The sequence below is a fragment of the Escherichia sp. E4736 genome (assembly GCF_005781225.1).
In the GTDB taxonomy this organism is placed as follows: Bacteria; Pseudomonadota; Gammaproteobacteria; order Enterobacterales; family Enterobacteriaceae; genus Escherichia.
The window spans coordinates 1-57,671 of record NZ_VATT01000006.1 but is presented as its reverse complement, the minus strand read 5'-3'; the positions used below and the strand labels follow the sequence as shown (position 1 = coordinate 57,671).

The 57,671-nt window shown below is 49.8% G+C and carries 52 protein-coding genes and 1 tRNA gene (1 of these 53 running past the window's edge); 17 read left to right on the top strand and 36 right to left on the bottom strand.

Annotation, left to right across the window (positions count from 1 at the left end):
- The 7 genes from pmrB to melR all read right to left on the bottom strand — a co-directional run.
- Positions 1-332: the 5' portion of a two-component system sensor histidine kinase PmrB gene (pmrB, locus tag FEK46_RS04365; protein ID WP_165383162.1), read on the bottom strand. Its footprint begins 769 nt before the window's first position; the window shows 332 of its 1,101 coding nt (coding positions 1-332); the start codon lies at positions 330-332; its stop codon lies beyond the left edge, outside the window.
- Positions 333-1,001, bottom strand: a complete 669-nt coding sequence (basR, locus tag FEK46_RS04360) for a two-component system response regulator BasR (RefSeq protein WP_064525700.1) — start codon at positions 999-1,001, stop codon at positions 333-335.
- Positions 998-2,641 (bottom strand): phosphoethanolamine transferase EptA, encoded by a 1,644-nt coding sequence (gene eptA / locus FEK46_RS04355; RefSeq protein WP_130205909.1) that lies wholly within the window; start codon positions 2,639-2,641, stop codon positions 998-1,000. Before eptA ends, basR begins: the two co-directional genes overlap by 4 nt.
- Before the next feature lie 104 nt (positions 2,642-2,745).
- Positions 2,746-4,083: an arginine/agmatine antiporter gene (gene adiC / locus FEK46_RS04350; RefSeq protein ID WP_130259497.1), complete on the bottom strand. Its 1,338-nt coding sequence runs from the start codon at positions 4,081-4,083 to the stop codon at positions 2,746-2,748.
- Positions 4,084-4,219: 136 nt separating this feature from the next.
- Positions 4,220-4,981, bottom strand: coding sequence for a DNA-binding transcriptional activator AdiY (gene adiY, locus FEK46_RS04345; protein ID WP_130221796.1), 762 nt, complete (start codon positions 4,979-4,981; stop codon positions 4,220-4,222).
- 333 nt (positions 4,982-5,314) lie between these two features.
- On the bottom strand, positions 5,315-7,582 hold the full coding sequence (gene adiA / locus FEK46_RS04340; protein WP_135560232.1) for an arginine decarboxylase: 2,268 nt from the start codon (positions 7,580-7,582) through the stop codon (positions 5,315-5,317).
- A 198-nt stretch (positions 7,583-7,780) separates the two neighbouring features.
- On the bottom strand, positions 7,781-8,689 hold the full coding sequence (gene melR, locus FEK46_RS04335; RefSeq protein ID WP_131161355.1) for a transcriptional regulator MelR: 909 nt from the start codon (positions 8,687-8,689) through the stop codon (positions 7,781-7,783).
- 272 nt (positions 8,690-8,961) lie between these two features.
- Between melR and melA the strand changes: the two genes are divergently transcribed.
- Positions 8,962-10,317, top strand: coding sequence for an alpha-galactosidase (gene melA / locus FEK46_RS04330; RefSeq protein WP_130205917.1), 1,356 nt, complete (start codon positions 8,962-8,964; stop codon positions 10,315-10,317).
- Here melA and FEK46_RS04325 read toward each other — a convergent pair.
- The 5 genes from FEK46_RS04325 to FEK46_RS04305 form a co-directional block, all read right to left on the bottom strand.
- Positions 10,314-10,964, bottom strand: a complete 651-nt coding sequence (locus FEK46_RS04325) for a DUF2238 domain-containing protein (RefSeq protein ID WP_130205919.1) — start codon at positions 10,962-10,964, stop codon at positions 10,314-10,316. The genes melA and FEK46_RS04325 overlap by 4 nt on opposite strands.
- 122 nt (positions 10,965-11,086) lie before the next feature.
- Positions 11,087-12,733 carry a class I fumarate hydratase gene (gene fumB / locus FEK46_RS04320; protein ID WP_130205921.1) on the bottom strand — a complete coding sequence of 549 codons (1,647 nt, stop codon included), beginning with the start codon at positions 12,731-12,733 and terminating at the stop codon, positions 11,087-11,089.
- A 77-nt stretch (positions 12,734-12,810) separates the two neighbouring features.
- On the bottom strand, positions 12,811-14,151 hold the full coding sequence (gene dcuB / locus FEK46_RS04315; RefSeq protein ID WP_000899528.1) for an anaerobic C4-dicarboxylate transporter DcuB: 1,341 nt from the start codon (positions 14,149-14,151) through the stop codon (positions 12,811-12,813).
- A 556-nt stretch (positions 14,152-14,707) separates the two neighbouring features.
- Positions 14,708-15,427 carry a two-component system response regulator DcuR gene (gene dcuR / locus FEK46_RS04310; protein ID WP_135560207.1) on the bottom strand — a complete coding sequence of 240 codons (720 nt, stop codon included), beginning with the start codon at positions 15,425-15,427 and terminating at the stop codon, positions 14,708-14,710.
- Positions 15,424-17,055 carry a sensor histidine kinase gene (locus FEK46_RS04305; protein WP_135560206.1) on the bottom strand — a complete coding sequence of 544 codons (1,632 nt, stop codon included), beginning with the start codon at positions 17,053-17,055 and terminating at the stop codon, positions 15,424-15,426. Before FEK46_RS04305 ends, dcuR begins: the two co-directional genes overlap by 4 nt.
- Before the next feature lie 179 nt (positions 17,056-17,234).
- Here FEK46_RS04305 and yjdI point away from each other — a divergent pair, with 179 nt between their 5' ends.
- The 4 genes from yjdI (at position 17,235) to ghoT (ending at position 18,463) form a co-directional block, all read left to right on the top strand.
- Positions 17,235-17,465, top strand: coding sequence for a 4Fe-4S mono-cluster protein YjdI (gene yjdI, locus FEK46_RS04300; RefSeq protein WP_130259501.1), 231 nt, complete (start codon positions 17,235-17,237; stop codon positions 17,463-17,465).
- 11 nt (positions 17,466-17,476) lie between these two features.
- A complete protein-coding gene (locus FEK46_RS04295; protein WP_000405647.1) occupies positions 17,477-17,749 on the top strand; it encodes a GNAT family N-acetyltransferase in 273 nt (90 codons plus the stop codon).
- Positions 17,750-17,966: 217 nt separating this feature from the next.
- Entirely contained in the window at positions 17,967-18,263 is a 297-nt protein-coding gene (gene ghoS, locus FEK46_RS04290; protein ID WP_130205929.1) for a type V toxin-antitoxin system endoribonuclease antitoxin GhoS, read from the top strand.
- Positions 18,264-18,289: 26 nt separating this feature from the next.
- Positions 18,290-18,463, top strand: a complete 174-nt coding sequence (ghoT, locus tag FEK46_RS04285) for a type V toxin-antitoxin system toxin GhoT (RefSeq protein WP_130205931.1) — start codon at positions 18,290-18,292, stop codon at positions 18,461-18,463.
- A gap of 118 nt (positions 18,464-18,581) precedes the next feature.
- On the opposite strand, the gene lysS is transcribed toward ghoT, so the two are convergent.
- From lysS to aspA, 11 genes are all read right to left on the bottom strand, one after another.
- On the bottom strand, positions 18,582-20,099 hold the full coding sequence (gene lysS, locus FEK46_RS04280) for a lysine--tRNA ligase (RefSeq protein ID WP_130205933.1): 1,518 nt from the start codon (positions 20,097-20,099) through the stop codon (positions 18,582-18,584).
- A 237-nt stretch (positions 20,100-20,336) separates the two neighbouring features.
- Positions 20,337-21,794 carry a dipeptide/tripeptide permease DtpC gene (gene dtpC / locus FEK46_RS04275; RefSeq protein WP_130205935.1) on the bottom strand — a complete coding sequence of 486 codons (1,458 nt, stop codon included), beginning with the start codon at positions 21,792-21,794 and terminating at the stop codon, positions 20,337-20,339.
- 58 nt (positions 21,795-21,852) lie between these two features.
- Positions 21,853-24,000: a lysine decarboxylase CadA gene (gene cadA / locus FEK46_RS04270; protein ID WP_130205937.1), complete on the bottom strand. Its 2,148-nt coding sequence runs from the start codon at positions 23,998-24,000 to the stop codon at positions 21,853-21,855.
- A 79-nt stretch (positions 24,001-24,079) separates the two neighbouring features.
- Complete coding sequence (gene cadB / locus FEK46_RS04265; RefSeq protein ID WP_130205939.1) at positions 24,080-25,414, bottom strand: cadaverine/lysine antiporter; 1,335 nt, start codon at positions 25,412-25,414, stop codon at positions 24,080-24,082.
- A 361-nt stretch (positions 25,415-25,775) separates the two neighbouring features.
- Positions 25,776-27,314 (bottom strand): lysine decarboxylation/transport transcriptional activator CadC, encoded by a 1,539-nt coding sequence (gene cadC / locus FEK46_RS04260; RefSeq protein ID WP_130259503.1) that lies wholly within the window; start codon positions 27,312-27,314, stop codon positions 25,776-25,778.
- 602 nt (positions 27,315-27,916) lie between these two features.
- Positions 27,917-27,992: transfer RNA gene (locus FEK46_RS04250), tRNA-Phe, on the bottom strand.
- Between the two features lie 106 nt (positions 27,993-28,098).
- A complete protein-coding gene (locus tag FEK46_RS04245; RefSeq protein ID WP_001188520.1) occupies positions 28,099-28,674 on the bottom strand; it encodes a transcriptional regulator in 576 nt (191 codons plus the stop codon).
- A 35-nt stretch (positions 28,675-28,709) separates the two neighbouring features.
- Positions 28,710-30,407, bottom strand: a complete 1,698-nt coding sequence (gene dsbD, locus FEK46_RS04240) for a protein-disulfide reductase DsbD (RefSeq protein ID WP_130205943.1) — start codon at positions 30,405-30,407, stop codon at positions 28,710-28,712.
- Positions 30,383-30,721, bottom strand: a complete 339-nt coding sequence (cutA, locus tag FEK46_RS04235; protein ID WP_064525746.1) for a divalent cation tolerance protein CutA — start codon at positions 30,719-30,721, stop codon at positions 30,383-30,385. Before cutA ends, dsbD begins: the two co-directional genes overlap by 25 nt.
- Positions 30,722-30,836: 115 nt before the next feature.
- Complete coding sequence (gene dcuA / locus FEK46_RS04230; RefSeq protein ID WP_064525748.1) at positions 30,837-32,138, bottom strand: anaerobic C4-dicarboxylate transporter DcuA; 1,302 nt, start codon at positions 32,136-32,138, stop codon at positions 30,837-30,839.
- Positions 32,139-32,255: 117 nt separating this feature from the next.
- A complete protein-coding gene (gene aspA / locus FEK46_RS04225) occupies positions 32,256-33,692 on the bottom strand; it encodes an aspartate ammonia-lyase (RefSeq protein WP_130205949.1) in 1,437 nt (478 codons plus the stop codon).
- Positions 33,693-34,028: 336 nt separating this feature from the next.
- Here aspA and FEK46_RS04220 point away from each other — a divergent pair, with 336 nt between their 5' ends.
- Positions 34,029-34,505, top strand: coding sequence for an FxsA family protein (locus FEK46_RS04220; protein WP_130205951.1), 477 nt, complete (start codon positions 34,029-34,031; stop codon positions 34,503-34,505).
- 15 nt (positions 34,506-34,520) lie between these two features.
- Here the strand turns inward: FEK46_RS04220 and yjeH are convergent, their stop codons facing one another.
- Positions 34,521-35,777, bottom strand: a complete 1,257-nt coding sequence (yjeH, locus tag FEK46_RS04215; RefSeq protein WP_135560205.1) for an L-methionine/branched-chain amino acid transporter — start codon at positions 35,775-35,777, stop codon at positions 34,521-34,523.
- A gap of 275 nt (positions 35,778-36,052) precedes the next feature.
- Here yjeH and FEK46_RS04210 point away from each other — a divergent pair, with 275 nt between their 5' ends.
- The 3 genes from FEK46_RS04210 to FEK46_RS04200 all read left to right on the top strand — a co-directional run bounded on the left by FEK46_RS04210 (position 36,053) and on the right by FEK46_RS04200 (position 38,527).
- Positions 36,053-36,346, top strand: a complete 294-nt coding sequence (locus FEK46_RS04210) for a co-chaperone GroES (RefSeq protein WP_001026276.1) — start codon at positions 36,053-36,055, stop codon at positions 36,344-36,346.
- Between the two features lie 43 nt (positions 36,347-36,389).
- Positions 36,390-38,036, top strand: coding sequence for a chaperonin GroEL (gene groL, locus FEK46_RS04205; protein WP_000729132.1), 1,647 nt, complete (start codon positions 36,390-36,392; stop codon positions 38,034-38,036).
- A gap of 137 nt (positions 38,037-38,173) precedes the next feature.
- Positions 38,174-38,527: a DUF4156 domain-containing protein gene (locus tag FEK46_RS04200; RefSeq protein WP_000558209.1), complete on the top strand. Its 354-nt coding sequence runs from the start codon at positions 38,174-38,176 to the stop codon at positions 38,525-38,527.
- Positions 38,528-38,729: 202 nt separating this feature from the next.
- Here the strand turns inward: FEK46_RS04200 and FEK46_RS04195 are convergent, their stop codons facing one another.
- Positions 38,730-39,599, bottom strand: coding sequence for a YjeJ family protein (locus tag FEK46_RS04195; RefSeq protein ID WP_130205955.1), 870 nt, complete (start codon positions 39,597-39,599; stop codon positions 38,730-38,732).
- A gap of 393 nt (positions 39,600-39,992) precedes the next feature.
- The gene (gene epmB, locus FEK46_RS04190; RefSeq protein WP_130205957.1) at positions 39,993-41,021 is read right to left on the bottom strand and encodes an EF-P beta-lysylation protein EpmB; all 1,029 of its coding nucleotides are present in this window, start codon (positions 41,019-41,021) and stop codon (positions 39,993-39,995) included.
- A 41-nt stretch (positions 41,022-41,062) separates the two neighbouring features.
- On the opposite strand from epmB, the gene efp reads away from it, so the two are divergent.
- The 4 genes from efp to sugE all read left to right on the top strand — a co-directional run bounded on the left by efp (position 41,063) and on the right by sugE (position 42,737).
- Positions 41,063-41,629, top strand: a complete 567-nt coding sequence (efp, locus tag FEK46_RS04185; RefSeq protein WP_000257278.1) for an elongation factor P — start codon at positions 41,063-41,065, stop codon at positions 41,627-41,629.
- A 51-nt stretch (positions 41,630-41,680) separates the two neighbouring features.
- Entirely contained in the window at positions 41,681-41,806 is a 126-nt protein-coding gene (gene ecnA, locus FEK46_RS04180; RefSeq protein WP_064525758.1) for a lipoprotein antitoxin entericidin A, read from the top strand.
- A gap of 110 nt (positions 41,807-41,916) precedes the next feature.
- Entirely contained in the window at positions 41,917-42,063 is a 147-nt protein-coding gene (ecnB, locus tag FEK46_RS04175; RefSeq protein ID WP_000239596.1) for a lipoprotein toxin entericidin B, read from the top strand.
- A gap of 356 nt (positions 42,064-42,419) precedes the next feature.
- Positions 42,420-42,737: a quaternary ammonium compound efflux SMR transporter SugE gene (gene sugE / locus FEK46_RS04170; RefSeq protein WP_130205961.1), complete on the top strand. Its 318-nt coding sequence runs from the start codon at positions 42,420-42,422 to the stop codon at positions 42,735-42,737.
- Here sugE and blc read toward each other — a convergent pair.
- The 6 genes from blc to frdA form a co-directional block, all read right to left on the bottom strand.
- Positions 42,734-43,267, bottom strand: a complete 534-nt coding sequence (blc, locus tag FEK46_RS04165; protein ID WP_130205963.1) for a lipocalin Blc — start codon at positions 43,265-43,267, stop codon at positions 42,734-42,736. The genes sugE and blc overlap by 4 nt on opposite strands.
- 87 nt (positions 43,268-43,354) lie before the next feature.
- The gene (locus FEK46_RS04160; protein ID WP_131161346.1) at positions 43,355-44,497 is read right to left on the bottom strand and encodes a BlaEC family class C beta-lactamase; all 1,143 of its coding nucleotides are present in this window, start codon (positions 44,495-44,497) and stop codon (positions 43,355-43,357) included.
- Positions 44,498-44,559: 62 nt separating this feature from the next.
- Positions 44,560-44,919, bottom strand: coding sequence for a fumarate reductase subunit FrdD (frdD, locus tag FEK46_RS04155; protein WP_130205967.1), 360 nt, complete (start codon positions 44,917-44,919; stop codon positions 44,560-44,562).
- A gap of 10 nt (positions 44,920-44,929) precedes the next feature.
- Complete coding sequence (gene frdC / locus FEK46_RS04150) at positions 44,930-45,325, bottom strand: fumarate reductase subunit FrdC (protein WP_001568431.1); 396 nt, start codon at positions 45,323-45,325, stop codon at positions 44,930-44,932.
- Between the two features lie 10 nt (positions 45,326-45,335).
- Positions 45,336-46,070 (bottom strand): fumarate reductase iron-sulfur protein, encoded by a 735-nt coding sequence (gene frdB / locus FEK46_RS04145; protein WP_064525766.1) that lies wholly within the window; start codon positions 46,068-46,070, stop codon positions 45,336-45,338.
- Complete coding sequence (gene frdA, locus FEK46_RS04140) at positions 46,063-47,871, bottom strand: fumarate reductase (quinol) flavoprotein subunit (protein ID WP_130205969.1); 1,809 nt, start codon at positions 47,869-47,871, stop codon at positions 46,063-46,065. The genes frdB and frdA overlap by 8 nt, the downstream gene beginning before the upstream one ends.
- Before the next feature lie 325 nt (positions 47,872-48,196).
- Here frdA and epmA point away from each other — a divergent pair, with 325 nt between their 5' ends.
- From epmA to FEK46_RS04125, 3 genes are all read left to right on the top strand, one after another.
- Positions 48,197-49,174 (top strand): elongation factor P--(R)-beta-lysine ligase, encoded by a 978-nt coding sequence (epmA, locus tag FEK46_RS04135; protein WP_000004771.1) that lies wholly within the window; start codon positions 48,197-48,199, stop codon positions 49,172-49,174.
- Positions 49,175-49,392: 218 nt separating this feature from the next.
- Positions 49,393-50,895 (top strand): glutamate/gamma-aminobutyrate family transporter YjeM, encoded by a 1,503-nt coding sequence (gene yjeM / locus FEK46_RS04130; RefSeq protein ID WP_138194650.1) that lies wholly within the window; start codon positions 49,393-49,395, stop codon positions 50,893-50,895.
- A gap of 97 nt (positions 50,896-50,992) precedes the next feature.
- Positions 50,993-51,307, top strand: a complete 315-nt coding sequence (locus FEK46_RS04125; protein WP_131161344.1) for a YjeO family protein — start codon at positions 50,993-50,995, stop codon at positions 51,305-51,307.
- A gap of 30 nt (positions 51,308-51,337) precedes the next feature.
- Here FEK46_RS04125 and mscM read toward each other — a convergent pair whose 3' ends face one another.
- The 3 genes from mscM to rsgA all read right to left on the bottom strand — a co-directional run bounded on the left by mscM (position 51,338) and on the right by rsgA (position 56,800).
- Positions 51,338-54,661, bottom strand: a complete 3,324-nt coding sequence (mscM, locus tag FEK46_RS04120; protein WP_135560204.1) for a miniconductance mechanosensitive channel MscM — start codon at positions 54,659-54,661, stop codon at positions 51,338-51,340.
- A 21-nt stretch (positions 54,662-54,682) separates the two neighbouring features.
- Positions 54,683-55,651, bottom strand: a complete 969-nt coding sequence (gene asd / locus FEK46_RS04115) for an archaetidylserine decarboxylase (protein ID WP_130259511.1) — start codon at positions 55,649-55,651, stop codon at positions 54,683-54,685.
- A 96-nt stretch (positions 55,652-55,747) separates the two neighbouring features.
- A complete protein-coding gene (gene rsgA / locus FEK46_RS04110) occupies positions 55,748-56,800 on the bottom strand; it encodes a small ribosomal subunit biogenesis GTPase RsgA (protein WP_130205979.1) in 1,053 nt (350 codons plus the stop codon).
- A gap of 94 nt (positions 56,801-56,894) precedes the next feature.
- Between rsgA and orn the strand changes: the two genes are divergently transcribed.
- On the top strand, positions 56,895-57,440 hold the full coding sequence (gene orn / locus FEK46_RS04105; protein WP_064525781.1) for an oligoribonuclease: 546 nt from the start codon (positions 56,895-56,897) through the stop codon (positions 57,438-57,440).
- A gap of 12 nt (positions 57,441-57,452) precedes the next feature.
- Here the strand turns inward: orn and FEK46_RS23560 are convergent.
- A partial coding sequence (locus tag FEK46_RS23560; RefSeq protein ID WP_205714086.1) for a hypothetical protein occupies positions 57,453-57,671 on the bottom strand: 219 nt, incomplete at its 5' end.

Genomic DNA, 57,671 nt, shown 5'->3' with positions numbered 1-57,671 from the left:
TCGGCGGTGCGCGCTTCCAGCTCTTTTTGCAACTCCGCCAGCGGACGGGTGATGCGCCGTACCGCTTGATAGCAGATAAATAGCGTCAGGCTGACCATAAACACGCCGGGGACAATCAGGCTGGCGACCGCCTCGCGGATCTCACGCATGATGTGGCGATCGTTGTTGCGATTGTCGCGTAACGCCTGCTCAAATAGCTGAATCTGCTCGGTACTTTCATGCCATAGCCAGAAGACGCTGATCAGCTCAAACACCAGCAAAATGGCCCCGATGGTCAATATTAGCCGCTGGCGTAGCGATATTGGACGACGCAGAAAACGCATCAGATTCAATTAGTTCTCCTCATTTACGACCAGCATATAGCCAAAACCGCGTACGGTACGGATGCGCGACTTACCCACTTTATCGCGCAGGTTGTGGATATGCACTTCCAGGGTGTTAGTCGAGGGTTCGTTGTCCCAGTTATAGATGTCGTTGTAGAGAATTTCCCGATGCACGGGGCTGCCTGCCTTGAGCATCAACCGTGACAGCAGAGCATATTCTTTCGGCGTCAGAATCAGTTCTTCACCGCCCATCCATACCTGACGGCGACCCATATTCAGCGTCAGGTTGCCAACAATCAACTCGCTTTCGCCCTGATTATTATGGCGTCGCAGCAGGGCGCGAATGCGGGCGTGCAACTCTTCCAGCGCAAAAGGCTTCACCAGATAGTCGTCGGCCCCGACATCCAGCCCGGCGATTTTGTCGGTCAGAGTGTCGCGGGCGGTGAGGATCAGCACCGGCAGGGTGTATTTTTTCTGCCGGATACGGGCGAGAAAATGCAGCCCGTCTTCGTCAGGTAAACCTAAATCCAGCACCACCAGACTGTAATGACCAGCTTCCAGGCTTTGTTCCGCCATCCGTGCGGTTGTGACGCCATCACAGGCGTAGCCTTCCGTTTGCGCCGCCAGAATCAATCCCTGCAATAACAGTGTATCGTCTTCAACAATTAGAATTTTCATTCAGTCGTTCTCCTGCAAGTTTGCAGAATATCATCCGCAGCCTGGTAATACTTCGTCTCAACACCGGTTAATCCCAACAGCGTTGAGAATAAATTGTCTTGTGAATAGTGCTGCGTTTGCGCCTGTTTTTGCAGGCAATTCTGGTCAACCTGATACCGCTTTTGATAATCCTCCGACAGCCACAGCAGCATTGGCACCTGTTTTTGGCTATCCGGGGCGATGGCATAAGGCAGGCCGTGCAGATAGATGCCATTTTCACCTAACGATTCACCGTGATCAGAAAGATAAACCAGGCTGGTGGTAAATTTATCCTGATGTTCTTTCAGCAGATTAATCGCTTTATCAACAATATAGTCGACGTAGACCAGCGTGTTGTCGTAAGTGTTCACCAGTTGTTCTTTCGTGCAGGTTTGGATCTCGTTGGTGTCGCAAGTAGGGGTAAATTTCCTGAACTGCGGCGGATAACGGTTGTAATAGGTCGGGCCGTGGCTGCCGATGGTGTGTAATACAATCACGCCATCTCCCTGCAGGTTATTGATGTACTCTTCCAGCCCGTGGAACAGCACTTCGTCATAGCATTCGCCGTTGATGCACTGACCAGGCAAGTTCAGCGCAGTGACGTTCTGGTGAGGCACGCGGTCGCAGACGCCTTTACAGCCGCCATCGTTGTCATTCCAAAGCACGTTGATACCCGCCCGCTGAATGATATCCAGCACGCCTTCCTGGTGTTGTGCCAGCTCTTCTTTGTAATGCTCGCGCGGCATATCCGAGAACATGCACGGTACAGAAACAGCCGTTGCTGTGCCGCAAGACGCAGTATTTGGGAAATAGACCACGTTATCTTTCGCCAGCCGCGGGTTAGTTTCACGCGGGTAGCCGTTGAGCGAGAAGTTTTCCGCCCGTGAAGTTTCACCGACGATCAAAATGGTCAGGTTTTTCCGATCTCCATTTTGCATTAACGGGTTGCGGCGAGCATCCTCACCAATGCGTACCAGCGGCAGATTCGCCAGTCGTTGATGAGAATACCATGACCAGCTGGCAACAATGCTGTTAGACGGGCTTAAGGATTTCACCAGCTCTTTGTTGTTGCGAAACAGCGAGGCGTAGTCTTTATAAAATAGTGCGGCGACCAGCACAATCAGCAGTATAGAAATCAGGATGCTGGCTCCGCGGAAAAGAACACTGCGCAGGCGCGAGGTGGCAGGTTTGATTTTTATCCAGCAGGCAATCAGCGCGGCAAGTACGCCGCTTAACCCTAGCGTTAATAACATCCGCGGCGTCATCAACGCATAACTTTCCGCCGCTGTGGTATCCATAATATTGGCAATCATTGAACGGTCGATGACGATGCCATAAGTCATGATGAAATATTGCGCTGATGCGCCGACAAGAATAAACAGACATGCCAGCGGGCGATTAAGCCATAAGAAAGAGCTTAGTGTCAGGACAATATTAATCACGCTGAAGGCGACGACCGGCATCGACAAGAAAACCAGCACGTTATGCAGTGAATCCAGCGGTAACGCCTGTAATACCTGTTTAAAAAAGGCAATATTCAGGCAGATAGAGATATAAAAAGAGGCCAGCAATAGCCAGGCGAGTAAATTCAAAGAGGGTCTTTTTAGAAGGCGCTTCAACATCACGGTGTTTCCATCGAACAAAGTGCGCATATGTTCGCAAAGCAAAGTTAAGCCAACCTTAAGTTCTTAAGGTTGGCTTATGCGTTTGCTGGATTAAGGGGGACTTAATCTTTACTGGTCGGTGCATCTAAAGGATAGGGGTTTTTATGCATCCGGTTGTAGTTCAGCGTGTACATGGCTGTGATCACCATCAGAGTGACGAATGACCACATGACCTCTTTTGCGCCAGAACCGACCACCGCCCAGATACAGTAAAGGAAGGCGATAGTCGTGATGGTCACATACGCCGGACGCGTTTTGCCAAAGTGACCGTGACCTAAAAGCAGTAAAGCGGCACAGGTGTAAAGATAAGGCACGAGGGTAAAGATTACCGATACGGAGGACACCAGACCAAACTCTTTGGTGGCGTTTGGCGAGATGCTACTGAACTGGAAGATAGTCATCAGAATACCAACGATAATCAACCCGGCAACCGGAGTACCCGCTTTGTTAACGCGGGCAAAAATGGGGGGGAACAGGCCGTCATCGGCAGCCGCTTTCGCCGTTTGCCCGGCCAGTAGTGTCCAGCCGCCCAGCGAGCCTAAGCAACCTGCCGCTGCGCAGAAGGAGACAATGGCCCCAGCGGTATCACCCAGCGCCATCCGCGCCGCATCGCCAAAAGGTGAGGCGGAAACGCGCAGCGCGGCATTAGGGATCATCCCCATAATTGCCGTGGTCGAGAGTACATAGCAGACGGCGGCAATCAACACCCCGCCAATGGTGGCGATTGGCACGTTGCGTTTCGGGTTTTTCACTACGCCCGCCGCAACGGAAGCACTTTCTACCCCGATAAACGACCACAACGTGACGTTTAAGGTACTTTGAATCGCACCGAAAGTACCCTGACCACTCACGTTCCAGGCTGCCATATACGTTTCACTGTGGAACCAGAACCAGCCGAATACTGCAATCCCGACAATGGGGATCAGTGCCAGCACAGTGGCGACAGCCTGCACGCGGGTGATCATTTTTGGACCGACGATATTAAGCAGAACGAAGATCCACAGCACCACCACACAGGTGATGGTTAATACCAACGGATCTTTGAGGATAGGGAAAAAGTAGCTTAAATACCCCACGCCAATGACCACCATGGCAATATTGCCGATCCAGCAGGCCAGCCAGTAGAGAACGTTTGTTTGATACCCGAGGAAAGGGCCAAAGCAGCGGCGCGCGTAGGCATATGAACCGCCAGGGCTGGGATCAAGGAAAGACATTTTGGCGTAGACCATCGACAAAGCCAGCGCACCGATAATCGTCACCAACCAACCATATATGGCTATCCCGCCTGTCGAGGCCAGGTTTGCAGGTAATAGAAAAACACCTGACCCCATAATATTCCCCGACACCATCAGGGTGACGGGGATTAAGCCCACTTTGTGAGCGTCAGCATCCGAAGACATAATTAAACTCCTGCGAAGGCGAGCTTCGTGACAATAAATTACGTCATATCATACGCCTACACTCGCGCGTTGAATTATCCTCAACCGGGTTATCGCTGATGCTGTTATTAATATAGCTCTTCGTTCAGGTTATAAATCAGGCGACAGAACGTTCTCTGTGCTGACTAACATAATGGAGAGGCGTCATACCATAGAAGTCTTTAAATACAGATATAAAATAGGAAGTGCTGTTGTAGCCGCAGGATTGTGATACCTGTGAGATATTTTTGCCGTCCATCATTAATTCATTTACGGCATAACGCATACGGCAGGTGGTGATTATTTGGCTATAACTGGTGTTTTCACTTTTCAGTTTTTTCTTTAACAGGCTGGGGCTTAGACATAAACAGCTGGCTACCATACTAAGATTCCAGTCTTTATGAATATCGCTTTCAATTATTTGATAAACGCTATCACTTACACAATTACGTAACATATACATCATAAGAGAAAGGAATTTTTTACTGTCGAGAAAGCGTGATAGCACAGTGAATAATAATGCACGAGTGCGTTCTTTTTCTGACTCTGTTTCAGCGGGCATCATGCTATGTTGAGCAGCGACGCGAAAGAGGTCCAGTGTCAGGCATGGTAAGGCCAGAACTGGGGTGGCGCTTCGTTGCCAGACGGGTATTTTTGAGAGATCTTTATTCAGAAAACGGAGGTAATCTTTGATGATGTTATGACTAATATGCGCAACCAAAGTGTTATTAAGTGAGGAGACATCAATAATATTATTTTCACAACTTAATAACGCCATGTGGTTAGCCTTCAGGCTTATAGGTTCTTTCCCATTCACCCTTAACCAGACATCTTTTTCAGTCAATAAAACAATACAAGGTTGGTCGCTGCAAATCCTCATACATGTACTCCTGAATGCAAATAAAAGACCCGTTTTCGCCAGGAAGAGCGATACGGGGAAATGGTTATATAATTGTATGACGAATCAAAACATGCATAAAAATAACGTGTTTTACTAATATTACAAATTTTTATAGTAATTTCTCATGTACAAAAAATTTTACATGCTGAAAAAGTGTAAATAACAGGCAAAAAAAAGCGCGGGGTGGGGCCGCGCAAAAAGTATGACATTTTTGTTTGCAGCAATTTTTATGAAAACGTTGCCATACTCAAAAGGCCTCAGGCCAGGCGGCGTAATGTTATTTAAACAATTACGCCTTCAGCGGAATAGTGGTTACGCTTTCACACACATCACGTGGTAAATACCGTCAATAATTTCGGTACCTTCAGTTTCGTGTTCGAAACCAGGGAAATGATGATCCCAGGATTGTAGTGAGCGTAAATAGCTTACCTGCGGACTGTTTTTATCGCCGAAGTTTTCGCCAGAGAGCAGCATTGGGATTCCTGGCGGATACGGGATGACAGAGTTCGCCGCAATACGTCCCGGCAGGTTTTCAATGGATACCAGTTCGACGTTGTTATTGACAATCGCGTTGTAGGCTTCACGCGGGGTGATTTCAGCCACCGGCAGGCCAGAATAGGCTTCGTTCAACCGTGCGCCTGGGTTGTTTTCTTTCAGCCAGGCAAACATTTTGTCACCCAGATCGTGAATACCCATATTCGCGTAAGTGTCAGGATATTGTTCAGCAAGTTCCGGCATCACCTGCGCCAGCGGTGTATTAGCATCGTAGTGGCGTTTGAAAGAGCAAAGTGTGTTAACCAGAGTTCCCCATTTCCCACGGGTTACGCCCATAGAGAACAGGAACATAATCTGGAAGTCAGTGGTGCGGGTTGGCACAATGCCGTGACGACCAAGCCAGGCGGTGACCAGTGCGGCAGGTACGCCAGTCTCTTCCAGTTCGCCGTCTTCTCCCATCCCCGGTGCGAGGATGCTGACTTTAATCGGGTCGAGCATGCTCCAGTTGTCCGGGATATCTTTAAAGCCGTGCCAGCTTTCGCCTGGGTGCATTACCCAGCAGTCCTGAACGGTGGTCAGCAGTTTGCTCGGCGCGTCGGCAAAGTCATAGGTTTTGCCAGTTTCTGGGTCGGTAACCACTTCTTTATTCCACGGTTTAAAGAACCAGTTTCCTTCGTCGGTAAATTCTTTATACAACCGCGCCATTGCCTGACGGAAATCGACCGCTTCGTCGATCACTTCCTGCGTCAGCGACAGGCCGCTGTTGCCGTCCATCATCGATACTGCTACATCGTTTGATGCGCAGATGGCATACAACGGGGAAGTGGTGGCATGCATCATGTATGCCTGATTAAAGCGGGAGAAGTTAATCGCTCCACGACCTTCACGCACATGAATGTAAGACGCCTGCGACAGCGCATTCAGCAGTTTGTGAGTGGAGTGGGTAGCAAAAACGGTTGGGCCGTTATGATCGCCCGGTTCACCGCGCATGGCATAGTGATCGGCATAGATCGGATTAAAGCGCGCATAGCCGTACCAGGCTTCGTCGAAGTGCAGACGATCGGAGGTTTTTTCCAGCAGATCCTGTGCTTCTTTGGCGTTGTAGCATACGCCGTCGTAGGTGCAGTTGGTTACCACGCAGTAAGAGGGTTTTTGCCCAACTTTATCTTTGGTCAGCGGGCTTTCGCTGATTTTCTTCTGTAAAGTTTCAGGCTGCATTTCCTGCGGGTAGATTGGCCCGATAATGCCGTAGCGGTTGCGGCTTGGCACCATGTAGACCGGTTTCGCGCCAGTCAGCATTAAGCCTTGTTCGATGGATTTGTGGCAGTTACGGTCAACGACCACCACATCGTTATCGGTCATGCAAGCCTGCATGATAGTGCGGTTAGAGCCGGAAGTCCCGACGACGACCGACCAGGAGCGATCGGCACCAAATACGCGCGCGGCATATTTTTCGCTTTCGCCAAATGCGCCAGTATGGTCGAGTAAAGAACCGAGGGAAGTTCTTTCGATGCCCATGTCGGTACGGAACAGATTTTCACCATAATAGTCATGGTAGAAACGCCCGGCTGGCGTTTTGGTGAAGCCAACGCCGCCCTGGTGGCCCGGTGCGGCCCAGGAATACTCGTGGATGTCGCTATATTTCATCAGCGCGCTGAACAGTGGCGGCAACAGTTGCTGACGATAGCGGGTCATCGCGGCAACGGCGCGTCCGGCGATAAAGTCGGCGGTATCTTCCAGAATCCAGGCGAATTCATCGACAAGCTCCAGCAGGTCGCGATCTATTGCGGCGAGGGCTTTTTCCCGATCGCCCAACAGGAAGACCGGCACATTTTGCTGGCGTTCGTGAAGCTTACCGATCAATTCTCTGACGTTTTGATGTTCGTCCGGATGTTCCATTTGATAGCTGAACATCAGACAATCAATGGCCTCATTTGAAGAGAGAATGGCAAAGCCGTCATCAAATGAGGTTGATTTAATGACAGTGACATTTTGCTGGCTTAAGGCATTCGCCAGACGCTCAACAGCGTTACCGACCCAGGTGTCCTGATGGAGAAACTCGCTTTCAACAATTAATACTTTCATCATTGCTTACCCGGTTATGAAGGAATCTTCGTTGCGGGCAAGTATCTTCTGGGTATTTCAGGCTGTAAAGCGAGTAAAAAACAGTCGCTTTTGTTTTTTTTATTTTTATAAACAAACAATTACATTGATTTCTAAAGTTGTTTTCACTGCTTATTATCGACAGCTAAACTATTTTTTTGGCTGATACTGATATCATCTTTATCCGGGAAGCGTCTGGCGGTGTTGTTGGCTAAGTTTGCGGTATTTTTGCGGCGACATGCCGACATATTTGCCGAACGTGCTGTAAAAGCGACTGCTCGAACGAAAGCCTGCTGTCAGGGCAATATCGAGAATACTTTTATCGGTATCGCTCAGTAACGCGCGAACGTGGTTGATGCGCATCGCCGTAATGTACTGTTTCATCGTCAATTGCATGACCCGCTGGAAGATCCCCATCGCATAGTTGGCGTTAAGTTTGACGTGCTCGGCCACGTCGTTGATGGTTAGCGCTTGATCATAGTTTTCTGCAATAAAGCCCAACATCTGGCTGACATAAAACTGTGCATGACGCGAGACGCTGTTTTTGTGCGTACGCGAGGTTTTATTGACCAGAATCGGCTCCCAGCCAGAGAGGCTAAATCGCTTGAGCATCAGGCCAATTTCATCAATAGCGAGTTGGCGGATTTGCTCGTTTGGGCTGTTGAGCTCCTGCTGCCAGCGACGCACTTCAAACGGACTAAGCTGCTGTGACGCCAGTGATTTGATCACCATACCGTGAGTGACGTGGTTTATAAGGTCTTTATCCAGCGGCCAGGAGAGAAACAGATGCATCGGCAGATTAAAAATTGCCATGCTCTGACAGGTTCCGGTATCTGTTAGCTGATGTGGCGTACAGGCCCAGAACAGCGTGATATGCCCCTGGTTGATCTTCACTTTTTCATTGTTGATCAGGTATTCCACATCGCCATCGAAAGGCACATTCACTTCGACCTGACCATGCCAGTGGCTGGTGGGCATGATATGCGGTGCGCGAAACTCAATCTCCATTCGCTGATATTCTGAATACAGTGATAGCGGGCTGCGGGTCTGCTTTTCATCGCTGCTACACATAAAGTTATCAGTATTCATGGATGGCTCTCTTTCCTGGATTATCAGAATTATGACATGAGTGGGGGAGGATGACTGCGAATGGGAGCACGGTTTTCACCCTCTTCCCAGAGGGCGTCCAAGGATAAGGAGGCCGAAATCTCTGCTTTTCAGCTAATTTATTCCCATAAACTCAGATTTACTGATACTTCACTCAGGATCTGAGTTTATGGGAATACTCGACGGGGAAGCCGGAAGTTTTCTGCGGTATCGCCTGCCATGATGAAGTTATTCAAGCAAGCCAGGAGATCTGCATGATGTCTGCACCCAAAATTACATTTATCGGCGCTGGTTCGACAATTTTCGTTAAAAATATTCTTGGTGATGTGTTTCACCGTGAGGCACTGAAAACGGCGCATATCGCTCTGATGGACATCGATCCCACACGGCTGGAAGAGTCGCACATCGTGGTGCGCAAGCTGATGGATTCAGCAGGGGCCAGCGGCAAAATCACCTGCCACAGCGAACAGAAAGAAGCCTTACAGGGCGCCGATTTTGTGGTGGTGGCGTTTCAGATTGGCGGTTATGAACCCTGCACAGTGACTGATTTTGAGGTCTGTAAGCGCCACGGTCTGGAACAAACCATTGCCGATACGCTGGGGCCTGGCGGCATTATGCGTGCGCTACGTACCATTCCGCACTTGTGGCAGATTTGCGAGGACATGACGGAAGTTTGCCCCGATGCCACCATGCTCAATTACGTTAACCCGATGGCGATGAATACCTGGGCGATGTATGCCCGCTATCCGCATATCAAACAGGTGGGGCTGTGCCACTCGGTGCAGGGAACGGCGGAAGAGCTGGCCCGCGACCTGAATATCGATCCGTCCACGCTGCGTTATCGTTGCGCTGGTATCAACCATATGGCGTTCTACCTGGAGCTGGAGCGCAAAACCGCAGACGGCAGTTACGTGAATCTCTACCCGGAACTGCTGGCAGCGTATGACGCAGGCCAGGCACCGAAACCGAATATTCATGGCAATACTCGTTGCCAGAATATTGTGCGCTATGAAATGTTCAAAAAGCTGGGCTACTTCGTCACGGAGTCGTCAGAACATTTTGCCGAATATACGCCGTGGTTTATTAAGCCAGGTCGCGAGGATTTGATTGAGCGTTATAAAGTGCCGCTGGATGAGTACCCGAAACGCTGTGTTGAACAGTTGGCGAACTGGCATAAAGAGCTGGAGGAGTATAAGAACGCCTCCCGGATTGATATTAAACCGTCGCGGGAATATGCCAGCACGATTATGAACGCTATCTGGACCGGTGAGCCGAGTGTGATTTACGGCAACGTCCGTAACGATGGTTTGATTGATAACCTGCCACAAGGATGCTGTGTGGAAGTGGCCTGTCTGGTTGACGCCAATGGTATTCAGCCAACCAAAGTTGGTGCACTGCCTTCGCATCTGGCTGCCCTGATGCAAACCAACATCAACGTACAGACGCTGCTGACCGAAGCCATTCTCACCGAAAATCGTGACCGTGTTTACCACGCCGCAATGATGGACCCGCATACCGCCGCCGTGCTGGGCATTGACGAAATTTATGCCCTGGTTGACGACCTGATTACCGCTCACGGCGACTGGCTACCTGGCTGGTTGCACCGCTAAGGTGTAATCGCTTCCGGCGCTCTGGTGATTAAGCCATAGCGCCGTAACTGGTGGCAGTGAAAGCGAGCGAGGAATATCACCGCGGTTAATGCGCCCAGCAGCGCACAGAACATATCGGATTGCGTGTCCCACTGGTCGCCCTGGGTGCCGAGAAAATCATCCGCCCCCTGGCCCATCGCCAGCGCCGCCCACCACTCGATCAACTCATACATGGCGCTTATTGCCAGCGCTACGCAGCAGACCAGGAACGCCACCATTTTCCGTCCACGAACGTACATTCCGCGCACGAGAATCTCTCGTGCCACCAGTGCAGGCACCAGCCCCTGGAAAAAATGCCCCAGCTTGTCATACGGATTACGGCTCAACCCTAACCATTCCTGCACCTCAAAACCGATGGGGACTTTCGCGTAGGTGTACTGCCCGCCGACCATCAGGATGATGGCGTGAAAGAAAATGAGCGTATAGAGCAGCGGCGTTAACGGGTAACGTCTGGCGGTGGCAAGCAGTAGCGGCACGACAATAATCACCGGTGTTACTTCCATCAGCCAGGTGAGTTTGTCATGGGCCGAAATGCCGGTATAAATCAGGATTAACGTTAGCGCCAGTGCGCCGGTGTTAAGAATTAACGGCTTGAGTGTGCGGGTCATGGTGAGTTCGCAAGTCAGGGAAAATACTGACTATTCACCAGCAAGCGTGAAATTACAATCGCAAAAGAGGTGGCCCAGGGGGATCACCTGGCAGCATGCTGCCAGGCGCTGGGCCGAAGAGGTTACTTAGTGCAGTTCGCGCACTGTTTGTTGACGATCTGCTGGAAGAAGTCGTTGCCTTTGTCATCGACCAGGATAAACGCCGGGAAATCTTCTACTTCGATTTTCCAGATTGCTTCCATACCCAGCTCCGGATAAGCGACACACTCCAGATGCTTGATGCTCTGCTGCGCCAGTACCGCCGCCGGACCACCGATGCTACCGAGGTAGAAGCCGCCGTGTTTATGACACGCGTCGGTAACCTGCTGACTGCGGTTACCTTTCGCCAGCATGATCATGCTGCCGCCGTGGGATTGCAGCAGATCCACGTAGGAGTCCATACGACCTGCGGTGGTTGGGCCAAGTGAACCTGATGGATAACCGGCAGGGGTTTTCGCCGGACCCGCGTAGTAGATCGGGTGATCTTTGATGTACTGCGGCAGTTCTTTACCGGCGTCGATCAGCTCTTTCAGCTTGGCGTGTGCAATATCTCGACCCACGATAATGGTGCCGGTGAGCGACAAACGAGTGGAAACCGGATATTGCGAAAGCTGGGCGAGGATCTCTTTCATTGGGCGGTTGAGGTCAACTTTCACCGCTTCGCCTTCACCCGCCTGGCGCAGTTCTTCCGGAATGTACTGGCCTGGGTTGTGTTCCAGTTTTTCGATCCAGATACCTTCGCGGTTAATTTTCGCTTTGATGTTACGGTCAGCGGAACAGGACACGCCCATACCGACCGGGCAGGAAGCGCCGTGACGCGGCAGGCGGATTACGCGGATATCGTGAGCAAAATATTTACCGCCAAATTGCGCGCCGAGGCCGAGTTTCTGGGCTTCTTCCAGCAGTTCCTGTTCCAGCTGGACATCGCGGAACGCCTGACCGTGTTCGTTCCCTTCGGTCGGCAGTTCATCGTAATAGTGAGCGCTTGCTAACTTGACGGTTTTCAGGTTGGTTTCCGCAGACGTGCCGCCAATCACAAACGCGATATGGTACGGCGGGCAGGCTGCGGTCCCGAGGGTGCGCATTTTCTCGACGAGGAAGTTTTTCAGTTTACCCGGAGTCAGCAGGGCTTTAGTTTCCTGATAGAGATACGTTTTGTTGGCAGAACCGCCGCCTTTGGCGACGCAGAGGAATTTATATTCATCGCCATCTACCGCGTACAGGTCGATTTGCGCAGGCAGGTTAGTGCCAGTGTTGACCTCTTTGTACATGTCCAGCGGCGCGTTCTGTGAATAGCGCAGGTTATCTTCGATATAGGTGTTATAGACGCCTTTCGACAGCGCTTCTTCATCACCACCGCCGGTCCATACGCGCTGACCTTTTTTACCAACAATGATCGCGGTGCCAGTATCCTGGCAGGTCGGCAGCACGCCTTTGGCGGCGATTTCGGAGTTTCTCAAGAATTGCAGCGCCACGTACTTATCGTTCTCGCTGGCTTCTGGGTCGTGAAGAATAGAAGCAACCTGTTTCTGGTGTGCTGGGCGGAGCATGAAAGAGGCGTCGTGGAAGGCTTGCTGCGCCAGCAGGGTCAGGGCTTCTGGTTCCACTTTCAGGATGGTTTCGCCGTTGAATTCGGCAACGCTAACGTAATCGGAAGTGAGCAGATAGTATTCGGTGTTGTCTTTCCCCATCGGGAAAGGCGCCTGGTAGATAAATGGTTTGTTTGACATAGCTTCCAGCCTGTAACTCTGTATTTGTTATACGAAAATGGCGTGCCGCACAGCGACGGGCGGCACGCAAAGTGCATTTATAAGAACCCGTACATCGCGGCGAAGATCCAGCCAAAGACGCAAGATACGCTCACGCCAATCAACCCTGGCAGAATAAAGCTGTGGTTGATGACGAAGCGACCGATGTGGGTGGTGCCGGAACGGTCAAACTGAATCGCTGCCAGATCGCTCGGATAGGTCGGCAGGATATAATAACCGTAGCAAGCCGGTGCTGAAGCCACGATGTAAGCCGGGTCAACGCCAATCGCCAGTGCGACAGGAACAATCGCCGCCAGCGCCGCGGCCTGGGAGTTTACAAACTTGGAAACCAGCAGCAGAACAATGGCATAGGCCCACGGATACTCTTTCACCATTTCGCCCAGTACGCCCTGAATTTCAGACATATGCGCACCGAACATGGTTTCTGCCATCCATGCGATACCGTACACCGCCACGATGGCGATCATACCGGAACGGAATACTTCGTTTTTTGAGATAGACGCGGGATTGGTTTTGGTCAGGATAATAATCAGCGCCCCGGTCAGCAGCATAAACATCTGAATAACCAAGACCATCGACAGCGGTTTGCCGCCGAAGGACGGACGCAGGTCCGAATCAGCACCGAGAAGTGCGACCACGGCAATTGCCCCGAGGAAGATCCACATTGCCAGCCAGTTGCTTTTCGGCAGTTTTTTATCCAGCAGCGTCGCGGTGTCACCGTAAACGTACTCACGGTTTTCCGGTACGGAGATGAATTTCTGGAACTCTTCGTCTTTATCCAGATCTTTACCGCGGAACCAACTGAAGATACCGATCGCCAGGATACCGAGTAACGTCGATGGAATGGTGATCGCCAGCAGGTCGAGGAACTCAAGGTGACGACCATCAAAGGTAACGTTACCCAACATCGCGACCAGTGATACTACCGCAACCGACACCGGACTGGCGATAATCCCCATCTGTGCACCGATAGAACTTGCCGCCATCGGACGTTCCGGACGGATATTGTTCTTAATTGCCACGTCGTAGATGATTGGCAGGATGGTGTAAACCACGTGACCTGTACCGCAAAGAATGGTCAGCGTACAGGTAACAAACGGCGCGACAATGGAGACATATTTCGGATTGCGGCGCAGCAGTTTCTCGGCAATTTGCAGCATGACGTCAAGGCCGCCCGAGGCTTGCAACGTGGCCGATGCCGCCACCACCGCGATGATAACCAGCATAACATCAACCGGTGGTTTACCTGGCTGAAGATGGAAGACGAATACCAGAATGACGAGGCCGATACCGCCTAATAAACCTAGCGCGATACCGCCCTTTCTGGCGCCATAGAACAGACATATCAATATTATGATAAGTTGGATAGTAAATAACATTTGTGAACCCTCGCGATAATCCCATTTAAATTTCTACTGAATAGAACGCAGTCTCGTTCTGTTTGTATGAACTTTTTTCAGAGCCTGACTAATATCCTTTTGGTCGTTACTGGCCTGAGTAATTACTTCACAGTGAATATTGGCTGATTCAGGCAGCAATAAATTAATACACTGTGATAAGCGACTTTTTCAGAGAAAAATACTCTCTGGCGATGGGGTTATAGTTTGTGCTGCGCAGATGTTAATAGTTTGTTTTCTACTATCTTATTGATATTTATTGGTATATTTTTTGTTCTAATGACGGTTATAGATTATTCTGATCTACCTATTTATGGGTAAAAATACACATAATGCGGGTGACATAATAGTTAATTAACTTTTGTTAGCGTTTTGAAATTAAAAACACTATTTATCCTAAAGAATATTAAATCGATGAAATGAGAAGGGGATAATTATATTTGATCTGGCACAAGTTTTACTGATGGACGATGTAACTTGTGCCAGTGCTCTTTTGCATTACTGCAATAATTGTTACTTGCGGATAACCAATGGTGCGTTATTGGCAATATTGTTTCAGCAATGAGTAATGTTCCGCTTGAATACGGTAACGGTAAACCGGACGACCCGTGACGCCATAATGGATGCTGGTAAATAAGATGTGGCAGTTGACCAGCCAGATTAGGTACTTGCGGCAGGAAACGCGCGAGATGTTCACCTCGTTGGCCAACTCGTCGGTTGAAAACTCATAGTCCTGATGCGCGTCAATCCACTGGCACAGCGTGCGTAACGTCTGCGGCGTTAAGCCTTTTGGCAAGCGACGAGGATCCTGCTCGTTGGCGCTGCTGCCGTGGATTAGCTGATCCAGCTCGGCCTGGTCATAATACTGATGTTTTTCCAGCGCCATTTTCTTTTGTCGCCAGCCGGTGAGTGCCTCTTCAAAGCGTGATGCCTGGAAGGGTTTTATCAGGTAATCAACAACGCCGTAATGCAGCGAATCTTTAATCGTCGCGGCATCGGCGGCGGAAGAGATGACTATCACATCGCTTTTGCAGCGAGCGTTATGCAGCACCGGAAGTAAATCGAGCCCGTTCTCCTTCTGCATATAGATATCGAGCAATATCAGGTCAATAGACGTGTCGCTGTTGAAAATTATCTCTTTGGCTTTTTCCAGTGTCGAGGCCGTTCCGCAGGATTGAAAGCCCGGGATCTGCGCCACGTATCGGCGATTCAGCTCCGCCACCATTGCGTCGTCATCGATAATTAATACATTGATCATTTGCTCGACTTCTCCCCGTCCCAGGGTATCTGGACAAAAAATTGTGTGAAAATCCCGGGTTCCGATTCTACGGCGATACTGCCGTCGAGATTTTCTACCTGTTGTTTGACAAGAGCTAAACCGACGCCTCGTTCGCTTCCTTTTGTCGAGACACCTTTGTCAAAAATGTGATCGATTTTGTCGGGTGCGATCCCCGGTCCATCATCGTTAACTTCACAGTGCAGCCAGCCGTGACGGTAGTGCAATGTTACGCTAATTTCGCCTCCAGCTTCCGGCCCTAATGCCTCCAGCGCGTTTTCTATCAGATTTCCCAACGTGGTAATCAGCGTCGCGACCTGGTCTTCACTGCCGCTGTCGGGCAACTGGCTTTCGCTGTTTAAAATCAGCGTATGGCCTAAATCGGTCGCGCGGTTAATCTTGCTGATTAAAAAACCAGCGATAACCGGCGATTTGATCTTGCCCAACAGAGAGCCAATCTCTTCCTGATAGTTATTGGCTGTTTTGAGAATGTAATCTTCCAACTGCTTATAACTCTTCAGATGCAATAATCCGAGAATCACGTGCAATTTATTCATAAATTCGTGGGATCGTTCACGAAGTGCGTCAGCATAGTTGACCAGACCATCCAGTCGCTGCATCAGTTTACGTACTTCAGTTTTATCCCTGAAGGTTGAAATGGCACCGATGATAACGCCATTACTGCGCACCGGAACGGTGTTGATCAGTAATAGCCGATCTTTGACGGTAATCTCTTCGTCGCGGCGCGGCGTACCGTCGCGTAACACTTCCGAGACATCTACTACCTGTGACCACGAGTGGCTTAGCGTCGACAGTTTCTCATCGTCCTGCGACTTACGGTAATTCAGCAATTCTTGTGCGGCATCGTTGATCAGCGTGACTTCGCCGCGATCGTCCACGGCAACGACGCCTTCTTTGATAGACTGCAACATGGCCTGGCGTTGCTCAAACAGTGTGGATATTTCGTAGGGTTCCAGGCCGAAAAGGATTTTTTTCAGCACCTTAACCAGAATGCAGGTGCCGATGAGGCCGACCAGCATGCCAAATAACACCGACCAGATAATGCTCCAGCGACTGTCATTGATTTGTTGGGTCACGCGGCTTAATTCAAGGCCGATCGCCACCACGCCAATCTGTTTATTATTCTCATCATAGATGGGGGTAAATACGCGTAAAGCCTGCGCCAGAAAACCGCGATTGATAGCGACATTTTCTTCGCCATTCAGCGCTTTAAGGATGTCATCACCTTTAAATGGCTGACCAATACGCTGGGCTTCAGGATGCGAGTAGCGAAGACTTTGCATATCGGTAACGACAATAAATAGCAGATCGTTACGTTTGCGCACGGCTTCCGCGATGGCTTGGATCCCGCTCTCCTGCGGTTTTTTCTGCAAGCCCTGACGGATTTCCGGCGAATCGGCAAGGGTACGTGCTACCGCCAGCGCCTTGTTGGCCAGTCCGTCACGCGTCATATCACTGATTTGCGAGAAGTAAATCAGATGCACCACCAACAGCACCGAGAACAGCACCGCGCTGACCATTAAGATCACTGTGGTACTCAATTTCATCGGACGTTTGCGTAACTTGCGGTAGGGCAATGGATGTCTCATCAGCTTCCTTGTGTGACAAATTTCTTAAGCATTATCTCTGATGAGGCAGGTAATTCAAAGGGAGTAAGAATAATTGGCTATATAGGGGGAGAGACTCTGGAAACTGAAACTGTCGGTGCTGTATGAAGATTCCGGGCTATGCTTATTGCGAAAACCATACTGATGAGAGAGGGAAGGTCATGGATCAGGATCTACTGGACGGTGGTTATCGCTGCTATACCGGCGAAAAGATCGATGTCTATTTCAACACTGCAATATGTCAGCATTCTGGCAATTGCGTACGTGGCAACGGCAAGTTATTTAATCTCAAACGTAAGCCGTGGATCATGCCGGATGAAGTTGACGTCACCACTGTGGTTAAAGTGATTGATACGTGCCCGAGCGGCGCACTGAAATACCGTCATAAATAAGCGAGGGAAAAATGGAAATACGTGAAGGTCACAATAAATTTTACATCAATGACGAACAGGGTAAGCAAATCGCTGAAATTGTCTTTGTGCCGACTGGAGAGAATTTAGCGATTATCGAACATACCGATGTTGATGAAAGCCTGAAAGGGCAAGGGATTGGTAAACAGTTGGTTGCGAAAGTCGTGGAAAAAATGCGCCGGGAAAAACGAAAAATTATCCCACTGTGCCCATTTGCGAAACACGAATTTGATAAAACGCGTGAGTATGATGATATTCGCAGTTGATGAGTAACGATATTTTTCATGCTCTGCGTAATGCGATGCAGGGGAGTATCTGAAGGGTCGGGGGATGCACAAAGAATGGTCAGAGAGAGCGTTTTCTTGTCCCAAGTCATCCCCTTTAGTGAGCAAAAAAAAAAGAATATCTCCTATATGAGAATCATCAATCGGGGTTAATAAACTTTGCATCCCCAGGGCATTTAATATTGATAGGAGTCTTATTATGGAAGGTAAAAAAAAGTTCAATACTTATGTCGTTTCTTTTGATTATCCATCATCTTATTCCTCAGTTTTCTTAAGGTTAAGATCATTGATGCATGATATGAACTTCTCCTCTATAGTGGCTGATGAATATGGAATACCACGACAATTGAATGAGAATTCTTTCGCAATAACGACATCATTAGCCGCAAGTGAAATTGAAGATTTAATCAGGATCAAATGCTTAGACTTGCCAGATATTGATTTTGACCTCAACATTATGATAGTTGATGACTATTTCCGTCAGTTTTACAAATAGATGGAAGGGATAAGAAGATATTCAAAATGACACTATTCTATAAAATATTAATTTTTTATGTGATTGGTGTGAACATATCCTTTGTCATTATCTGGTTTATCTCACATGAGAAAACACATATTCGTTTACTTAGTGCATTCCTGGTAGGAATAACCTGGCCAATGAGTCTGCCTGTGGCATTACTTTTTTCTCTCTTTTAGGAGCTGTGGTTGAGTGGATCCGCTGGTTATCTTGAAACGAAGCGTCTCTCCTCAAAACTTGATTTGCGGAACGACGAACGAAGCAGTCGCCTGGCTGCTTCGTTCATTAAAGTGAAACTTATTTCTGTGGACGCATCGCCGGGAAGAGAATAACGTCGCGAATAGTATGACTGTTAGTAAACAGCATAATCATTCGGTCGATACCAATTCCCAGACCTGCGGTTGGCGGCAGACCATATTCCAACGCAGTCACGTAATCTTCGTCGTAGAACATCGCTTCGTCGTCACCTGCAGCTTTGGCGTTAACCTGTTCCTGGAAACGTTCAGCCTGATCTTCTGCGTCGTTTAATTCGCTAAAACCATTACCGATTTCACGACCACCGATGAAGAATTCAAAACGGTCGGTGATTTCCGGGTTAACATCATTACGGCGCGCCAGCGGTGACACTTCTGCCGGATACTCAGTAATAAAGGTTGGCTGAATCAGATGTGCTTCTGCAACTTCATCAAAGATTTCGGTGACAATACGTCCCAGCCCCCAGCTTTTCTCTACTGTAATACCGATAGATTCAGCTAATGCTTTAGCGGCATCAAAATTATCCAGGTCGGCCATATCGGTTTCTGGACGATATTTTTTGATTGCTTCACGCATGGTGAGTTTTTCAAACGGTTTGCCGAAATCAAACACATGCTCGCCATAAGTGACTTTAGTGGTACCCAGTACCTCTTGTGCCAGGGTGCGGAACAGTGACTCTGTCAGTTCAATCAAATCGTGGTAATCCGCATACGCCATGTAGAGTTCCATCATCGTGAACTCAGGATTATGACGAACAGAAATACCTTCATTACGGAAGTTACGGTTGATTTCGAATACCCGTTCAAAACCACCTACAACCAGACGTTTCAGATACAGCTCCGGCGCGATACGCAGATACATATCTAAATCCAGAGCATTATGATGGGTAATAAACGGGCGAGCAGATGCCCCACCTGGAATTACCTGCATCATCGGGGTTTCTACTTCCATAAAGCCGCGTGCGACCATGAACTGGCGGATAGCGGCCAGAATTTTTGAACGGACAACAAACGTTTGACGGGATTTATCGTTAGCGATGAGGTCCAGATAACGTTGACGATAACGGACTTCCTGATCCTGCAGACCATGGAATTTATCTGGTAAAGGACGTAGTGCTTTAGTCAGCAGGCGTAACTCAGTACAGTGAATGGAAAGCTCACCAGTTTGCGTCTTAAACAGCGTACCGCGGGCACCGATAATGTCACCCAGGTCCCATTTTTTAAACTGATCGTTATAAACACCTTCTGGCAGGCTATCTCGTGCAACGTACAGTTGAATACGGCCACCGACATCCTGCAATGTTACAAAGGAGGCTTTCCCCATGATTCGACGGGTCATCATTCGGCCAGCAATCGAGACTTCAATGTTTAAGGATTCCAGTTCCTGGTTATCCTTCGCATCAAACTCTTCGTGCAACTGGTCAGAAGTATGGTCGCGGCGAAAATCATTGGGAAACGCCACGCCTTGCTGACGCAGCGCTGCCAGTTTTTCGCGACGATTTCTCATTTCATCGTTAAAATCAATAGCCTCATTGGCTCCCTGTGTTTCTTGTTCAGACATTTTGGTTCCTCTTAATCCAGCTTTCAATTTAGCGTAGATAAAGAGACAGATCGGTACACTGTATTATCTGCCTCGACTATTAGTAACTCAGTTCATCTTATCTAAACCAACGCTTACCTCAAGTTGATATCACTAATAAATAACCATAAAAATGGTTTAAATATCTTATTAATCTGGGATTTGCTAGTGTGATTAACTGAAAGTAAATTAATTCATAACTAATTGTTTTTACGGAAGTTAATCGTTGCTTTCCTGTATCATATTCGTCGGAGTGCTAAACAGAAATCGGGTAGCAAAGGCCAATGCCACGATGATCGCGACACAAGCCAACGTCCACTCTCCCATCTGGGAAAAGAATCGCTGGTAAGCTGCAATTGCCATACCGCTAATTTGCGACTCTGTCGTCTGTTGTGCCACTACGCCTGCCAGCCAGTTGGCGACCGCGCCTGTTGCCAGCATATAAATACCGGTTAATACGCCAGACATTTTCAGACGCGTGATTTGCGCAATCGCCACCGGGTCAATAAAGAGTTCGGCAAAGCCCATTAGCGCCAGCCCGGATATCATCACACCCATTGACGCTTGACCGCCAGCCGCTGCATGTCGGGCATCAAATGCCAGCAACATAAAGCCACAAGCCATCAGCAGTAAGCCAAAGGCAAACTTCAGCCAGACGCGCAATGTTGAGTTGCCGTGGCTTTCTGGCGACGCCAGCCAGGCAAGTACAACTCCAGCGAGCATCACCGCAATTGCATTCACTGACTGGAATAGCGCAGTAGGTACTTCAATATTGAATGCCTGACGATTCACAAAGCGATCGATAAACAAGCTGATGGTACTGCCGCCCTGTTGTGCCAGTACCCAGAACAACGTCCCGACAAACATCAACAATACAATTTGCCAAAGAGCACGGCGGTGTTCGGGGAATTTGATCATCATGCGGGCAATGATTTGTGCAGCAATAAGGCAAACAATCGCCAGCAAATATCCGGACCAGTCGTTCTCCAGCAGCAGGGTAAAAAATACTGGGGCTAAACAGAGCATCACCACTAACCAGCTCCATACCGGTAAGGCAAACTTCACGCGAGTGAGCGCTTTTTTATCCATACTACGCGTGGACTGGAAATGACGATGACCGCTTAAGAAAATCAACAAACCGATAAACATGCCGCCACCCGCAAGGGCAAAGCCAACATGCCATCCATACCACTGAGCAGCCAGGCCGCAGGCGATGGGGGCTGCGATAGAACCGATATTGCCCGCAGCATACAGCAGCGAAAAACCGCCATCACGTCGATGATCGTTCTCGTCGTAGAGCTCGCCAAGCAAACAGCTGATGTTTGATTTGAATAAACCGTAGCCACAAATAATGATTGCCAGCGCCAGATACAGGCTAAAGGTTGAATTTGTATCAATGCCCAGCACCACATGGCCAAGGGTCATTAACAGCGCGCCGGCAATTACCGCAGTGCGGTTGCCGAGCAGGCGGTCGGCAAGCCAGCCGCCGAGAATAGGGGTAACGTAAACCAAAGAAGCGTATGCGCTGAACAGGCTGATGGCATGGTTATCATCAAAACCAAGCTGATGGGTGAGATAGAGAATGAGTAAGGCACGCATGCCGTAAAAACTGAAGTACTCCCAGATCTGGATCGCCACGATATAGTATATCGCGCGCGGCTGTGAGGGTGTTTTCATGTGTTCTCCTTATGAGCAAAAAAGGGAAGTGGCAAGCCACTTCCCTTGTACTAGCTAATTATTTTTTGCTTTCTTCTTTCAATACCTTAACGGTATAGCGGCCATCAGCCTGACGGTATGCACCGTGAATATCGGTTTCAAAGCCCGGATAGTGAGCGCCGATTTCACACAGCATCTGCAGGAACTCCAGAACCGGACGGCTTTCTTCGGTGATCATTTCACCCGGCATTACCAGAGGAACTCCCGGCGGATACGGAAGGATCATATTGGCGTTAATACGACCTACCATTTCGTCGAGGTAAACTTCTTCGGTCATACCGTGCAGCTCTTTCTGGAACGCAGCATACGGAGTCATTACCATTGTCGGCAGCACTTCAAATGCGCGATACATCAGATCCGGCAGATTGTGGTGAACAATCAGTTTGTGGATATTCTGAGCCAGTTCCTGAATACGCATGTTTTCATAGAATTCAGGATCTTCACGATACAGAGACGGCAGCATGTTTTTCACACGCAGGTTCAGGTCGAACGCACGTTTGAAGTCAGTCAGAGCACGCAGCAGGCTCAGTGCTTTGGTCTTATCAATACCGATGCTGAACAGGAACAGCAGGTTATACGGACCGGTCTTCTCAACAACGATGCCATGTTCGTCGAGGTATTTCGCCACGATGCTGGCCGGAATACCAAAGTCGCTCATGGTGCCGTCTTTTTCCATCCCCGGAGTCAGCAGAGTGACTTTGATCGGGTCAAGATACATGTGCTCGTTATCGATGTTTTTGAAGCCGTGCCAGGTGCTGTCAGAACGCAGCGGCCAGCATTCAGTAGTATCGATATGATCCGGCTGCCATACATCAAAGAACCAGCCATCAGATTCTGTTCTCAGACGTTTGATCTCTTTACGGAACTTGATCGCACGTTCAATGGAACCGTCGATCAGGCGTTTACCGGCATTACCTTTCATCATCGCCGCAGCGGTTTCAGTGGACGCCACGATACCGTAGTGCGGAGAAGTGGTGGTGTGCATCATGTAGGCTTCGTTAAAGGTTTCTTCGTTTACGTCACCTTTAACGTGGATCATGGAAGCCTGAGAGAACGCCGCCAGCAGTTTGTGAGTGGACTGGGTTTCGTAAATCACTTTCCCTTCGACACGGCCACCGCTCATACCGCATTTACCTTCGTAAATCGGTGAGAAGTTGGTGTAAGGCACCCACGCGGAGTCAAAGTGGATGGATTTCACATCCAGCGTTTTCTTAATGAAGTCGGTGTTGTACAGCAGACCATCATAGGTAGAGTTAGTAATTACGGCATGTACCGGCCAGGTCGCGTTTGGTGTTTCTTTCACGCGCTTAGCAATGGTAGCGTGCTGGAATTCACTCTGTGGGATACCGCCAAGAATACCGTAAGCGTTACGGGTCGGGCGGAAATAGATTGGCGTAACATCGCTCATCATCATCAGATGGGTCAGCGATTTGTGGCAGTTACGGTCAATCAGAATGGTGCTGCCTGCCGGAGCAGAGTACATACCAACAATTTTGTTCGCAGTGGAAGTACCGTTGGTCACCATGTAGCTGCGCTCTGCGTTAAAGACGCGAGCGATATACTGTTCTGCTTCTTTGTGTGGACCGCTGTGATCCAGCAGGGAACCCAGTTCAGATACTGAAATGGAAATATCAGATTTCATGGTGTTCGGACCAAAGAAATCATAGAACAGGCTACCTACCGGGCTTTTCTGGAATGCAGTACCGCCCATGTGACCAGGAGTACAGAAAGTATATTTACCTTCACGAACATATTTAAACAGCGCTTTGGTCAGCGGAGGCAGAATAGTGTTGATATATTCGTCAGTGGTCTGCTTGATCTTGTTAGCAATATCATCAGCAGCACCCAGCGCATATTCAAAGAAGCTAATCTGTAAACGCAGATCGTTCAGGCTTACATCGAGTGTGGAATATGTATTAGCGAACGCGTACAACGGCAGGTTCTCGTTCATTTTGCTAATTTCTTCGCACAACTCGAGATTATATTTATCCCAGTCAAAAATAACACCGCACAGACGCGCATTGTTTTCGATCAGTTTTAATAAGTCGTCACGGTCGTTCGGGTAAACAATCTGGAAGTTCAGACGTTCAAGCGCGCGATGAAGTTCACGGATGGGTTCTTCTTTAAAATAAACCCCCATGTGATTCAATATTGCAATAACGTTCATAGTCATATCTCCAGGTAAAAAAGGCCCCTCCCAACACATGGGACAAAATGAAAGGAGGAGCCTCGGAAAATACTTTTAATTAATGTGCGTTAGATGCTGTGTGGTTATCCATTGAGTGGCTCTGGCGCTCATGCATTTTGCGAGCGTAGAACATCAGGATAATCAGGCTGACGATGAAGGTACCTGCCAGCTCGAAGGAGCTTGCGCCCATCAGAGCGATGAAGCAGAACACGCAACCCAGTACAGAGCAGATCAGGCTGACAAAGTTGCGGATGTTAACGCCTTCAAAACGAATCAGGTCAACGCAAGAGTAGAAGTATGGCAGCATAGTCAGCAGTACTGCGATACCGGTCAGTTCACCGAACAGGTCAGATGCTTTACCACCGGCAGAGTTCATCAGAGTGATGAGGATCATCAGGGCAGTCATTTTCACTGCAGCCAGCAGCAGACCTTTTTTCGGAATACCGTTGCTGTCGACTTCACCATAAACTTTCGGGAAGTTACCGTCGTTAGCGGCACGTACACCTGCCTGGCCTACCAGCATCATCCAGGAGCCCAGAGAAGTCAGGCACGCAAAGGCGGTGAATGCAGAAACCAGCGGCGCAGCCCAGTTACCGAGGATAGTTGAAGCACTGATTGCAAACGGAGCACCGGAAGCTGCCATTACAGAAGACGGATACATACCGGAAAGCACCTGAGTCGCAGCAATGTAAACAATACCTGCTAAACCAGTACCCAGCATGGTTGCCAGTGGAACGGTACGTTTCGGGTTTTTAACCATACCAGTACTTACAGCTGCGGATTCAACACCCACGAAGGCCCACAGGCAGAGCAGAATACTTTTAATGATCGCATGACCATCAGTGGTACCCGCAGTATTCCAGTTAGCTGCATAAGTTGCAGCATCAAACCAATGCCAGCCAACAATAGCAGTCATAACCACAGGAATAAGAACCAGCACCAGGCCAATAGTGGTTAAACGGCTTACCCAGGTACCGCCGAGCATATTTACAAAGGTAAATACCCAGACGATAGCAATACAGGCGATACCCGCCGGAACAGGATCATTTAATACTGGGAAGAAGGTGGAAAGATAAGATACAGCGGTAATACCAATCGCCAGGTTACCAATCCAGTTAGCATGGTAATAAAGAACACCTGTCTGAAAACCAAATGCAGGGGAAATTTCTCCAGCATAAGCAATTGGGCCACCTTGTTGCGGGTTCTTTGTTGCCAGTCGGGCATATACATAAGCCAGCGACATTGCACCAATAATAGAGATGATCCAACCCCAGATAGCAATACCACCGATACTTGCAAGGTTCGCAGGTAATAATGCAATACCGCTCCCCATCATATTACCGGCAACAACACCGGTACAGGCAAATAGCCCAATCTTCTTGGCAGAACTCATGCTCTTCTCCTAATTTCATTTTAGAATTTGGAGTCCGGGTCATGATGTATAACTATTTACTGACCAGACCAAACTGGCGACAAGACTACTCAAAAAAAAAGATTAATCCTAAAGATTAGGTGAAATAATACAAAAGTTTATGTCAGTGATTATTTTAGCTCTTCATTAACAGATCAGAATCGCAAGTTGATATCATGAAAAGATAAACATTCAATATTTACAATGAATTACGAGAAAATTGCTGGTTAAATTTATGTAATAAAAATTATGCAGCAAATAAATTGCTGCAACATGTTATGTCAATAAATATACAAGCGTTTAACGCTAAAAATCCCCGCGAATGAATCAACCCAGGATTCGTTTATTCTGAAGCGAGAAATTTGTCGAGATAAGGAACAACATAAGAAACAGAAGTCTGGAATATGCCATTTTCAATCCAGTAAAGGGTGTTTGCTCCTGGGCGTAAATTAAAGGCGGTGAGATATGCATCAGCAGCTTCTCGGTTCATCCCCTTCATCTCATAAACTTTGCCAAGCAATACATAATTTAGCCAGGACATTTCAAGGTCAATGCCAGTATTTATCGCCTGATAAGATTCGTCTGTTTTTCCTTTTGTCAGAGCACTGACCGCTTTTATTTGATAGAGAATGGCCAGATTATTCATTCCTGGCAGTGTAGCAATGTTATCAATTTCTGTGTTCAGTGCTGCTAATTGTTTTTCATCTAAAGGATGCTGAGAATGACGTACTATATCAACTAATGCTTTCTCTGCTCTCGCGTAGGTAAATTCGGGAGATGATTGAACAATCTCACCTAATAACTCACTGGCACGGTTCAATGATTTATCATCACCATGCATTAAATAATCATGTGCCTGATAAAAATTAGTTAATAACGCACCACGATGAGGCAAAATTTGTTGGAGCATCTCCTGCATTTGTTGTGGCCACGGTTGATTTAACGCTTTTGACAAACTCTCCAGTAAATCATTTTGAATCGCCAGCTGATTACCGTTAGTGATGACATAACGTTTATCCAGCATGGTTGAACCATCTGCATTGTCTACCAATTTCACCGACATAAAGCACTGTTGAGCGCGGTATTGGCGCTGATTAACAAACGCAATAGATAATGTTTTACCGGAACTGCTCGGTTCATCAATGTTGTAGTTGATTTTGTCATGAACCATAAAAGTGGAGAAGGTATTAAGTGACGTAGCCACCAAATCACCCACACCTATCGCGTAAGAGAGCTGATACGGGGAAGTCCAGCTGTTACAACTCTTATTCACCATATTAATGTCAATATCGCGTGGATTGAGCAAAATACGCGATTTACTCATAGGAAGGCGCGTTTCAAGACTGGAAAACGCCACCAGTGCTACACAGATACCTAACGACAACAGGAAAAAAAACCATACCCAAAAGGTAGTGAATCGTTTGCTTTTAACTGGGGATTGTTCAGGTGGCGTTGCGGTGTTTTGAATGTTAAGACTGTGGGAAGGAGAATCTGTGTCAGGAATCGCCTCTGGTATAGGGGGAGGCGAAGATTGCATTATTTCTTCTCCCTCCTCTTCGCTGTACCAGATAACTGGCACCATTAATTTATAACCGCGCTTTGGTACAGTAGCGATATAGACAAGACTATCTTCATCATTATCTTTTAATGACTTACGCAGTTCTGAGATACTCTGCGTTACAACGTGATTGGTAACAATACTTCTCTTCCAGACATTATCGATAAGTTCATCTCTGCTAAGTACTTCGCCACTGTGTTGAGCAAAGAAAACCAGAAGATCGATTAGTCTCGGCTCAAGGGTAAGTTGACGCCCATTGCGACTAATTTGGTTTATGGACGGAGTAACAAGCCACTCGCCAACGCGAACTACAGGTTGTTGCATAATAAAAACTCATTCGAAAAGGGAATGGTGCAATGATAATTGCCATAACCTATTTTTACCATCTATAGATGGATGCGTTTACATATTACAGGTGAATGTGAGACGTTATTTTTACCACCCGTAAACCTCTTGATTACATCGCCTTACGAAATGACTTTAATGAGAATCAGAAGTAATTTGCCTTACCACCAAGATTGATTATCTTTGCCAAAGAAAACGTTCAGAAAATAATCCCCGGAAAATTGCCTGGAACGCTTACTATTTTAATGGATTGTTAGTCTTTGCATGATCAAACGGACTGATACATTTCTCTTTGTTCGCATCCAGGAAATCTCATCAGTCGGCGTTCTGTTTATGGATGCGTTACGCTCCTGATGACGTCATTTGACGTTCAACAGCATCACGGGGCCGCACGATATTTCGCGTCAGTCAGTGTCATAGCTCAGGGACAAATTTTCTCAAACAGGGGTATACCCGCAAAATGCTGGTGATGTGGGGAGAATTTGGTTGAGTTTGGTGGGAGTGATTTGGAGGAAGAACGGTTAAATCGTCGCGTCCTGAAACGAAAAACGGACCTCCGTGGAGGTCCGTTCATATGAATTTGGTGCCCGGACTCGGAATCGAACCAAGGACACGGGGATTTTCAATCCCCTGCTCTACCGACTGAGCTATCCGGGCAACGGGGCGCATTAAACCGTAATCTGCACATCTCGTCAACCTAATTTCAGTAAAAGCGATTCAACTGCTTAAGATTGCGGCAAATCGCTTCTTTTCTGTGTTTCTGTCAGGTCAGTGCGCCACCCTGGCGGCAGCGAGCGAAGCGCAGGATATCTTCCGCCAGCCGATGTGCGGTGTCGACATCCGCCTGGCTACGATTCACCAGCATTCGGCTTAAACAACCTTCCAGCACCAGTTCCATCTGCTTTGCTACCATCGCCGGATCGTCCACTTCCAGCGTGGTTAACAGTTCGTGGGTAAAGTCGTAGGCCGCGCTTTTTTGCTGATCGGCCAATTGATGAATAGGGTGGCCAGGATCGGGATAAAACGTACAGGCAGCGATAAACAGACAGCCCGGATAGCGGTTGTTTTTAACGCACTCCGATAGCGCCTGATAACGTGCCAGCAGCTTTTGTTCGGCGGTTTGCGTTTCGTCCAGCATCAGCTGACGACGCCAGACATCTATCTGTTGGCTAAGATAACGCAGCGCATCGTAGAGGATCGCCTCTTTGTCTGGCCAGAAGCGGCGCAGCTCGTCCAGTGGATAATCCACACGTTCAGCAACCATCTCCAGCGTGGTGTTGGCAATCCCTTGTAATTCTAATAATTTCAGGGCTTCTCCCAGTACATCTTCACGTTGCACGCTATTTTCCTCCGTCTTTCCCACTGAAGTGTCGTTCACGGTTGGCGATCGCGCAAATGTGCGCTGAAGGTTTCAGCATCCATAAAGCCCGTGACGCGCGCTTGTGGATGCTCCTGGCCTTGTCCGTCAAAAAAGAGAATTGTCGGTAGGCCAAGGACATTTAGATGCTTTAACAGCGCCACATCTTGTGCGTCGTTGGCAGTGACGTTGGCCTGAAGTAAGACCGTGTCTGCTAACGCTTTTTGCACCTGCGGGTCGCTGAAGGTGTATTTCTCAAACTCTTTACAGGCGACGCACCAGTCGGCATAGAGATCTAACATCACCGGTTTGCCTTTGGCTTCAGCGAGTGCCTGATTTAACTCATCTACCGTTTTGATTTGTGTAAAGTTGAGATGCGCCTGAGTTTGCGCGGTATGCGTCGCGCCAAATGCCCAATCCTGGAGTGGGCGCACGCTAACCAATGCTGCCGCCAGCAGGATAATTTGCACAATACGCATCCAGCCGCGTTTGGCCTGTAAGCTGGTGATAAAGGCCCAGCCAAAGAACGCGACACCAAGCGCCGACCACAAGCGTAATCCCCAGACATCACCAACTACTCGCTCCAGCAGGAAGACCGGCAGTGCGAGGATCACAAAACCAAATGCGGTTTTGACCTGTTCCATCCACGGGCCGCTTTTCGGCAGCAGGCGGTTACCAAAGACGGTTATTAGCATCAGCGGCAGGCCCATGCCCAGCGCATAGAGATAAAGCGTGCCGCCCCCCAGCCACATGTTCCCGCTTTGGGCGATATACAACAGAATCGCGCTAAGCGGTGCGGTGGTGCATGGTGAACAGATCAGTCCGGCAATCGCCCCCATAACAAACACACCGCCAGGTGAGCCGCCCTGTTGGCGATTGCTCATCAGCGTGAGACGTGTTTGCAGCGAAGAGGGGAGTTGCAGAGTAAACAAGCCAAACATTGACATCGCCAGCAAGGTAAAGACGATAGCGAGGCCAATGAGCACGTATGGGTGCTGTAGCGCCGCCTGGAACTGTAACCCTGCGGCGGCAACCACCAGACCCAGTGCCGTGTAAGTCAGCGCCATCCCCTGCACATAAATAAAGGTCAGCAACAATGCTCTGGCAGTGGAGAGCCGCTGTTTACCGCCCAGCACGATGCCAGAAATCAGTGGGTACATTGGCAGCACGCATGGCGTAAAGGCGATACCGATACCAATCAATAACGCCCAGAGCGCGGAAAAGGGCAATTGCGCGACGGGCTGCTCTTGCTGCGGAACTGATGCAGACGGTGGCGTCGCGTTGTTGGTAACCACTTCGCTTAACGGAACGGTTTTGGTTTCTGGCGGATAACAAAAACCGGCGTCAGCACAGCCCTGGTAGGTGACAGTCAATGTCGCACCCGCACTTGCCTGGTTGATGGTCACAGGAAGCGTCAGCCGCTCGCGGTAAATCTCGCTTTTGCCGTAAAACTCATCTTCATGCCAGACGCCCTGGGGCAGCTGCACGTCGGCAATTTTCGCTTGTTCCGGCGTAATGCGGATCTGTTTACGGTAAAGATAGTAACCGTCTTTGATCTGCCAGCTCAGATTAAGCTCATGTTGGTTTTGCTGAAAATCAAAAGCAAAGGCTTGATCCGCGGGGACAAATTGTGAGCGTCCCGGCGCGTCGAATAATCCGGCAAAAACGGAAGTGCTGCAAAGTAGCAGGATCAGCGTAAAGATGCGTTGAGCCATGAGAGGTAATCTGTGTCTCCGTGTGTAACAGGTAAAACCAGAAGCTCCGGGGTTTGATACGGATGATGAGACTTCAGGCATTCCAGCAGTGCCTGCTGGTGAGATACGGTGGTTTTTAAAATCATCTGCACTTCGTATTCCTGTTCCAGTTTACCTTCCCAGTAATAGAGAGAGGTAGCGCCAGGAATCAAGGTTGCGCAGGCCGCCAGTTTTTCCGCCAACACTTTGGCGGCTAATTCCTGGGCCGTCGCTTCATCCGGCGCGGTGCACAACACCACGACGGACGCGGTATTCGAACTTTTTTCATCAAGCATAAACACCTCGCAAGAACAGATGGAACCGCAAGAGAGAGGTCACTATACAACGGACGGGGAAAGGATGTTAGTCGGCGGGAAAGAAAGCGGGGCGTGAACGCCCCGCGATTTGTCATTACAGCATCACACTGCCCAGTAAGAAGCCGAAGCAAACGGCCAGGGCAACACCCAGAGTACCTGGGATAAAGAACGGATGGTTGAAGACGAATTTACCGATACGAGTGGTACCCGTGTCATCCATCTGTACCGCAGCAACCAGCGTCGGGTAGGTCGGCAGAATGAACAGACCAGACACGGCTGCGAAAGAAGCTACAGCGGTCAGTGGAGAAACGTTCAGCGCCAGAGCCATCGGCATCAGTGCTTTTGCAGTTGCAGCCTGAGAGTACAGCAGAGCAGAAGCAAAGAAGAAGATAACAGCCAGCAGCCACGGATGGCCCTGAATAACTTCACCAGCGGTATCTTTGATCCAGTCGATGTTGTTGGAAACGAAAGTATCGCCCAGCCATGCAACACCCAGGATACAAATACAGGCGCTCATACCTGCTTTGAAGGTGCTGGAGTTGAGGATGTTGTCGGTGTCCACTTTACAAAGAACAGTGGTCAGGGTTGCAACGCTCAACATGATAATCAGGATCGCGTTAGTGGTGTTCATCAGCGGTTTTTCAACCAGGCCCATGCTCGGGCTGTTGATAATCGCATAGATAACCACGCCAACTACGCCCAGCAGGAACAGCCAGACGGATGCTTTCGCGCCTTGTTTGATTTCAATCTGTTTCTCACCGCGCAGTTCAACCAGACCTTCTTCCAGACGCTTGCGATAAATCGGATCGTCAGACAGTTTGGAGTTGAAAAGCATGGTTACCAGGAAGGACATCACCAGAACTGCCAGCAGGGTAGACGGGATGACCACAGAGAGCAGATGCAGGTAGCTGATGCCATGACCTTCCATCACGGAAGACATGTAAACCACCGCCGCAGAGATTGGCGATGCGGTGATCGCAATCTGCGCGGATACCACTGCAGTAGACAGCGGACGGCAAGGTTTAACGCCTTGTTCCTTCGCAACTTCAGCGATAACTGGCAGTGTCGCCAGAGAGATGTTGCCGGTACCAGCAAAGATGGTCAGGAAATAGGTTACGATCGGTGCAAGGATCGTGATGTATTTCGGGTTACGGCGCAGCAGCTTTTCTGTCTGGTGAACCAGATAGTCCAGACCGCCAGCAACCTGCATAGCAGAAATAGCAGCGATAACCGCCATGATAATGGAAATGACATCGAATGGGATGTTACCAGGCTTGACGCCGATAGCGGCAAGAACCAGCACCCCCAATCCACCTGCAAAACCAATACCAATTCCCCCTAATCTGGCGCCCAAGAAGATCGCCAGCAAAACGATGATGAGTTCTACAACTAGCATATTAGCCTTCCTTGTTTTTTAACAAGTTGATATCAGGTTGTTGTTTTTAAGTTACTGCTCACAAGAAAAAAGGCACGTCGTCTGACGTGCCTCTTTTATTTGTACTACCCTGTACGATTACTGTTCGCTTTCATCAGTATAGCGTTTTGCTTTGTAAGCCGGATGCATCAGGTTCTGTACGGAGAAAATATCGTCTAGTTCTGCTTCAGTCAACAGACCGCGCTCCAGAACGACTTCACGTACGCTCTTGCCAGTTTCGGCACAGATTTTACCCACGATGTCACCGTTGTGGTGGCCGATGAATGGGTTCAGGTAAGTGACGATACCGATAGAGTTGTAAACGTAACCTTCGCACACTTCTTTGTTAGCAGTGATGCCGTTAACGCATTTTTCCAGCAGGTTGTAGCAAGCGTTGGTCAGAATGTGAACGGATTCAAACATGGCCTGGCCAATGACCGGCTCCATAACGTTCAGCTGCAGCTGACCCGCTTCTGCTGCCATGGTAACAGTGATGTCGTTACCGATGACTTTGAAGCAAACCTGGTTAACCACTTCCGGAACAACTGGGTTTACTTTAGCTGGCATGATGGAAGAGCCAGCCTGCAGTTCCGGCAGGTTGATCTCGTTCAGGCCGGCACGTGGGCCAGAAGAGAGCAAGCGCAGGTCGTTACAGATTTTGGACATCTTCACAGCCATGCGTTTCAGCGCGCCATGAACCATAACGTAAGCGCCGCAGTCAGAGGTCGCTTCGATCAGGTCTTCAGCAGGTACGCATGGGAAGCCAGTGACTTCAGCCAGTTTTTTCACTGCCAGCGGAGAGTACTCTTTCGGCGTGTTCAGGCCAGTACCGATTGCAGTTGCGCCGAGGTTAACTTCCAGCAGCAGTTCAGCGGTACGTTCGATGTTTTTCACTTCTTCTTTCAGCAGGATGCTGAAAGCGCGGAATTCCTGACCGAGGGTCATCGGTACTGCGTCCTGCAGCTGGGTACGACCCATTTTCAGGATGTCCTGGAATTCGACAGCTTTACGTTCAAAGCCTTCACGCAGTTGGTTAATAGCATCTACCAGTTTAATCAGAGAAGAGTAAACTGCGATGCGGAAACCGGTCGGGTAGGCGTCGTTAGTGGACTGACATTTGTTAACGTGGTCGTTCGGGTTCAGATACTGATATTCACCTTTCTGGTGACCCATCAGTTCCAGACCGATATTGGCCAGCACTTCGTTGGTGTTCATGTTTACGGAAGTACCTGCGCCGCCCTGGTAGACGTCTACCGGGAACTGATCCATGCATTTTCCGTTGTTCAGGACTTCATCACATGCGGCAATGATTGCATTCGCTACACTTTTAGGAATGGTTTGCAGCTCTTTGTTTGCCATAGCTGCAGCTTTTTTAACCATTACCATACCGCGAACAAATTCAGGAATATCGCTGATTTTGTTGTTGCTGATATAGAAGTTTTCAATCGCTCTCAGAGTGTGAACACCATAGTAGGCATCAGCTGGAACTTCCCTGGTACCCAACAGATCTTCTTCGATACGAATGTTGTTTGACATGTGAACCTTCTTTTTCAAGCTGCCAATGATTTGCTTTAAACACACAGAATATATGTGGTTTCGAATGTTTTTCGACCGACGATTATCCCCTGCATCAGTCGAATACCCGGGATCATATGCTGCTTGAGGATTTCTACCGTAATCTGGATCACTTTAAGTGTTGGTTTTTACCCCTTAATTATTAATTTGTGAAATAGATCACCGCTTTGGGATTACTACCAAAAATAGTTGCGCAAACATCTTGAAATTTTGCTAATGACCACAATATAAGCTGAACGCGATTCGCAACCCATTCAGGCGACCTGATTTAACTGGTTGCTATTACAGGAGAAACCTTTGCGCTGGTTACCTTTTATTGCCGTTTTCCTTTATGTCTATATTGAGATTTCAATCTTTATTCAGGTTGCTCATGTCCTTGGGGTATTGCTGACCCTCGTGCTGGTTATATTCACCTCAATTATTGGTATGTCACTGGTACGTAATCAGGGCTTTAAGAATTTTGTGCTGATGCAACAAAAAATGGCGACGGGAGAAAACCCAGCGGCGGAAATGATTAAAAGTGTTTCGTTGATCATTGCCGGTTTGCTGCTTTTATTACCGGGCTTTTTCACCGATTTCCTCGGTCTTCTTCTTTTATTACCGCCAGTGCAAAAGCATCTGACAGTGAAGTTGATGCCGCATTTGCGCTTTTCCCGTATGCCGGGCGGCGGATTTAGTGCCGGAACCGGTGGCGGTAATACTTTTGATGGTGAGTATCAGCGTAAGGATGATGACCGCGACCGCCTTGATCATAAAGACGATCGCCAGGATTAATGACGAAACGCCGGATTATGTGGTTATGCCATTTTCCGGCGTTTTTCGTTTTGGCAGAAATAGCCATAACCCCGCCAGCATGATCAGGGCATATAAACTTTTCCAGCCGACCATCGCCAGTAACATAACACATAACAGCCCGCCAATTACCGCCAGTAGTCGATAACGTCCTTGCAATAATTTACAGCCTGCCAGCATGCATAACAGGTAAATCATAATAAAGATGCCATTGGCATAGATGATAAGTGCGTCCAGATTGATCTCTAACATATGGATCGCCAACGTGCTCACCACGCAACAGCCGAGCACGGCATTAAGGGCATTAGTCGGGATATGGCGAGAAGAGAGGCGTGCCAGGTAGTGGTCAGGATTGTGTTGCGCCTGCGACCAGACTAATCGGGCGAAGCTCTGTATATAAATGTTGAGACTGGCAAAGCAGGCCAGATAGCCAATTACGCAGGCAATCCACAATGCTCCTACACCGAACAGCTGCACCACAATTTTTGGAAGCGATGCTGCCGCCGCCATTTTTTCACCATAGGCGTCGAAGTGTAATACCACCACCGTACAGCCCCAATAGACTAATCCTGCCAGCAACAGACCAATCATCAGAGCGCGGGGAAAATCACGCTCTGGATTTTTAAATTCCGAGGCGAGATGGGCAAATGCCTCCAGACCGACAAAGCACCAGAACATCACCGATAACGCAGCAAACAACCCGGAAAGTTCGATATCACCAGGCGCAGGGAAGTGGATATTCGCAGGTTTGATATCGCCCGCCCACCAGATAGCGACAATCAGCGCGACGATAAGCCCGGCAATAACCGTTTGTAGATTAGCACTGGAACTGGCACCGCGAGTACCGATGTACCACACCAGTGCCAGCGTACCAAGTTCTGCCAACAACAGTTGCCAACTATGCCAGCCAAACATTGCCTGGCCAAAGCCGGCGGCAATTTGTAGTGCAGCGGGCAGGCCCACGGGAATGACCGATAAAAATAGCCAGCCAGTGACTCGCTCAAGCCGCGAGCCAAACGCCATACCAACGAAGTGCGCGACGCCGCCCGCGCTGGGATAGTGGCGTCCCAGCAGCGCAAAGACGATTGCAATCGGGAACACCAAGATAATCAAAACGGGCCAGGCCCACAGGCTGGTATTGCCCGCTAGCAGGGCGGCTAATGCGGGAACGGCAAACACGCCCGTGCCTAATAATGAGGTTGATAACAGGCCGATCCCCTGGGCTAATCCCAGTTCTTGTTTGAGTCCACTCATGGGTTAATGTCCAATTGTGCCCAAATTTTGGGCAACTGCGCAGGATTTCGATGGTAGCACAATCAGATTCGCGTATGGCGGCGATGGAGAAATTGCGATGAAATGTGATGTGAATCAGGATTTTTACCCGATTTTGTACTGATCAGAATTTTTTTTCATTTGCCCCCTTGAAGGGGGAGAAGCCCATCCCCATTTCACTGGTCACCAGCCGGGAAACCACGTAAGGTCCGGCGTCACCCATAACAGATACGGACTTTCTCAAAGGAGAGTTATCAATGAATATTCGTCCATTGCATGATCGCGTGATCGTCAAGCGTAAAGAAGTTGAAACTAAATCTGCTGGCGGCATCGTTCTGACCGGCTCTGCAGCGGCTAAATCTACCCGTGGCGAAGTGCTGGCTGTTGGCAATGGCCGTATCCTTGAAAATGGCGAAGTGAAGCCGCTGGATGTGAAAGTTGGCGACATCGTAATTTTCAATGATGGCTACGGTGTGAAGTCTGAGAAGATCGACAATGAAGAAGTGTTGATCATGTCCGAAAGCGACATTCTGGCAATTGTTGAAGCGTAATCCGCGCACGACACTGAACATACGAATTTAAGGAATAAAGATAATGGCAGCTAAAGACGTAAAATTCGGTAACGACGCTCGTGTGAAAATGCTGCGCGGCGTAAACGTACTGGCAGATGCAGTGAAAGTTACCCTCGGTCCGAAAGGCCGTAACGTAGTTCTGGATAAATCTTTCGGTGCACCGACCATCACCAAAGATGGTGTTTCCGTTGCTCGTGAAATCGAACTGGAAGACAAGTTCGAAAACATGGGTGCGCAGATGGTGAAAGAAGTTGCCTCTAAAGCGAACGACACTGCAGGCGACGGTACCACCACCGCAACCGTACTGGCTCAGGCTATCATCACTGAAGGTCTGAAAGCTGTTGCTGCGGGCATGAACCCGATGGACCTGAAACGTGGTATCGACAAAGCCGTTACTGCTGCAGTTGAAGAACTGAAAGCGCTGTCCGTACCGTGCTCCGACTCTAAAGCGATTGCTCAGGTTGGTACTATCTCCGCTAACTCCGACGAAACCGTAGGTAAACTGATCGCTGAAGCGATGGACAAAGTCGGTAAAGAAGGTGTTATCACCGTTGAAGACGGTACTGGTCTGCAGGACGAACTGGACGTGGTTGAAGGTATGCAGTTCGACCGTGGCTACCTGTCTCCTTACTTCATCAACAAGCCGGAAACTGGCGCAGTAGAACTGGAAAGCCCGTTCATCCTGCTGGCTGACAAGAAAATCTCCAACATCCGCGAAATGCTGCCGGTTCTGGAAGCCGTTGCAAAAGCAGGCAAACCGCTGCTGATCATCGCTGAAGATGTTGAAGGCGAAGCGCTGGCAACTCTGGTTGTTAACACCATGCGTGGCATTGTGAAAGTCGCTGCGGTTAAAGCTCCGGGCTTCGGCGATCGCCGTAAAGCTATGCTGCAGGATATCGCAACCCTGACTGGCGGTACCGTAATCTCTGAAGAGATTGGTATGGAGCTGGAAAAAGCAACCCTGGAAGACCTGGGCCAGGCTAAACGTGTTGTGATCAACAAAGACACCACCACCATCATCGATGGCGTGGGTGAAGAAGCTGCGATTCAGGGCCGTGTTGCTCAGATCCGTCAGCAGATTGAAGAAGCAACTTCTGACTACGACCGTGAAAAACTGCAGGAGCGCGTAGCGAAACTGGCAGGCGGCGTTGCAGTTATCAAAGTTGGTGCTGCTACCGAAGTTGAAATGAAAGAGAAAAAAGCACGCGTTGAAGACGCCCTGCACGCGACCCGTGCTGCGGTAGAAGAAGGCGTGGTTGCTGGTGGTGGTGTTGCGCTGATCCGCGTAGCGTCTAAACTGGCTGACCTGCGTGGTCAGAACGAAGAGCAGAACGTGGGTATCAAAGTTGCACTGCGTGCAATGGAAGCTCCGCTGCGTCAGATCGTACTGAACTGCGGTGAAGAACCGTCTGTTGTTGCTAACACCGTTAAAGCTGGCGACGGCAACTACGGCTACAACGCAGCAACCGAAGAATACGGCAACATGATCGACATGGGTATCCTGGATCCAACCAAAGTAACTCGTTCTGCTCTGCAGTACGCAGCTTCTGTGGCTGGCCTGATGATCACCACTGAGTGCATGGTTACCGACCTGCCGAAAAACGATGCAGCTGACTTAGGCGCTGCTGGCGGTATGGGCGGCATGGGTGGCATGGGCGGCATGATGTAATTGCCCTGCACCTCGCAGAAATAAAGAAACCCCCGGGCAGAAATGTCTGGGGGTTTTTCTTTTGGTCATCTTTCTAGTATAAGATTCAGACACGGACGACGCGAGTTGCGTCCAGCTCATTGATTATGGGGAATAACATGCACGTAAAATACTTAGCAGGGATTGTCGGTGCCGCGCTACTGATGGCGGGTTGTAGCTCCAGCAACGAATTGAGCGCTGCCGGACAGAGCGTTCGCATCGTGGACGAGCAACCAGGTGCAGAGTGCCAGCTGATTGGTACTGCTACCGGTAAGCAAAGTAACTGGCTTTCCGGGCAACACGGTGAAGAGGGCGGTTCTATGCGTGGTGCGGCAAACGATCTGCGCAACCAGGCGGCAGCAATGGGCGGTAACGTGATTTATGGTATCAGCAGCCCGTCGCAGGGCATGTTGTCCAGCTTTGTCCCGACTGACAGCCAGATTATCGGTCAGGTATATAAGTGCCCGAACTGATGGGATCCTGAGGCTGGGTGACAAACGTATAATTGCCAGATGCGCTTCGCTTATCAGGCCCACATCAGGCATTGCAACTGATTGAATGCTTGAGAATTTGTAGGCCGGATAAGGCGTTTACGCCGCATCCGGCATGATCGACGATCACGTTATCGGTCATTTCAGGCTGGATGGCTCCAGCCTCGCATTAGCAAAGATGGGATTATTTCGCCTGTGGTGCAGTTTTGCTGATGGATTGAACGCGTAGGTGATGCAGTGCGCGTAGGCATTGATCCTGGGTCAGTGGTTGGGCGTTATTGGCTGCCATAGTCCGAACGTAGACCTGACACGGCACACCCGCGAGTTTTTTCAGTCGAGGACTGAAATCAAGCATCCGGCGAGTGATAGCCTCCACTTCTTTACCCGCTGTTGCTTCACGCGTTTTTACTACTGCTCCGCTAAATTGCTCTTTGCCACCTTCATCTTTAAAGCGATAAAGTACGGCCAGATAATGACTAAACAGATTATGTTTCCATTCTGGTTGGGAATAGGTGTCGTATTCCAGATTGCCATTGTCCTGGCAGTCGACGTCATATAACGGCAGGAAATCTAACAACGATGTAATACGTAACGCCAGTTCACGCATTTCTGCATTATTAATTGCATGAATGATTGCTCGCGCCAGCATTTCAATCTGCAACTCATTGACCACTAATTCGCATTTGCTGCCATCATGTAGCGTTAATGCGAAATTAAGATTTTCGCCCTGATTATCGGTAAGTTCCAGCGCGTTAACCCGGCGATTAATATCGGCATTTTTAAGCTCATCAACCAGAATTTCCGGGATATTTTCTGCCATTTTCTTAATGACTTTATCGCGAGCTTGCTCATACAGAAGGCGTGCATCAGCATCCAGTTTATGCTTTTGATGCAGACGACTTTCCAGCGCAATCAGAAGGTCGCGCAGTTCCATCACAGACATGAAGAACAACGATTCTTTATTGCGAGGCTCTTTAATTTTCAGCGCCAGTGCAATGAAATTATTACTCTTGCGAATAACACCGGTATTAACACCCTTGATGCTTATGGCCATGTAGGTTCTCCCTAACCATTTCTCAATTAAATAATTAATTTTAATTTATAAGCCAGATAAATGGGCTTGGTAGTAATAGTTGTTAAAATAACATAAATAGCCGTGCTCACTCTATATAAACAGAAAAGAAAGGTTAATTATTGGTGTTGGCTATATAAAGAGTAAAAATAGCAATGTATATGAATAATTAAAGGTTATGCAACGGGCAAAGATTAAACTTCCCTGTAAAATGACAGGTCGCTGTACTGCGTTTGTTGCTCTTGCCGGATGCGGCGTAAACGCCTTATCCGGCCTATAGTTCATTGAAAATTCATTCAATTTCAATGCACGATGTAGGCCTGATAAGCGTAGCGCATCAGGCAATTTTAATGTTTAACTTCCCTGTTTAATCAGTTACTGCTGGCGTAGCTGGAGATCCAGCGGCGTTTTGCTGGGTTCGCCACCAATCTCGCGCGCCAGTTTTGGCACCAGATATCCCGATACTAACGTCAGCAACTCACGCATAATCTGCCGCGCTTCATCATCGCTCACCATGAAATGCGCCGCGCCCTGCACTTTATCGAGCACATGCAGGTAATAGGGCATCACACCGGCGTCAAACAGTGCATTACTCAGATTTGCCAGAGTTTGCGCGTTATCGTTCACGCCACGTAACAGAACGCTTTGGTTAAGCAGGGTGACGCCGACACGGCGCAATTTAGCCATCGCCTGACGAAACGTTTCATCTACCTCATTGGCATGGTTGATGTGATTCACCAGCAAGATTTGCAGCGTAGAACGGGCAAAGCGTTCAACCAGCGCCTCGGTGATGCGTGCCGGGATCACAATCGGCAGACGGCTGTGAATCCGCAGACGTTTGATATGTGGGATGGCTTCCAGTTGCGTTAATAACCAGTCCAGTTCGTGATCTTTCGCCATCAGCGGATCGCCGCCGGAGAAAATAATCTCGTCCAGTTCCGGATGCGCAGCAACATACTCAAGTGCCGTCTTCCAGTTTCGCTTGTTGCCCTGATTTTCGGCATACGGGAAGTGGCGACGGAAGCAATAGCGGCAATTTACCGCGCAGCCGCCTTTGACCAGCAATAGCGCCCGGTTGTGGTATTTATGCAACAAACCAGGCACTACGCTGTGCTGTTCTTCCAGCGGGTCGGTGGAGAATCCGGGCGCGACGACAAACTCATCTTGCGAGGTAAGTACCTGACGCAAAAGTGGATCGTTTGGATTGCCTTTCTCCATGCGATCGATAAATGAGCGGGGCACGCGCAGGGCAAACAGCTTTTTGGCGCTGCGTCCGGCCAACAGTTTTTCGTCCGCGTCTATATTCAAAAGACGCAGAAGTTCATCAGGATCGGTCACAACATCGGCAAGTTGCGCTAACCAATCTTCTCTGGATGGGGTATTTAGGGTTACAATATGCGCCATTTTGTGGCTTAGCTACCAATTAATAAATTTCAGAGGGCCTTATGGCAACGTACTATAGCAACGATTTTCGTGCTGGTCTTAAAATCATGTTAGATGGCGAACCTTACGCGGTTGAAGCCAGTGAATTCGTGAAACCGGGTAAAGGTCAGGCATTCGCTCGCGTTAAACTGCGCCGTCTGCTGACTGGCACTCGCGTAGAAAAAACCTTCAAATCTACCGATTCCGCTGAAGGCGCTGATGTTGTCGATATGAACCTGACTTACCTGTACAACGACGGTGAGTTCTGGCACTTCATGAACAACGAAACTTTCGAGCAGCTGTCTGCTGATGCAAAAGCAATTGGCGACAACGCTAAATGGCTGCTGGATCAGGCAGAGTGCATCGTAACTCTGTGGAATGGTCAGCCGATCTCCGTTACTCCGCCGAACTTCGTTGAACTGGAAATCGTTGATACCGATCCGGGTCTGAAAGGTGATACCGCAGGTACTGGTGGCAAACCGGCTACCCTGTCTACTGGCGCTGTGGTTAAAGTTCCGCTGTTTGTACAGATCGGCGAAGTCATTAAAGTGGATACCCGCTCTGGTGAATACGTATCTCGCGTGAAGTAATGCGGTTGTGGTGCGGCCTGTGGGCTGCACCATCACTTTCTCAGGTCAGAGATGATGAAACGCCTTATCCTTCTTGTTTTGCTTGCCAGTGCGCTGCTCACGGGCTGTAACACCGCTCGCGGTTTTGGTGAAGACATTAAACATCTCGGTAATTCCATCTCCCGCGCAGCCAGCTAATTTTTCTTCTCTTCCTAAAAATCATCAGATTTCCGTCATTTTCGGTGGTGTTGTCTATTATTAATTTGCTATAGGCAAACACAAATAACATTACCTAAAAGGAAGACATTATGGTGAAGAAGACAATTGCAGCGATCTTTTCTGTTCTGGTGCTTTCAACAGTATTGACTGCCTGCAACACCACGCGTGGCGTTGGTGAAGATATCTCCGACGGCGGTAACGCGATTTCTGGCGCAGCAACGAAAGCGCAGCAATAAGCAATAACGGTACGGCAGTTTTGTCGTGCCGTTGATACTGATGACAAAGGCAAAATTGCCTGATGCGCTACGCTTATCAGACCTACATATCCCATGCAATATATTGAATTTGCACGATTTTGTAGGCTGGGTAAGGCATTAACGCCGCATCTGGCATAAACAACTGACACTTTGTCAACAATCTGTAACGGTACGACAAGTTTGTCGTACCGTTTATTTTTTCAGCGATAGTCACTAAGGTAATAGTTGAAATTCCCCTGCCACCTGGCAAAATATCCGTTCAACCATCAGCTTTGCAGGACGACCTGCAAACGCTTCTTTTCACCGGGGACGGCCCCATTTCTCCGGAGTTTTATATGTCCTGGATTATTTTATTTATTGCTGGGTTGCTGGAAGTCGTCTGGGCTGTTGGCCTGAAATATACCCACGGCTTTAGTCGTTTGACGCCAAGTGTTATTACCGTGACGGCAATGATTGTCAGTATGGCGCTGCTCGCCTGGGCGATGAAGTCATTACCTGTAGGGACAGCTTATGCTGTCTGGACGGGGATTGGCGCAGTCGGCGCGGCTATCACCGGCATTGTGCTGCTCGGCGAGTCCGCTAACCCGATGCGCCTGGCAAGTCTGGCGTTAATTGTGGTGGGAATTATTGGTCTGAAGCTCAGTACTCACTAACTACCGGGCTGCTGTACCCAAATAAACTTACTAACATCAAACCCTTCCCGGGTTGCGACTGCCAGCATCTCCTGTTTAACTTCGTCAGAAATGGTTGGTGTGCGAGAGAGTATCCACAGGTAGTCGCGGTCCGGGCCGCAAACCAGCGCGTGGCGGTACTCCCGGTCGAGCGCGATGACATTATAACCGCCGTAGAATGGCCCAAAGAACGACACTTTCAGGGCTGCGCGACGCGGATCTCCAGTAAAGTAGGCTTTTCCTTCACTCTGCTGCCACATCTCTCTGTCTGGGTTATAGCCTTTATTAATGACATTCAGGCCGCCGTCATCCCGCAGGCTGTACGTCGCGGTCACTTTCTCCAGCCCGCGTTCAAAGCGGTGATCAAAACGGGCAATCTCATACCATGTACCCAGATAGCGTTTGGTATCGAAATTATTTACCACGGTCACGCCACGCGGTGGTGTGGGAGAACTACAGGCAACCACCAGAAATGCAGCCGTCGCTGCGGCAACGAGAGGGAGCAGGCGCATAAATGTTTCCTTACTGGTTTTTTCTAAGTGTAGATGACAGCAAGGAAATGCGAAGAAAAGGTCCGAAAATTCGGACCCGATGAAATTTTACTGCAGAGCGTTGAAAATCTGCCAGGCGGCGGTAACTCTCGCTGGATTGGGATAATTTTTGTTAGCCAGCATCACAATACCCAGCTCTTTTTCTGGGATAAACGCGACATAGCTACCAAATCCGCCGGTCGCACCTGTTTTATGCACCCATGATGACCGCACAGCAGGAGCAGGGGGCGTAATCGCTTTTACTGGGCTTGTCGCCAGCGCAATTTTACTGTCGCTGCCATTGATGATGCTGTCAGGATTTACCGGCCAGTCCAGCATTTCCCAGCCCAGGCCCTGATACATATCGCCGGTTTGCCAGTAGCGAGATTGCGCCAGTTGTATCCCTTGCTGAAGTGTTTTGTCGTTGATATCACGGGGATTCATATTGCTTCGTACCCAGCGGGCCATATCTTCAATCGTCGATTTTACACCGTAAGCCTCAGCATCCAGCGCCCCTGACGAAACATGCACTGCCTTGCCTTCGCGATATCCCCAGGCGTAATTCTTTTCTTCCGCTGATGGCACATTAATCCACGTATGGGTGAGTTTGAGTGGCTGGAAAACACGAGTTTGCATCGCCTGCTCAAAACTCAAACCGGATGGCTTCACAGCCAGTGCGCCGAACAAACCGATACTGGAGTTTGCATACAGACGTTGTGTTCCTGGCGCCCATGCAGGCTGCCAGTTTTGATAGAAGCGCAGCAAGTCGCTTGAGGATTTCACCTCATCCGGCACCTGTAACGGCAGGCCGCCAGCGGTGTAGGTTGCGAGATGTAATAGCGTGATCCCATTCCACTGTTTAGCGGTAAGTTCAGGCCAGTATTTTGTGACGGGATCGTTTAGATTGATTTCCCCTCGAGCAATAGCGTCACCACCAAGCACGCCCGTAAATGTTTTACTGACCGAGCCTAACTCAAACAACGTTTGCTGCGTGACGGGCCGCTTTTTTGCCACATCCGCGTAGCCCCAGGTAAAGTAATAAGGCTTACCCTGATAAATCACTGCAACGGCCATGCCGGGGATGTTTTGTTGCTCAACAAGTGGGGTAATTGTGTGATGCACAATATCGTTGATTTGTTGTTCGCTATGGGGCGCGGCAAGAGTGGAGCAAGAGACGGTAATCAGTAAGGCGCAAAGCGTCGTTTTGAGCATAAGGTCTGGTTTCCATACAAAACGGCCCGCCATAGGCGGGCCGGATTTACATTGGCGATACGTTAGATTGTAACGATACCAATCAGCGTGACAACTGTCAGGATAGCAGCCAGACCGTAGAAAACCCATTTGCCCGCAGGCACGTGAATTTTCAGATCGTGCATCGCGTGGTGCATACGGTGTAAACCACACCACAGCGGCAGGACGATCATCAGGAACAGGAATACGCGACCAATGAAGCTTTGCGCGAACGCCAGAACGCGTTCGTAGCTCAGTGCGTCACCCGGGAACAGACCCAGCGGCAACAGAATGCCAACCAGCAGGATCACTACCGGCGCAATGATCGCACTCCACATACCACCGGCCCCGAAGAGGCCCCAGAATACCGGTTCGTCAGAACGCTTTGGATTTGGATTAATCATCTCAGGCTCCTTACCAGTACAGGGCAACAAACAGGATTACGATGGTGGCAACCACGGTTACCGCCCAGAGACTTTTGATAATTGGCTCTGGTCCCATTTTTTCGTCTTTTACAATGATATTGGCCGCTTTCGGTGCCAGTTCAAACCAGGTTTTGGTGTGCAGCAGGGCTGCCGCCAGAGTAATCAGGTTAATGATCACGATAACCGGGTTTTGTAAAAAGTCGACGAATCCCGCCCAGGTTTCCGGGCCATTTTTCAGGGCAAACAGCCCGAAAATCAGTTCAATGCTGAACCACACAGCCGGAACCGCTGTGCCTTCGCGCAGCATGTAAAAGCGATAAAACGGCAATTTTTTCCACCAGGTGGACGTCATTGGCCGTACATACGGTTTACGTTTAGTCGTCATGTTGCACTCCTTAGCGTGGTTTCAGGGTCGCGATAAGAAAGTCTTTTGAACTTTCTACTTTGCCCTGCTGAATGGCCGCAGCCGGATCGACGTGTTTCGGGCAGACTTCGGAGCAGTAGCCCACGAAAGTACAGCTCCATACGCCGTTCTGGCTGTTTAACTGCGCCATACGCTCCTTCTTACCGTGGTCGCGGCTATCTTCGTTATAACGATGTGCCAGCGTAATGGCAGCCGGACCGATGAACTCTGGGTTCAGGCCGAACTGCGGGCATGCGGCATAGCACAGACCACAGTTGATGCAACCGGAGAACTGGTGATACTTCGCCATCTGCGCCGGGGTCTGGATGTTAGTACCCTGATCCGCGGTGCGGGAGTTGCCGATGATGTACGGTTTGATCGCTTCCAGACTTTCGATGAAGTGGGTCATATCGACCACCAGATCGCGTTCAATCGGGAAGTTAGCTAACGCTTCAACCTTCATGCCGTTGGTGTAGTCACGCAGGAAGGTTTTACATGCCAGTTTCGGCACGTTGTTAACCATCATGCCGCAGGAGCCACAAATCGCCATACGGCAGGACCAGCGGTAGCTCAGGTCCGGCGCAAGGTTGTCTTTGATATAGCCCAGCGCATCCAGCAATGAGGTGGTTTCATCATAAGGCACTTCATAGAATGCGCTATGTGGTGCGGTATCGACTTCCGGGTTATAACGCACCACCTCAATTTTCAGGTTTTTCATCTCAGCCATTCGCCTTCTCCTTCTTATTGGCTGCTTCCGCCTTATCGGCTGCATCCGCTTCGCCACCGTACATGCGTTTGGCCGGCGGCAGCTTAGTAATTTTCACGTCGCTGTACTCCAGGCGAGTAGTGCCATCAGCATCGCGGAAGGCGAGGGTGTGTTTGAGGAAGTTGATGTCGTCACGTTCAGTGCAACCTTCGTCCAGACGCTGGTGCGCGCCGCGGGACTCTTTACGTGCCATTGCAGAGTGCGCCATACATTCGGCAACGTTCAGACCGTGGCCCAACTCAATGGTGTAAAGCAGGTCGGTGTTGAACACGCTGGAAGTGTCGGTGATGCGAACGCGCTTGAAGCGTTCCTGCAGTTCCGCCAGCTTGTCGATGGTTTTCTGCATCAGTTCCGGCGTACGGTAGATACCGCAGCCTTCTTCCATGGCCAGGCCCATTTCGTCGCGGATCTTCGCCCAGTTTTCGCCGCCGTCCTGGTTAACCAGATCTTTCAGACGCTGTTCAACGCCAGCAACCTGGGCATTGATCGCTGCATCGTTGCCATTACCGGCAGTAGATGCGCGCTCCATTGCTTGCTCACCAGCCAGACGACCAAAGACCACCAGTTCCGCCAGGGAGTTGGAGCCCAGACGGTTTGCGCCGTGCAGACCTACAGAGGAACATTCGCCCACGGCGAACAGGCCCTTAATGCGGGTTTCGCAGTTCTGATCGGTTTCGATACCACCCATGGTGTAGTGTGCGGTCGGACGTACCGGAATCGGCTCTTTAACCGGATCGACGCCAACATAAGCTTTCGCCAGTTCACAGATGAACGGCAGACGTTCGTGCAGTTTTTTCTCGCCCAGGTGACGCAGGTCAAGGTAAACCACATCGCCACGCGGCGTGGAAATGGTGTTGCCTTTACGCCATTCGTGCCAGAAGGCCTGAGAAACTTTGTCGCGTGGACCCAGTTCCATGTATTTGTTTTTCGGCTCGCCCAGCGGAGTTTCTGGACCCATGCCGTAGTCTTGCAGATAACGGTAGCCATTTTTGTTGACCAGAATACCGCCTTCGCCACGGCAACCTTCGGTCATCAGGATACCGGAACCTGGCAGACCGGTTGGGTGATACTGAACGAATTCCATGTCACGCAGCGGAACACCGTGGCTCAGCGCCATACCCATACCGTCGCCAGTAACGATGCCGCCGTTGGTGTTGTAACGATAAACACGGCCAGCGCCACCGGTTGCCATCACCACTGCGTTAGCACGGATCTGAACCAGCGTGCCTTCCATCATGTTCATTGCTACCAGGCCGCGAACATGACCATCATCAACCAGAATATCCAGCACGAAGTGTTCGTCAAAACGCTGGATCTGCGGGAATTGCAGAGAGGTCTGGAACAGCGTATGCAGCATATGGAAGCCGGTCTTATCGGCGGCGAACCAGGTACGCTCGATTTTCATGCCGCCGAAGCGACGTACGTTCACGCTACCATCCGGGCGACGGCTCCATGGGCATCCCCACAGTTCCAGTTGGGTCATTTCGGTTGGGCAGTGGTGGACGAAATAATCCACAACATCCTGCTCACATAACCAGTCGCCACCCGCTACTGTATCGTTAAAGTGATAATCGAAGCTGTCATGATCCTGCGCGACAGCGGCGGAGCCCCCTTCTGCAGCAACGGTATGGCTGCGCATTGGGTATACTTTTGAGATTAGTGCGATTTTTGCATTCGGATTTGCCTGCGCGGCAGCAATTGCAGCACGTAATCCCGCGCCACCGGCACCTACAATGGCAAGATCGGCTTGAAAGGTTTGCACGACATTCCTCCAGATTGTTTTTATCCCACATCCACGTACTTCAGGGTAAGTGCCTGAAAGTTACGGTCTGCGAACGCTATTCCACTGCTCCTTTATAGGTACAACAGTATAGTCTGATGGATAAGTCTGAAATTTGACGAGATCGATTTTTTTAGTGCGCAAGCGGGCTAAATTATCACTGAAGATGATTAATTTAATTACTAAACCATCAGATTGTGGTTTTTTTAGTCACCCCCCCCTTGCTGAATGATTCCTGCGTAAAATTTGTCTCGCCGTCGCGTTGCGAGTAGACTTCGTGCCCTTGTTAAAAACTGGAGATTTCACTATGAGCGAAACGGCATCCTGGCAGCCGAGCGCATCCATTCCTAACTTATTAAAACGCGCGGCGATTATGGCGGAGATCCGTCGTTTCTTTGCCGATCGTGGAGTGCTGGAGGTGGAGACGCCTTGTATGAGCCAGGCGACGGTAACCGATATTCATTTGGTCCCGTTTGAGACACGTTTCGTTGGCCCCGGACACTCTCAGGGGATGAATCTTTGGTTAATGACCAGCCCTGAATATCACATGAAACGCCTGCTGGTTGCCGGTTGTGGCCCAGTATTCCAGCTGTGCCGCAGCTTCCGTAATGAAGAGATGGGGCGTTATCACAACCCTGAGTTCACGATGCTGGAGTGGTATCGGCCGCATTATGATATGTACCGGTTGATGAACGAAGTTGACGATCTTCTGCAGCAAGTACTGGATTGCCCGGCTGCAGAAAGCCTTTCTTATCAGCAAGCCTTCTTACGTTATCTGGAAATTGATCCGCTCTCAGCTGATAAAACGCAGCTGCGGGAAGTGGCGGCGAAACTGGATCTGAGCAACGTTGCTGATACCGAAGAAGACCGCGATACGTTGTTGCAGTTGCTGTTTACCTTTGGTGTGGAACCGAACATTGGTAAAGAAAAACCGACCTTTGTTTATCATTTCCCTGCCAGTCAGGCATCACTGGCGCAAATCAGTACCGAAGATCATCGGGTCGCAGAGCGCTTCGAGGTCTACTACAAAGGTATTGAGCTGGCGAATGGTTTCCATGAATTAACGGACGCCCGTGAACAGCAACAACGCTTTGAGCAGGATAACCGTAAGCGTGCGGCGCGTGGTTTACCGCAGCATCCAATCGACCAAAACCTCATCGAAGCTCTGAAAGTCGGTATGCCTGACTGCTCCGGCGTAGCTCTGGGCGTTGATCGTCTGGTGATGCTGGCGTTGGGCGCGGAGACGCTTGCGGAAGTGATTGCCTTTAGCGTTGACCGGGCATAATTCTGAAAAATCATCTAATTAACCACACAGAATGGCGCTGTAACGCCATTCTGTAGCAGATGTTTTCATTTTTCTGCTAAAGGCCACAATTTAAGACTGGATATTTGCTATCATCCAGGTATCAATTCTGTATGTTTTTTTATTGCGGCCCGTCAATCGATGGGTAGTGCAGTTCAGTGCGCGCGTTTTATACATGTGCTAAAACGAAGGATAATTTCATGCCTCACACGATAAAAAAGATGAGTCTGATAGGACTCATATTGATGATCTTTACCTCAGTATTTTGGTTTGCCAATAGTCCGGCAGCTTATTATTTAATGGGGTATAGTGCGATTCCCTTTTATATATTTTCTGCATTATTATTTTTTATACCATTTGCCTTAATGATGGCAGAAATGGGCGCGGCCTATCGCAAAGAAGAAGGCGGCATCTATTCCTGGATGAATAATAGTGTCGGACCACGTTTCGCCTTTATCGGCACATTTATGTGGTTTTCCTCTTATATCATCTGGATGGTGAGTACCTCAGCTAAAGTCTGGGTACCATTTTCTACGTTCCTCTACGGTACCGACATGACTCAGCACTGGCGCATTGCTGGCCTGGAGCCAACGCAGGTAGTGGGTCTGCTGGCGGTGGCATGGATGCTCCTGGTTACCGTGGTTGCTTCAAAAGGGATTAATAAAATTGCTCGTATTACTGCAGTAGGTGGTATTGCAGTAATGTGTCTTAATTTAGTATTACTGTTAGTGAGCATTGCCATTTTGTTATTAAATGGTGGCCATTTTGCACAGGATATTAATTTCGTGGTATCGCCGAATCCAGGATATCAATCCGGTCTGGCGATGTTATCGTTTGTGGTATTTGCCATTTTTGCTTACGGCGGAATTGAAGCGGTTGGTGGTCTGGTAGATAAAACAGAAAACCCAGAAAAGAACTTTGCCAAAGGTATTGTTTTTGCCGCTATTGTTATTTCAATCGGTTATTCGCTGGCGATATTTTTATGGGGCGTCAGCACTAACTGGCAGCAGGTATTAAGTAATGGTTCCGTTAACCTCGGCAATATCACCTATGTGTTGATGAAAAGTCTGGGGATGACGCTGGGTAACGTGCTGCATTTGTCACCTGAAGCGTCATTGTCGCTGGGCGTATGGTTTGCGCGTATTACCGGGCTTTCGATGTTCCTCGCCTATACCGGTGCGTTCTTTACGCTTTGCTATTCACCGCTGAAAGCGATCATCCAGGGTACGCCGAAAGCGTTATGGCCGGAACCGATGACGCGCCTGAACGCCATGGGCATGCCGTCTATCGCCATGTGGATGCAGTGTGGGCTGGTTACTGTCTTCATCCTGCTGGTTTCGTTTGGCGGTGGTACTGCATCAGCGTTCTTTAACAAGCTGACGCTGATGGCGAACGTTTCCATGACGCTTCCCTATCTGTTCCTCGCGCTGGCTTTCCCATTCTTTAAAGCTCGTCAGGATCTCGACAGACCATTTGTGATTTTCAAAACACACATGTCAGCAACGATCGCGACAGTGGTGGTGGTACTGGTGGTGACGTTTGCGAACGTTTTCACCATCATCCAGCCAGTGGTTGAAGCCGGAGACTGGGATAGCACATTGTGGATGGTTGGCGGCCCTGTCTTCTTCTCGCTGTTAGCGATGGCGATTTACCAGAACTATTGCAGCAGAGTGGCAAAAAATCCGCAGTGGGCGGCTGAGTAATCAGATGCCCTATCGTCGGCCTGACGATAGGGCGTAATGACAGGGAATTAGTGGGATTTCGTATGCGCTATAGCGAAATTAAACTACGGGTTACCTCATGAGTGCGCGCATGTTTGTCTTGTGCTGCATCTGGTTTGTTGTGGCGATCCCCTGGATACTCATCACTTCCACGCTGGACAAAGAGTGGATGATTGATGGACGCGGGATTAACAACGTCTGTGATGTGCTGGAGTATCTGGAAAATGACGATACTCGCGATGTCGGTGTGATATTGACGTTGCCGCTCTTTTTCCCTTTTCTCTGGTTCGCGCTGCGGCGAAAAAAAGGCGGCTGGTTTATGTACGTCACCGCACTTGCGATCTTCGGCTACTGGCTGTGGCAGTTTTTTCTGCGCTATCAGTTTTGCTTGTGAGCCGGATGGGGTCATCCGGCCACAAAGACCTTACAAACTTCCCACCTGACGACCTTTACCCGCAGAAGTCAACGTTCTCCCCGTTTGTTTACCATTCAGGCTTTCCAGACGCATCTGGAAGGGCGGGAATGGCATATCAATACCGTGGGCGTGGAAGCCCGCCAGAATCAGTTGATGGATTTCATGGCGCAGCGGCATGCGGTGACCCATTTCTGCGGCGTAAATACGCAGCTCGAAAATCTGGATCCCTTGCTGTAGATCCACCAGGAAGACTTCCGGCGCCGGGTTATCGATCACCAGCGAGCAGCGGCGCGCAGCGTTGAGCAAGATTTCTGTCACTTCTTCACTGTTGGCATCGGCAGGGGCCGGAATCGTCAGCACCACGCGCGTGACCGAGTCAGAGAGCGACCAGTTGATAAACTGCTCAGTAATAAACGCCTTGTTTGGCACGATAATCTCTTTGCGGTCCCAGTCGCTGATAGTTGTGGCGCGGGTGTTAATTTTCGTCACGCTACCGGTAAGATCGCGGATCGTTACCGTATCGCCAATGCGAATCGGTTTTTCGAATAGGATAATCAGGCCAGAGATAAAGTTGGCGAAAATTTCCTGCAAACCAAAGCCCAGACCAACACCGAGCGCGGCGACCAGCCACTGTAATTTCGACCACTCAATACCAATCATCGAGAAGCCGACCAGCCCGCCAATCAGCATCAGCAGATATTTGGTGATGGTGGTGATGGCGTAGCCCGTACCCGGCGTTAAATCGAGATGCTGCAAGATTGCCAGTTCCAGCAGCGCGGGCAGATTGCGCACCAGTTGCGTGGTGATGATGAACACCAGAATAGCTATCAGCACCGCACCGAGGGTGATCGGCTCCAGGCTTTCTACGCCCTGTACCGTGGAAGTGACATCCCACAGCGAAATATTTTCGAGGAAGCCGAAAGCGGAATGGATTTCTGACCACAGCACAATGACCGAAAGCAGGGCGATCAACATCAGGATTGAGCGCACCAGCCGCAAGGACTGCGCACTGATGGCATCGAGATCGACTTCGCTTTCATCGACTTCAATCGCCCCTTCCGGGCTACTGTGATGATGCGCTTCCTCTTCGCCACGCGCGCGCTGCGCTAACATCTCGGCCCGGCGATGTTTCGCCCGGTCAAAAGCCAGTCTGCGCCGCTGGATTAGCATCCAGCGGCGGATAACGTGGTAAACCACCAACAGCAGGAACCAGATGGCGACCGAGGTTTCAAGCCTTGCTAACAGCGCCTGTGCCGTTGCCAGGTAACCGACTGCCGCTGCCAGAATAGCGACCAGCGGCGCGCCAATCATCATGTTCCATAACATATGGTTGGTAATGTTATCGCCGCTTCCCTCTTTGTTGAGGTACAGCGGGATCCCCGCTTTTTTCAAACTGAGGGTGACCACCGCCAGCGCACCACATATGAGAATAAAGCAAAGCCGTCCCAGCGAACCGGAAAACTCGCGGTCGTCGAGATTATCGAACATCATCAGCGCCATAATCAGCGGCACGATAAGCCCGATGCTCATCAGGTAGTAGCGCATCCCGCGGGAAACACGTTCGCGCGGCCAGCCAAAATGAGCGATAAACAAGCCGTTCGGGCGGGCAAATGTGGCGCAAATCATCACTACCCACAGCAGCGGCACGGTGGCTGTTACGCCATCACCAATCGCTACCGCCAGCGGATAAGGCCACGCCTCGCGCAAGCCGTAACCCAGCGTCATCCACAGCACCGGTAACGGTGACGCGACGAGAATCGACCAGAAAAGGGTGCGTAATGTCAGCCAGAAGTGATCCTGAGTCACCTTGCCGACTTTCGCTGCCGAACGTTCGAGAAAACGGGTGAAATAGCGGCGCGAGTAAATACTGCAACCGACCAGAATCAACGCGCCAAACAGCGGCAAAATCGTCTCTTTGCTGGTCAGCATCATGATGCTGGCTTTACCTAACTGGCTGAAGGTGTCCAGCGAAATGAGACGACGCAGATCCTGGGCGATTTCCAGCGGCCAGGCGATGGTCATCGGGCGCACGTCAGAGGTCCAGAACAGATAGCGGTGCGTCGCTTCGTTCACCTCTTTCAGCGCATCTTCCAGTTGCCCGTTGGAGACTTTCAGCTTGGTCAGTTCCAGCAGTAGCGTGTCACCACCCTGCAACAATGAGTTCAGCAACTCACGCTGAGTACGCAGTTGTGCTTCGAGAATACGGTTTTGCTCGGCGGTCAGCGGTTGGCCGTCAGCCTGAAGGATTTGTCGCAGTTGAGGTTGTTTATTGAGTAGATCCTCATAGTGCAGCCGTTGAACGCGCAACTGCGCCATTTCGGTATCAAGTTGTTGCGGTTTCGGCATTTCCGGCAGTCGTGCCACCTGCGCTCGCAATGCTTCGCCGAGCAGGTTGGACGCTCCCAGCCATTGTGACTGCTCGCGCAGGGTATTCAGCGCCTGCCGGACCTGTAATGTCTGGCTGGCAGCCTGACGCTGTTGCGAAGCGACGAGATCCATTCGCTGCGCCTGCTGATTCAGCGCTGCCGAAAGCTCGCGGTTAATTTTGAATTGCGCGACGATATCTTTCGGTAAATCGGCACTGCTTTCAGCCAACAACTCGGTGCTTTCCAGCGCCCGCTCCGCCTCAAGCTGGCGTTGGCTGTTCAACTGATTACGTAAGGCCTGCAAATACGCATCCAGCTGCTGGCTCTCTTTTTCCGCCAGCTCAGAGCGCAAGCGCGCTAATTCCTGGCGGTTATTGGCAGACAGCTGCGCCAGCTCCAGTTCATCAACGAGGGCTTTCAGACGTGCGGAGTCAGACTGCAACGCGAAATTTTGTGCCTGATTAAGCGGGGTATTGCCGGTAAGTGTTCCCAGGCGGCGCTCAATTTCATTTAACTGACGACGGGCATCAGTTTGCTGTTGCGGCAGTTGATTCAATGAATCCGCTATCTCGCGGGCGCGTTCCTGCTCTTGCTGGGCCTGACGGCTCTTATCCAGCAACTGACTGCTGACCTGGAGAATTTCCTGATTCAGCGCGTCGGTAGACATTCCCGGCGACACGCTGCGCGGCTCGTCACGCATGTTGTTTAATTGTGCGCGCAGAGTAGCGGAGAGTTTCGGATAATTATCAATGACTTCTTGGTATTGCTTGATACGCTCAAGGGAACTTTTTCGTTCCTCAAGCGCATTTAAGGCAGACTGGAGCGCCTCTACGACTTCCGGCTGCGCGGGTTTTGCCGCTTTTGCCTGCTCCAGTTCCTGGGTGATTTGTTTGCTATCGGGGGCCGTCGCGGCGTACGCCCCCCAACTGAGGCACCAGGCCATCAGAAAAGTGATAATCAGGCGCACGTCAGCGTTTCCTTTGATGGATTAGACCTGGTCTTTTTTGTCGTCAACCAATGGGCTGGCGTCGTGTTCTGCTTCGATCTCTTCAGCAGGAAGCGGGGCTGGTTCAGCGTCTGGCGTAACAAAGGTTTCGGTAGATACTGCCAGCGGCTGGCCAATTTTCGTGACAGACAGGCTTTCCAGTTGCTCAACCAGATTCACTTTACCTGGTGCAAACAGGTTGATAACGGTAGAGCCAAGTTTAAAGCGACCCATTTCCTGGCCTTTCAGCAGCGCCACAGAACCGTCGTTTTCCCCGGCAGGCCAGGTCCAGCGCTTGATGATACCTTCGCGCGGCGGCGTAATGGTGCCCGCCCAGACAGTCTCAATGCTGCCAACAATCGTCGCACCAACCAGAATCTGCGCCATCGGGCCAAATTCGGTATCGAACAGGCAGATCACGCGTTCGTTACGGGCAAACAGATTTGGCACGTTCTGAGCAGTGAGATGGTTAACGGAGAAGAGATCGCCCGGCACGTAGATCATCTCACGCAAAATACCGTTGCACGGCATGTGTACGCGGTGATAGTCACGCGGGGAGAGGTAAGTGGTCACAAACGTACCATTGCGGAATAGGTCCGCCATCAGATAGTTGCCCGCCAGCAGGGCTTCGAGGCTGTAATTGTGGCCTTTGGCTTGCAGGATTTTATCTTCTTCGATTTTACCTAACTGGCTGATAACGCCATCGGCAGGCATGACCAGAACATTCGGATCGGTATTGATTGGGCGTACTTCGTCACGCAGCGGACGGACAAAAAATTCGTTAAAGGAGCGGTAGCTGGCAGTATCCGGCTTCTGCGCCTCTTGCATGTCGACTTTGTAGTATTTAACGAACAGATCGATAACCAGTTTTGTCAGCCATCCTGCTCGCTTGCTTGCGCCCCAACCCGCCAGGCGAGTAAGCCATAGTTTCGGCAGAATGTACTGTAGCGAAAGTTTAAATGAATTTAACAAAGTAGCCTCCAGGCCATTGTTTTGTCGTTCCTGATCCGGCGTATATGCCGGATCCTGAAAAAAAGGGGACGATTCTAACGACGGTTAGCTTAATTGTCAGTCATCCGTATCAGAAAAGTTTTTACGCGTTTTTACCTGCGCCATGCTTTCCAGAATACGGTGATAGTTTTCGAAACGGGTTTCCGCGATTTTCCCTTCGTCAACGGCTTCACGGATAGCGCAGCCCGGATCGGTATCGTGTTTGCAATCGCGGTATTTGCACAGACCTAAGTAGTCATGGAATTCGACAAAACCGTGAGTGATTTGTTCCGGCTCGAGATGCCAGAGTCCGAATTCGCGTACCCCAGGAGAATCAATCACATCGCCGCCGTGCGGGAAGTGATACAACCGAGCGGCAGTCGTGGTGTGCTGACCCAGACCAGAGTTGTCAGACACATCGTTGGTCAGGATCTCTTTTTGCAGCCCCAGCAACGCGTTCAGCAGGCTGGATTTGCCGACGCCAGATTGCCCGGCAAAAATGCTGATGCGTCCGGTCAATGCCTCTTCCAGCGGTTTCAGCCCATCCTGAGTATGGCTGGAAACCATCAATACGCGATAACCGATGTTGCGGTAGATATCCATCTGTTCGTTGACGAACGCCATGCCTTCGTCGTCCAACAGGTCAATCTTGTTGAGCACAATAATCGGCTCAATCTGCAAGGTTTCGCAGGCTACCAGGTAACGGTCGATGATATTGAGCGACAGCTCCGGCAAAATGGCGGAGACAATAACAATCTGATCGATGTTGGCGGCGATGGGTTTCACGCCGTCGTAGAAATCCGGGCGCGTTAACACCGAGGTGCGCTCATGTACCGCTTCCACGATCCCTTTGACATTTACGCCTTCCGCCGCCGGTTTACCCGGACGCCAGACTACACGGTCGCCGGTCACCAGCGAACGGATGGTACGGCGAATATTGCAGCGGTGAACGTCGCCATCGGCGGATTCCACATCAGCGTGCATACCAAAGCGGCTGATGACGATACCTTCATCAGGCTCGCCAAACAGATTGTCGTCGTAGTCGGGCTTCTCCTTAGACGTTTTAAGACGACGCTGGTGATTGGCGTTCACGCGGCGCTGCTGGCCTTTGGAGAGTTTATTTTTACTCAATCGTACAGACTCCTGGTCGCCCCTGATGGGCAAAACATCTATGATACACGCAATTGTGGATCAATATAGTCACTGTGAATGGGTGGAAAATAGCATGAGTGCCAATGAAAACAACCTGATTTGGATCGATCTTGAGATGACCGGTCTGGATCCCGAGCGCGATCGCATTATTGAGATTGCCACGCTGGTGACCGATGCCAACCTGAATATTCTGGCAGAAGGGCCGACCATTGCAGTACATCAGTCCGATGAACAGCTGGCGCTGATGGATGACTGGAACGTGCGCACCCATACCGCCAGCGGGCTGGTGGAGCGTGTGAAAGCGAGCACGATGGGCGATCGGGAAGCAGAACTGGCGACGCTCGAATTTTTAAAACAGTGGGTGCCTGCGGGGAAATCGCCTATCTGCGGTAACAGCATCGGTCAGGATCGCCGCTTCCTGTTCAAATACATGCCGGAACTGGAATCGTACTTCCACTACCGCTATCTCGATGTCAGCACGCTGAAAGAGCTGGCGCGCCGCTGGAAGCCGGAAATTCTCGACGGTTTTACCAAGCAGGGGACGCATCAGGCGATGGATGATATCCGCGAATCAGTTGCGGAACTGGCTTACTACCGCGAGCATTTCATCAAGCTGTAAAATTTTTCCTGGTCACGTAACCGCCGGAATCCACTTGCGGCGGCGTGATTTTGACGCTAAATTGAACGTCTTGCTGATAATTTCAGCACTTGAGATAAAAATTCGAAAAATTTTTTTTAGGGGGGTTGCAGAGGGAAAGATTTCTCGTATAATGCGCCTCCCGTAACGACGCAGAAATGCGAAATTACGAAAGCAAAAATTAAGTAGTACGCGGGAATAGCTCAGTTGGTA

What these genes read in the sequence shown, in the direction of transcription:
- adiC (WP_130259497.1), bottom strand. Translation starts at nt 4,083, where the DNA reads ATGTCTTCGGATGCTGACGCTCACAAAGTGGGCTTAATCCCCGTCACC.
- FEK46_RS04295 (WP_000405647.1), top strand. Translation starts at nt 17,477, where the DNA reads ATGGAAATACGTGAAGGTCACAATAAATTTTACATCAATGACGAACAG.
- cadB (WP_130205939.1), bottom strand. Translation starts at nt 25,414, where the DNA reads ATGAGTTCTGCCAAGAAGATTGGGCTATTTGCCTGTACCGGTGTTGTT.
- frdB (WP_064525766.1), bottom strand. Translation starts at nt 46,070, where the DNA reads ATGGCTGAGATGAAAAACCTGAAAATTGAGGTGGTGCGTTATAACCCG.
- FEK46_RS04160 (WP_131161346.1), bottom strand. Translation starts at nt 44,497, where the DNA reads ATGCTCAAAACGACGCTTTGCGCCTTACTGATTACCGTCTCTTGCTCC.
- cutA (WP_064525746.1), bottom strand. Translation starts at nt 30,721, where the DNA reads ATGCTTGATGAAAAAAGTTCGAATACCGCGTCCGTCGTGGTGTTGTGC.
- dsbD (WP_130205943.1), bottom strand. Translation starts at nt 30,407, where the DNA reads ATGGCTCAACGCATCTTTACGCTGATCCTGCTACTTTGCAGCACTTCC.
- FEK46_RS04200 (WP_000558209.1), top strand. Translation starts at nt 38,174, where the DNA reads ATGCACGTAAAATACTTAGCAGGGATTGTCGGTGCCGCGCTACTGATG.
- yjeM (WP_138194650.1), top strand. Translation starts at nt 49,393, where the DNA reads ATGCCTCACACGATAAAAAAGATGAGTCTGATAGGACTCATATTGATG.
- melR (WP_131161355.1), bottom strand. Translation starts at nt 8,689, where the DNA reads ATGAATACTGATAACTTTATGTGTAGCAGCGATGAAAAGCAGACCCGC.
- aspA (WP_130205949.1), bottom strand. Translation starts at nt 33,692, where the DNA reads ATGTCAAACAACATTCGTATCGAAGAAGATCTGTTGGGTACCAGGGAA.
- eptA (WP_130205909.1), bottom strand. Translation starts at nt 2,641, where the DNA reads ATGTTGAAGCGCCTTCTAAAAAGACCCTCTTTGAATTTACTCGCCTGG.
- basR (WP_064525700.1), bottom strand. Translation starts at nt 1,001, where the DNA reads ATGAAAATTCTAATTGTTGAAGACGATACACTGTTATTGCAGGGATTG.
- FEK46_RS04195 (WP_130205955.1), bottom strand. Translation starts at nt 39,599, where the DNA reads ATGGCCATAAGCATCAAGGGTGTTAATACCGGTGTTATTCGCAAGAGT.
- lysS (WP_130205933.1), bottom strand. Translation starts at nt 20,099, where the DNA reads ATGTCTGAACAAGAAACACAGGGAGCCAATGAGGCTATTGATTTTAAC.
- ghoS (WP_130205929.1), top strand. Translation starts at nt 17,967, where the DNA reads ATGGAAGGTAAAAAAAAGTTCAATACTTATGTCGTTTCTTTTGATTAT.
- melA (WP_130205917.1), top strand. Translation starts at nt 8,962, where the DNA reads ATGATGTCTGCACCCAAAATTACATTTATCGGCGCTGGTTCGACAATT.
- frdC (WP_001568431.1), bottom strand. Translation starts at nt 45,325, where the DNA reads ATGACGACTAAACGTAAACCGTATGTACGGCCAATGACGTCCACCTGG.
- efp (WP_000257278.1), top strand. Translation starts at nt 41,063, where the DNA reads ATGGCAACGTACTATAGCAACGATTTTCGTGCTGGTCTTAAAATCATG.
- epmA (WP_000004771.1), top strand. Translation starts at nt 48,197, where the DNA reads ATGAGCGAAACGGCATCCTGGCAGCCGAGCGCATCCATTCCTAACTTA.
- adiA (WP_135560232.1), bottom strand. Translation starts at nt 7,582, where the DNA reads ATGAAAGTATTAATTGTTGAAAGCGAGTTTCTCCATCAGGACACCTGG.
- FEK46_RS04125 (WP_131161344.1), top strand. Translation starts at nt 50,993, where the DNA reads ATGAGTGCGCGCATGTTTGTCTTGTGCTGCATCTGGTTTGTTGTGGCG.
- orn (WP_064525781.1), top strand. Translation starts at nt 56,895, where the DNA reads ATGAGTGCCAATGAAAACAACCTGATTTGGATCGATCTTGAGATGACC.
- groL (WP_000729132.1), top strand. Translation starts at nt 36,390, where the DNA reads ATGGCAGCTAAAGACGTAAAATTCGGTAACGACGCTCGTGTGAAAATG.
- yjeH (WP_135560205.1), bottom strand. Translation starts at nt 35,777, where the DNA reads ATGAGTGGACTCAAACAAGAACTGGGATTAGCCCAGGGGATCGGCCTG.
- FEK46_RS04325 (WP_130205919.1), bottom strand. Translation starts at nt 10,964, where the DNA reads ATGACCCGCACACTCAAGCCGTTAATTCTTAACACCGGCGCACTGGCG.
- yjdI (WP_130259501.1), top strand. Translation starts at nt 17,235, where the DNA reads ATGGATCAGGATCTACTGGACGGTGGTTATCGCTGCTATACCGGCGAA.
- cadC (WP_130259503.1), bottom strand. Translation starts at nt 27,314, where the DNA reads ATGCAACAACCTGTAGTTCGCGTTGGCGAGTGGCTTGTTACTCCGTCC.
- epmB (WP_130205957.1), bottom strand. Translation starts at nt 41,021, where the DNA reads ATGGCGCATATTGTAACCCTAAATACCCCATCCAGAGAAGATTGGTTA.
- fumB (WP_130205921.1), bottom strand. Translation starts at nt 12,733, where the DNA reads ATGTCAAACAAACCATTTATCTACCAGGCGCCTTTCCCGATGGGGAAA.
- FEK46_RS04305 (WP_135560206.1), bottom strand. Translation starts at nt 17,055, where the DNA reads ATGAGACATCCATTGCCCTACCGCAAGTTACGCAAACGTCCGATGAAA.
- dtpC (WP_130205935.1), bottom strand. Translation starts at nt 21,794, where the DNA reads ATGAAAACACCCTCACAGCCGCGCGCGATATACTATATCGTGGCGATC.
- dcuA (WP_064525748.1), bottom strand. Translation starts at nt 32,138, where the DNA reads ATGCTAGTTGTAGAACTCATCATCGTTTTGCTGGCGATCTTCTTGGGC.
- blc (WP_130205963.1), bottom strand. Translation starts at nt 43,267, where the DNA reads ATGCGCCTGCTCCCTCTCGTTGCCGCAGCGACGGCTGCATTTCTGGTG.
- ghoT (WP_130205931.1), top strand. Translation starts at nt 18,290, where the DNA reads ATGACACTATTCTATAAAATATTAATTTTTTATGTGATTGGTGTGAAC.
- dcuB (WP_000899528.1), bottom strand. Translation starts at nt 14,151, where the DNA reads ATGTTATTTACTATCCAACTTATCATAATATTGATATGTCTGTTCTAT.
- frdD (WP_130205967.1), bottom strand. Translation starts at nt 44,919, where the DNA reads ATGATTAATCCAAATCCAAAGCGTTCTGACGAACCGGTATTCTGGGGC.
- ecnB (WP_000239596.1), top strand. Translation starts at nt 41,917, where the DNA reads ATGGTGAAGAAGACAATTGCAGCGATCTTTTCTGTTCTGGTGCTTTCA.
- cadA (WP_130205937.1), bottom strand. Translation starts at nt 24,000, where the DNA reads ATGAACGTTATTGCAATATTGAATCACATGGGGGTTTATTTTAAAGAA.
- adiY (WP_130221796.1), bottom strand. Translation starts at nt 4,981, where the DNA reads ATGAGGATTTGCAGCGACCAACCTTGTATTGTTTTATTGACTGAAAAA.
- ecnA (WP_064525758.1), top strand. Translation starts at nt 41,681, where the DNA reads ATGATGAAACGCCTTATCCTTCTTGTTTTGCTTGCCAGTGCGCTGCTC.
- FEK46_RS04210 (WP_001026276.1), top strand. Translation starts at nt 36,053, where the DNA reads ATGAATATTCGTCCATTGCATGATCGCGTGATCGTCAAGCGTAAAGAA.
- dcuR (WP_135560207.1), bottom strand. Translation starts at nt 15,427, where the DNA reads ATGATCAATGTATTAATTATCGATGACGACGCAATGGTGGCGGAGCTG.
- sugE (WP_130205961.1), top strand. Translation starts at nt 42,420, where the DNA reads ATGTCCTGGATTATTTTATTTATTGCTGGGTTGCTGGAAGTCGTCTGG.